The organism is Labrys sp. F242 (assembly GCF_057813875.1).
In genome coordinates, this window is record NZ_JBVASG010000002.1 from 796,788 (window position 1) to 852,754 (window position 55,967).

55 protein-coding genes (2 of these 55 cut by a window edge) are annotated in these 55,967 nt (G+C 62.6%); 22 read left to right on the forward strand and 33 right to left on the reverse strand.

Features of this window, described 5'->3' with window-relative positions; all coding sequences use genetic code 11:
* Positions 1–547: the 3' portion of a class I SAM-dependent methyltransferase gene (locus ACZYTC_RS19180; RefSeq protein WP_481273331.1), read on the forward strand. Its footprint begins 212 nt before the window's first position; the window shows 547 of its 759 coding nt (coding positions 213–759); the start codon falls outside the window, past its left edge; it ends in the stop codon at positions 545–547.
* Between the two features lie 3 nt (positions 548–550).
* Here ACZYTC_RS19180 and mnmE read toward each other — a convergent pair whose 3' ends face one another.
* The gene (gene mnmE, locus ACZYTC_RS19185; RefSeq protein ID WP_488990302.1) at positions 551–1,876 is read right to left on the reverse strand and encodes a tRNA uridine-5-carboxymethylaminomethyl(34) synthesis GTPase MnmE; all 1,326 of its coding nucleotides are present in this window, start codon (positions 1,874–1,876) and stop codon (positions 551–553) included.
* A 109-nt stretch (positions 1,877–1,985) separates the two neighbouring features.
* On the opposite strand from mnmE, the gene ACZYTC_RS19190 reads away from it, so the two are divergent.
* On the forward strand, positions 1,986–4,016 hold the full coding sequence (locus ACZYTC_RS19190) for a thioredoxin domain-containing protein (protein ID WP_441772194.1): 2,031 nt from the start codon (positions 1,986–1,988) through the stop codon (positions 4,014–4,016).
* A gap of 283 nt (positions 4,017–4,299) precedes the next feature.
* Here the strand turns inward: ACZYTC_RS19190 and rho are convergent, their stop codons facing one another.
* From rho to hemE, 3 genes are all read right to left on the reverse strand, one after another.
* A complete protein-coding gene (gene rho, locus ACZYTC_RS19195; RefSeq protein WP_434958912.1) occupies positions 4,300–5,565 on the reverse strand; it encodes a transcription termination factor Rho in 1,266 nt (421 codons plus the stop codon).
* 262 nt (positions 5,566–5,827) lie between these two features.
* Complete coding sequence (hemJ, locus tag ACZYTC_RS19200) at positions 5,828–6,268, reverse strand: protoporphyrinogen oxidase HemJ (protein ID WP_454811575.1); 441 nt, start codon at positions 6,266–6,268, stop codon at positions 5,828–5,830.
* 118 nt (positions 6,269–6,386) lie between these two features.
* Positions 6,387–7,409: a uroporphyrinogen decarboxylase gene (hemE, locus tag ACZYTC_RS19205; protein ID WP_441772196.1), complete on the reverse strand. Its 1,023-nt coding sequence runs from the start codon at positions 7,407–7,409 to the stop codon at positions 6,387–6,389.
* 159 nt (positions 7,410–7,568) lie between these two features.
* Between hemE and ACZYTC_RS19210 the strand changes: the two genes are divergently transcribed.
* The 5 genes from ACZYTC_RS19210 to ACZYTC_RS19230 all read left to right on the forward strand — a co-directional run bounded on the left by ACZYTC_RS19210 (position 7,569) and on the right by ACZYTC_RS19230 (position 12,276).
* Complete coding sequence (locus ACZYTC_RS19210) at positions 7,569–7,844, forward strand: hypothetical protein (RefSeq protein ID WP_441772197.1); 276 nt, start codon at positions 7,569–7,571, stop codon at positions 7,842–7,844.
* A 285-nt stretch (positions 7,845–8,129) separates the two neighbouring features.
* Complete coding sequence (locus ACZYTC_RS19215; RefSeq protein WP_434958908.1) at positions 8,130–8,969, forward strand: pyruvate, water dikinase regulatory protein; 840 nt, start codon at positions 8,130–8,132, stop codon at positions 8,967–8,969.
* 10 nt (positions 8,970–8,979) lie between these two features.
* Positions 8,980–9,600, forward strand: coding sequence for an SRPBCC family protein (locus ACZYTC_RS19220; protein ID WP_434958907.1), 621 nt, complete (start codon positions 8,980–8,982; stop codon positions 9,598–9,600).
* Between the two features lie 22 nt (positions 9,601–9,622).
* A complete protein-coding gene (locus ACZYTC_RS19225; protein WP_441772199.1) occupies positions 9,623–10,093 on the forward strand; it encodes a hypothetical protein in 471 nt (156 codons plus the stop codon).
* 128 nt (positions 10,094–10,221) lie between these two features.
* Positions 10,222–12,276, forward strand: a complete 2,055-nt coding sequence (locus tag ACZYTC_RS19230; RefSeq protein ID WP_488990303.1) for an oxidoreductase — start codon at positions 10,222–10,224, stop codon at positions 12,274–12,276.
* 12 nt (positions 12,277–12,288) lie between these two features.
* Here the strand turns inward: ACZYTC_RS19230 and ACZYTC_RS19235 are convergent, their stop codons facing one another.
* Positions 12,289–12,951 (reverse strand): TetR/AcrR family transcriptional regulator, encoded by a 663-nt coding sequence (locus tag ACZYTC_RS19235; RefSeq protein WP_434958904.1) that lies wholly within the window; start codon positions 12,949–12,951, stop codon positions 12,289–12,291.
* Positions 12,952–12,987: 36 nt separating this feature from the next.
* Positions 12,988–13,767 (reverse strand): transporter substrate-binding domain-containing protein, encoded by a 780-nt coding sequence (locus tag ACZYTC_RS19240; RefSeq protein ID WP_454811564.1) that lies wholly within the window; start codon positions 13,765–13,767, stop codon positions 12,988–12,990.
* A 340-nt stretch (positions 13,768–14,107) separates the two neighbouring features.
* Here ACZYTC_RS19240 and ACZYTC_RS19245 point away from each other — a divergent pair, with 340 nt between their 5' ends.
* Positions 14,108–14,587 (forward strand): hypothetical protein, encoded by a 480-nt coding sequence (locus ACZYTC_RS19245; protein WP_441772203.1) that lies wholly within the window; start codon positions 14,108–14,110, stop codon positions 14,585–14,587.
* Between the two features lie 27 nt (positions 14,588–14,614).
* Here the strand turns inward: ACZYTC_RS19245 and ACZYTC_RS19250 are convergent, their stop codons facing one another.
* From ACZYTC_RS19250 to ACZYTC_RS19270, 5 genes are all read right to left on the reverse strand, one after another.
* The gene (locus ACZYTC_RS19250; RefSeq protein ID WP_434958900.1) at positions 14,615–15,799 is read right to left on the reverse strand and encodes a serine hydrolase domain-containing protein; all 1,185 of its coding nucleotides are present in this window, start codon (positions 15,797–15,799) and stop codon (positions 14,615–14,617) included.
* Positions 15,800–15,899: 100 nt separating this feature from the next.
* Positions 15,900–16,934 carry an ABC transporter substrate-binding protein gene (locus tag ACZYTC_RS19255; RefSeq protein ID WP_441772204.1) on the reverse strand — a complete coding sequence of 345 codons (1,035 nt, stop codon included), beginning with the start codon at positions 16,932–16,934 and terminating at the stop codon, positions 15,900–15,902.
* Positions 16,935–17,043: 109 nt separating this feature from the next.
* Positions 17,044–17,844 carry an ABC transporter permease gene (locus tag ACZYTC_RS19260; RefSeq protein ID WP_454811559.1) on the reverse strand — a complete coding sequence of 267 codons (801 nt, stop codon included), beginning with the start codon at positions 17,842–17,844 and terminating at the stop codon, positions 17,044–17,046.
* Positions 17,837–18,757: an ABC transporter permease gene (locus ACZYTC_RS19265; protein ID WP_434958897.1), complete on the reverse strand. Its 921-nt coding sequence runs from the start codon at positions 18,755–18,757 to the stop codon at positions 17,837–17,839. Before ACZYTC_RS19265 ends, ACZYTC_RS19260 begins: the two co-directional genes overlap by 8 nt.
* Positions 18,757–19,884: an ABC transporter ATP-binding protein gene (locus tag ACZYTC_RS19270; protein ID WP_434958896.1), complete on the reverse strand. Its 1,128-nt coding sequence runs from the start codon at positions 19,882–19,884 to the stop codon at positions 18,757–18,759. Before ACZYTC_RS19270 ends, ACZYTC_RS19265 begins: the two co-directional genes overlap by 1 nt.
* Before the next feature lie 230 nt (positions 19,885–20,114).
* On the opposite strand from ACZYTC_RS19270, the gene ACZYTC_RS19275 reads away from it, so the two are divergent.
* From ACZYTC_RS19275 to dnaQ, 4 genes are all read left to right on the forward strand, one after another.
* Positions 20,115–20,756 (forward strand): Maf family protein, encoded by a 642-nt coding sequence (locus ACZYTC_RS19275; RefSeq protein ID WP_434958895.1) that lies wholly within the window; start codon positions 20,115–20,117, stop codon positions 20,754–20,756.
* A gap of 18 nt (positions 20,757–20,774) precedes the next feature.
* Positions 20,775–21,611 (forward strand): shikimate dehydrogenase, encoded by an 837-nt coding sequence (locus ACZYTC_RS19280; protein WP_488990304.1) that lies wholly within the window; start codon positions 20,775–20,777, stop codon positions 21,609–21,611.
* 321 nt (positions 21,612–21,932) lie between these two features.
* Entirely contained in the window at positions 21,933–22,523 is a 591-nt protein-coding gene (coaE, locus tag ACZYTC_RS19285; RefSeq protein WP_434959738.1) for a dephospho-CoA kinase, read from the forward strand.
* A gap of 14 nt (positions 22,524–22,537) precedes the next feature.
* Positions 22,538–23,227 carry a DNA polymerase III subunit epsilon gene (gene dnaQ, locus ACZYTC_RS19290; RefSeq protein ID WP_441772207.1) on the forward strand — a complete coding sequence of 230 codons (690 nt, stop codon included), beginning with the start codon at positions 22,538–22,540 and terminating at the stop codon, positions 23,225–23,227.
* A gap of 45 nt (positions 23,228–23,272) precedes the next feature.
* Here dnaQ and ACZYTC_RS19295 read toward each other — a convergent pair whose 3' ends face one another.
* From ACZYTC_RS19295 to ACZYTC_RS19330, 8 genes are all read right to left on the reverse strand, one after another.
* Positions 23,273–24,199, reverse strand: a complete 927-nt coding sequence (locus ACZYTC_RS19295) for a DMT family transporter (protein ID WP_441772208.1) — start codon at positions 24,197–24,199, stop codon at positions 23,273–23,275.
* A 149-nt stretch (positions 24,200–24,348) separates the two neighbouring features.
* Positions 24,349–24,807, reverse strand: coding sequence for a hypothetical protein (locus ACZYTC_RS19300; RefSeq protein WP_488990305.1), 459 nt, complete (start codon positions 24,805–24,807; stop codon positions 24,349–24,351).
* A gap of 143 nt (positions 24,808–24,950) precedes the next feature.
* Positions 24,951–25,952, reverse strand: coding sequence for a hypothetical protein (locus ACZYTC_RS19305; protein WP_488990306.1), 1,002 nt, complete (start codon positions 25,950–25,952; stop codon positions 24,951–24,953).
* Between the two features lie 296 nt (positions 25,953–26,248).
* Positions 26,249–26,731 (reverse strand): protein-export chaperone SecB, encoded by a 483-nt coding sequence (secB, locus tag ACZYTC_RS19310; protein ID WP_434958889.1) that lies wholly within the window; start codon positions 26,729–26,731, stop codon positions 26,249–26,251.
* A 289-nt stretch (positions 26,732–27,020) separates the two neighbouring features.
* On the reverse strand, positions 27,021–27,923 hold the full coding sequence (locus tag ACZYTC_RS19315) for a ribokinase (protein WP_488990307.1): 903 nt from the start codon (positions 27,921–27,923) through the stop codon (positions 27,021–27,023).
* A gap of 101 nt (positions 27,924–28,024) precedes the next feature.
* A complete protein-coding gene (locus tag ACZYTC_RS19320) occupies positions 28,025–28,669 on the reverse strand; it encodes a 2-dehydro-3-deoxy-6-phosphogalactonate aldolase (RefSeq protein ID WP_488990308.1) in 645 nt (214 codons plus the stop codon).
* Between the two features lie 33 nt (positions 28,670–28,702).
* Positions 28,703–29,575 (reverse strand): 2-dehydro-3-deoxygalactonokinase, encoded by an 873-nt coding sequence (locus ACZYTC_RS19325; RefSeq protein WP_434958886.1) that lies wholly within the window; start codon positions 29,573–29,575, stop codon positions 28,703–28,705.
* A gap of 152 nt (positions 29,576–29,727) precedes the next feature.
* Positions 29,728–30,489, reverse strand: coding sequence for an SDR family NAD(P)-dependent oxidoreductase (locus ACZYTC_RS19330; protein ID WP_488990309.1), 762 nt, complete (start codon positions 30,487–30,489; stop codon positions 29,728–29,730).
* A gap of 202 nt (positions 30,490–30,691) precedes the next feature.
* Here ACZYTC_RS19330 and accD point away from each other — a divergent pair, with 202 nt between their 5' ends.
* The 5 genes from accD (at position 30,692) to ACZYTC_RS19355 (ending at position 34,682) form a co-directional block, all read left to right on the forward strand.
* Positions 30,692–31,570, forward strand: coding sequence for an acetyl-CoA carboxylase, carboxyltransferase subunit beta (gene accD, locus ACZYTC_RS19335; RefSeq protein ID WP_488990310.1), 879 nt, complete (start codon positions 30,692–30,694; stop codon positions 31,568–31,570).
* Between the two features lie 188 nt (positions 31,571–31,758).
* On the forward strand, positions 31,759–32,301 hold the full coding sequence (locus ACZYTC_RS19340) for a GbsR/MarR family transcriptional regulator (RefSeq protein WP_441772213.1): 543 nt from the start codon (positions 31,759–31,761) through the stop codon (positions 32,299–32,301).
* Between the two features lie 89 nt (positions 32,302–32,390).
* Complete coding sequence (locus ACZYTC_RS19345; RefSeq protein WP_434958882.1) at positions 32,391–32,792, forward strand: hypothetical protein; 402 nt, start codon at positions 32,391–32,393, stop codon at positions 32,790–32,792.
* Positions 32,793–32,802: 10 nt separating this feature from the next.
* Positions 32,803–33,237 (forward strand): hypothetical protein, encoded by a 435-nt coding sequence (locus ACZYTC_RS19350; protein WP_488990311.1) that lies wholly within the window; start codon positions 32,803–32,805, stop codon positions 33,235–33,237.
* A gap of 113 nt (positions 33,238–33,350) precedes the next feature.
* Positions 33,351–34,682 carry a bifunctional folylpolyglutamate synthase/dihydrofolate synthase gene (locus ACZYTC_RS19355; RefSeq protein WP_488990312.1) on the forward strand — a complete coding sequence of 444 codons (1,332 nt, stop codon included), beginning with the start codon at positions 33,351–33,353 and terminating at the stop codon, positions 34,680–34,682.
* A gap of 15 nt (positions 34,683–34,697) precedes the next feature.
* Here ACZYTC_RS19355 and ACZYTC_RS19360 read toward each other — a convergent pair whose 3' ends face one another.
* The 3 genes from ACZYTC_RS19360 to ACZYTC_RS19370 form a co-directional block, all read right to left on the reverse strand.
* Positions 34,698–35,699 carry a serine hydrolase domain-containing protein gene (locus ACZYTC_RS19360; RefSeq protein ID WP_488990313.1) on the reverse strand — a complete coding sequence of 334 codons (1,002 nt, stop codon included), beginning with the start codon at positions 35,697–35,699 and terminating at the stop codon, positions 34,698–34,700.
* 133 nt (positions 35,700–35,832) lie between these two features.
* Positions 35,833–36,684, reverse strand: coding sequence for a C40 family peptidase (locus tag ACZYTC_RS19365; RefSeq protein ID WP_481273319.1), 852 nt, complete (start codon positions 36,682–36,684; stop codon positions 35,833–35,835).
* A 152-nt stretch (positions 36,685–36,836) separates the two neighbouring features.
* A complete protein-coding gene (locus tag ACZYTC_RS19370; protein ID WP_434958877.1) occupies positions 36,837–37,187 on the reverse strand; it encodes a MarR family transcriptional regulator in 351 nt (116 codons plus the stop codon).
* A gap of 417 nt (positions 37,188–37,604) precedes the next feature.
* On the opposite strand from ACZYTC_RS19370, the gene ACZYTC_RS19375 reads away from it, so the two are divergent.
* The 3 genes from ACZYTC_RS19375 to ACZYTC_RS19385 all read left to right on the forward strand — a co-directional run bounded on the left by ACZYTC_RS19375 (position 37,605) and on the right by ACZYTC_RS19385 (position 40,663).
* Positions 37,605–38,351 carry a class I SAM-dependent methyltransferase gene (locus ACZYTC_RS19375; protein ID WP_488990314.1) on the forward strand — a complete coding sequence of 249 codons (747 nt, stop codon included), beginning with the start codon at positions 37,605–37,607 and terminating at the stop codon, positions 38,349–38,351.
* A 205-nt stretch (positions 38,352–38,556) separates the two neighbouring features.
* On the forward strand, positions 38,557–39,366 hold the full coding sequence (locus tag ACZYTC_RS19380) for an ABC transporter permease (protein WP_488990315.1): 810 nt from the start codon (positions 38,557–38,559) through the stop codon (positions 39,364–39,366).
* A gap of 241 nt (positions 39,367–39,607) precedes the next feature.
* Positions 39,608–40,663: a glycosyltransferase family 61 protein gene (locus ACZYTC_RS19385; protein WP_488990316.1), complete on the forward strand. Its 1,056-nt coding sequence runs from the start codon at positions 39,608–39,610 to the stop codon at positions 40,661–40,663.
* A gap of 43 nt (positions 40,664–40,706) precedes the next feature.
* Here the strand turns inward: ACZYTC_RS19385 and ACZYTC_RS19390 are convergent, their stop codons facing one another.
* From ACZYTC_RS19390 to ACZYTC_RS19430, 9 genes are all read right to left on the reverse strand, one after another.
* Positions 40,707–42,134, reverse strand: coding sequence for an amidase (locus tag ACZYTC_RS19390; protein WP_488990317.1), 1,428 nt, complete (start codon positions 42,132–42,134; stop codon positions 40,707–40,709).
* 107 nt (positions 42,135–42,241) lie between these two features.
* A complete protein-coding gene (locus ACZYTC_RS19395; protein WP_488990318.1) occupies positions 42,242–43,621 on the reverse strand; it encodes a leucyl aminopeptidase family protein in 1,380 nt (459 codons plus the stop codon).
* Between the two features lie 10 nt (positions 43,622–43,631).
* The gene (locus ACZYTC_RS19400) at positions 43,632–44,441 is read right to left on the reverse strand and encodes a YdcF family protein (RefSeq protein ID WP_434958871.1); all 810 of its coding nucleotides are present in this window, start codon (positions 44,439–44,441) and stop codon (positions 43,632–43,634) included.
* Between the two features lie 113 nt (positions 44,442–44,554).
* Positions 44,555–45,880 carry an NAD(P)H-dependent oxidoreductase gene (locus tag ACZYTC_RS19405; RefSeq protein WP_488990319.1) on the reverse strand — a complete coding sequence of 442 codons (1,326 nt, stop codon included), beginning with the start codon at positions 45,878–45,880 and terminating at the stop codon, positions 44,555–44,557.
* Between the two features lie 123 nt (positions 45,881–46,003).
* On the reverse strand, positions 46,004–47,248 hold the full coding sequence (locus ACZYTC_RS19410) for an NAD(P)/FAD-dependent oxidoreductase (RefSeq protein WP_488990320.1): 1,245 nt from the start codon (positions 47,246–47,248) through the stop codon (positions 46,004–46,006).
* Positions 47,249–47,306: 58 nt separating this feature from the next.
* Complete coding sequence (locus ACZYTC_RS19415; protein WP_488990321.1) at positions 47,307–48,395, reverse strand: ABC transporter ATP-binding protein; 1,089 nt, start codon at positions 48,393–48,395, stop codon at positions 47,307–47,309.
* A 98-nt stretch (positions 48,396–48,493) separates the two neighbouring features.
* Positions 48,494–49,636, reverse strand: a complete 1,143-nt coding sequence (locus ACZYTC_RS19420; RefSeq protein ID WP_434958867.1) for an extracellular solute-binding protein — start codon at positions 49,634–49,636, stop codon at positions 48,494–48,496.
* Between the two features lie 84 nt (positions 49,637–49,720).
* Positions 49,721–50,533: an ABC transporter permease gene (locus tag ACZYTC_RS19425; protein ID WP_434958866.1), complete on the reverse strand. Its 813-nt coding sequence runs from the start codon at positions 50,531–50,533 to the stop codon at positions 49,721–49,723.
* Positions 50,530–51,411 carry an ABC transporter permease gene (locus tag ACZYTC_RS19430; protein ID WP_434959737.1) on the reverse strand — a complete coding sequence of 294 codons (882 nt, stop codon included), beginning with the start codon at positions 51,409–51,411 and terminating at the stop codon, positions 50,530–50,532. Before ACZYTC_RS19430 ends, ACZYTC_RS19425 begins: the two co-directional genes overlap by 4 nt.
* Positions 51,412–51,539: 128 nt before the next feature.
* On the opposite strand from ACZYTC_RS19430, the gene dapF reads away from it, so the two are divergent.
* Entirely contained in the window at positions 51,540–52,415 is an 876-nt protein-coding gene (gene dapF, locus ACZYTC_RS19435) for a diaminopimelate epimerase (RefSeq protein WP_488990322.1), read from the forward strand.
* A gap of 5 nt (positions 52,416–52,420) precedes the next feature.
* Here dapF and ACZYTC_RS19440 read toward each other — a convergent pair whose 3' ends face one another.
* Both ACZYTC_RS19440 and ACZYTC_RS19445 read right to left on the reverse strand, forming a co-directional pair.
* Entirely contained in the window at positions 52,421–53,677 is a 1,257-nt protein-coding gene (locus ACZYTC_RS19440; RefSeq protein WP_488990323.1) for an MFS transporter, read from the reverse strand.
* A 147-nt stretch (positions 53,678–53,824) separates the two neighbouring features.
* Complete coding sequence (locus tag ACZYTC_RS19445) at positions 53,825–55,309, reverse strand: mechanosensitive ion channel family protein (RefSeq protein WP_434958863.1); 1,485 nt, start codon at positions 55,307–55,309, stop codon at positions 53,825–53,827.
* Between the two features lie 146 nt (positions 55,310–55,455).
* Between ACZYTC_RS19445 and ACZYTC_RS19450 the strand changes: the two genes are divergently transcribed.
* On the forward strand, positions 55,456–55,967 hold the 5' portion of the coding sequence (locus tag ACZYTC_RS19450; protein ID WP_488990362.1) for a LysR substrate-binding domain-containing protein. It continues 376 nt past the right edge of the window; 512 of the gene's 888 nt are visible here — the first part of the coding sequence; the start codon lies at positions 55,456–55,458; its stop codon lies off the right edge, out of view.

Consider the following 55,967-nt stretch of genomic DNA (forward strand, 5'->3'; position numbering starts at 1 on the left):
TCAGCCCGTGCTGCGGGAACGAGCCGAGCAGTCTGGCTTCCCTGTGATCGATGACCTTCGGCTGCTGGAGCCACTATCCGTCGATATCGTAGCAGCCTTCGACGTCTTCGAGCACATACCCTACGATTCCTTGCAGGAGATGTGCCGGCAAGCCGCGCGGGTGCTCAAGCCGGGCGGGTATCTGATCGCCCGCTTTCCCAACGGCGACAGCCCATTTGCGTTGCCCGTCCAGAACGGTGACCCTACCCATGTCAATGCCATCGGCGCCGGCTTCATCGGTGAACTGATGCGCTCCACGGGCTTCGAGCTTCGGGAATTGCGGGCACCCACCGAAACGCCCCTGCATCTTCGCGCCAGGCTGGTACTGCCCATCAAGAAGCTGATGCGTTCGGCCGTACGAGCCTATGTCCGCTTTGCTTTTCTGGGAGCAACGACCCCCTCGACCTTCCACCTCAATTACATGATGATCGCCCGCAAGCCCTCGGAGATCGACGCCAGAAACGGCAAATCCCCGCCGGGAGCCCGGGTCACGGCGTTGCGCGCCTGATCCTCACTTGCCGATGCAGAATTCGCGGAAGATCACGTCATAGATTTCATCGATATCGACCCTGCCCGTCAGGCGGCCGATGGCACGCACCGCCAGGCGCAGGTCCTCGGCGACGAATTCCACCGGCGTCGCCTCATCCGCCGCCTGCACCGTCGCCAGATGCGCCGTCACGGTCTCGAGCTCCCGCCGATGGCGCTCCCGCGTCACCAGGGCGGTCTCGCCGCTCTCCAATGCGGCCCTCGCTGCCTGCTCGAGCCGCTCGAGCAAGGTCGGCATGCCGGCGCCGCTGCGAGCCGAGAGACCGAGCTCGAAACCATCAGGCAAAAGACCTTGCGGCAGGGGATACTGGCTATCGTCCTGCTTGGTAAGGACGCGCATGAGTGGGGCGGGCACAACGGGCGGGGCAGCGCGAGCATCGTCAGCCTCGAGCCAGATCACCAGATCGGCGCGATCGAGGCTCGCTTTTGCCCGCTCCACGCCGATCGCCTCGACCATATCCGCGGTCTCGCGCAGGCCGGCGGTGTCGATCAGTGTCACCGGATAGCCGCCGAGATCGAGATGCACCTCCAGCGTATCGCGGGTGGTACCAGCGATAGGCGAGACGATGGCGACGTCGCGCTGGGCCAAGGCATTCAGCAACGTGGATTTGCCGGCATTGGGTGGGCCCGCAATCACCATCACCGCGCCTTCGCGCAGCCGCTCACCGTTTCGCGCACCGGCAAGCGCTGCCCGGATCTCGGCCAGCAAGGTGCCAGCACCGGCACGTACGGATGCAAACAGGGCAGGGACATCCTCCTCGTCGGGGAAGTCGATCTCCGCCTCCATCAGGGCCAGCAGGGCGGCGAGACGCTGCCGCCAGGTCATTGCCACCCGTTCCAGCGCACCGCCCGCCTGGCGTAGCGCCTGCCGCCTCTGGCTTGATGTTTCCGCTTCGACCAGGCTGGCAATGCCCTCCGCCGAGGTCAGGTCCATCCGGCCGTTGGCGACGGCGCGCCGGGTGAATTCGCCACGCTCGGCCAAGCGAAAGCCCGGCAGAGCGGCGAGCGCGGCGATCACACCGGAAATGATGGCCCGGCCGCCATGCACCTGCAACTCGGCGACGTCCTCGCCTGTGAAGCTGGCCGGTCCCGGAAAGAACAGCACCAGGGCCTCGTCGAGCACTTCTCCGCTTTTCGGATCTTTCAGCCGTCGCAACGCGGCACGGCGAGGCTGCGGCACATCGCCGGCAATCGTTTCCAACCCGAATCGAACCGAAGGCCCCGACAACCGAATCACGGCGATGCCGGCACGGCCGACACCCGAGGCAAGCGCGACAATGGTCTCAGCCATGCATGAAAACTCCAGCAAGCCCGGCAACTTCCCGCCTCCGCGACACAGCCACGCTTTTACTTCCCACCCGGCGACCCCATACTCTCTTATCGAAAGAGAGGCTGCCATCATGTCCACCGCGCTGCAAAACAACCTCGCTCATGAAACCAGCCCCTATCTGATCCAGCACGCCGGCAATCCCGTGCATTGGCAGCCCTGGGGCGAACAGGCCCTGGCGCGTGCTCGGGCCGAGAACAAACCGATCCTGCTCTCCGTCGGCTACGCCGCCTGCCATTGGTGCCACGTCATGGCGCATGAGAGCTTCGAAAATCCCGATATCGCCGCCGTCATGAACGAGCTTTTCATCAACATCAAGGTGGATCGCGAGGAGAGGCCCGATATCGACCAGATCTATATGGCCGCTCTCCACGCTCTCGGGGAGCAGGGCGGCTGGCCGCTCACCATGTTCCTAACGCCCGGCGGCGAACCCTTCTGGGGCGGCACCTACTATCCGCCCGAATCGCGCTATGGCCGTCCCGGTTTCGTCGACGTGCTCCAAGCCATCGCCAAGGCCTATCACACCGATTTCGAAAGGGTCGGCCGCAACCGCCAGGCGCTCCTCGACGTGCTCGATCGTATCCCCCAGCGTGGCGATCGCGCTTTCGACGCCAACGGCCTCGCCCAGGCCATCAGCGCATTGGCCGGCATTACCGATCCCATCAATGGCGGCACCAAAGGCGCGCCGAAATTCCCCAACGCATCCTATCTCGAACTGCTTTGGCGTGGCGGGCCGGGCAGCGAGGCCCGCAAGCTGATGCTGCTGACGCTGGAACGCATCTGTCAGGGTGGCATCCGCGATCATGTCGGCGGCGGTTTTGCCCGCTACAGCGTTGATGAATATTGGCTGGTGCCGCATTTCGAAAAGATGCTCTACGACAATGCCCAGTTGCTCGAACTGCTGGCGTTGGCCTGGCAGGAGACCAAACGCGATCTCTTCCGCCAGGCAGCCACCGAGATGGTCGAATGGCTGCAACGCGAGATGATGGCAGGCGATGGCCAGATCTCGAACGGATTGGCCTTCGCCGCCTCGCTCGATGCCGATTCGGAGGGGCATGAAGGGCGCTTCTATGTCTGGAAACCCCATGAACTCGTCGAGATCCTCGGCGTGGACGATGCCGAATTCGTCGCCCATACATTCGACATCGCCGACGGCGGCAATTGGGAAGGCCAATCCATTCCCAATCGCCTCGACAAGCCGGACCTCGAACCGGCTCTCGAGATCGGCTGGCAGGACCTGCGACCCAGGTTGATTGCCGAGCGGGCCAGGCGCGTCGCACCAGCCCGCGACGACAAGGTCCTGGCCGACTGGAATGGCCTCGCCATCGCGGCGTTCGCTCGAGCCTCCGTCGTGTTCGGCAAGCCGGGCTGGCTCGATCTCGCCCGGACAGCCTTTCGTTTCGTCGCCGAATCCATGGCCGACGGGCCGCGGCTCGGCCATTCCTGGCGTGACGGCCGGTTGCTGAAGCCGGGCCTGGCCACCGATCTTGCAGCCATGATCCGCGCCGCGCTTGCCCTTCATGAAGCCGGAGCGGGACAAGATTATCTCACTCAGGCCCTGGGCTGGGCGGAGGCAATCGAACACGATTATGCGGATGTCGAGGGCGGCGGCTATTTCCTCACAGCCAGGGATGCCGCTGCCCTTATCACCCGACCACGCTCTACCCTCGATGATGCCGTTCCCAACGCCAATGGCATCATGGCGGACAATCTCTTCCGCCTCGCTGTCCTAACAGGTGAGGAGCGCTGGCTGCAGCGGGGAGACGAAGTGCTGACCGCCCTGTCGCCGGCAATGGCCGGGAATGTCTTCGGGCACGCTTCCTTGCTCAACGCCCTGGACCTGAGGCTCCACGGCCTGGAGATCGTCGTGAGCGGCCACGGAGAAACAGCGGAACGGCTATACCATGCCGCTCTCGATCAACCCTTCCCGACCAGAACCGTCGTCCGGGTCGAAAGCCCCGAGGATCTGCCGGAGGGCCATGCGGTGCGCAATGCCGGTGTCAGCGACGAGCCAGCGGTCTTCGTCTGCTCCGGCCAGCGGTGCTCGCTACCCGTCAGGGACGAGGCCGGTCTGGCCACGGCGATCGGTTCCATGCGGGGATAAGGAAGGGGGGGCGCTTCCCGAAGAAGCGGGCCTGTTTCACGTGAATCATTGTGCGCTTGTTTCACGTGAATCAGGCCTGGGGATGATTCACGTGAAACAGGGTTAACTTTGGAGCGCGGACATCCTGTCCGCTTTTCCTCTCTTCCCATTTGTAGCGCTTGTGGACAGGAAAAGCGGACAGGATGTCCGCGCTCCAGAGCTGTTCCGCTTCCGAATCGGTGCTCATAGCAAAACGGCCCGGCATTGCTGCCGGGCCGTTTTGGACAATCCTGATTGATGTATCTCAGGTATTCATCGAATCGAAGAAGTCCGCGTTGAGCTTGGTCTGCCTGAGCTTGTCGAGCAGGAACTCGATGGCATCGACCGTACCCATCGGGTTGAGGATGCGGCGCAGCACATACATCTTCTTCAAGATATCGCTGGGAACCAGCAGCTCTTCCTTGCGGGTACCCGAGCGGGTGATGTCGATCGCCGGGAAGACGCGCTTGTCGGAAACCTTGCGGTCCATAATGATTTCCGAATTGCCGGTGCCCTTGAACTCTTCGAAGATCACCTCGTCCATGCGCGAACCGGTTTCGATCAACGCGGTGGCGATGATGGTCAGCGAGCCACCCTCTTCGATGTTACGGGCGGCACCGAAGAAGCGCTTGGGCCGCTGCAGGGCATTGGCGTCGACACCACCGGTCAGCACCTTGCCGGAGGACGGCACGACGGTGTTGTAGGCGCGGCCCAGACGCGTAATCGAATCGAGCAGGATGACCACATCGCGGCCATGCTCGACCAGGCGCTTGGCCTTTTCGATCACCATTTCCGAGACCTGCACGTGGCGGGCGGCTGGCTCGTCGAAGGTGGAAGACACCACCTCGCCCTTCACCGAACGCTGCATGTCGGTGACTTCTTCCGGACGCTCGTCGATCAGCAGCACGATCAGATAGCATTCGGGATGGTTGGCGGTGATCGATTGGGCGATGTTCTGCAAGAGCACGGTCTTGCCGGTACGCGGCGGAGCAACCACCAGAGCGCGCTGGCCCTTGCCGATCGGGGCCACGATATCGATGACGCGCGAGGAATAATCCTTCTTGGTGGCGTCTCCGATTTCGAGCTTCAGGCGCTGGTTGGGATAGAGCGGGGTGAGGTTATCGAAATTGATCTTGTGCTTGGTCTTGTCCGGATCTTCGAAATTGATCGTGTTGACCTTGAGCAGGGCGAAATAGCGTTCGCCATCCTTGGGAGAGCGGATAATGCCCTCGACCGTATCGCCGGTGCGCAGGCCGAATTTGCGGATCTGCGAAGGCGATACATAGATGTCATCGGGGCCGGGCAGATAATTGGCCTCCGGCGAGCGCAGGAAAGCGAAGCCGTCCTGTAGCACCTCGACGACACCCTCGCCGACGATCTCGACCTCGCGATTGGCGAGCTGCTTGAGCACGGCGAACATGAGTTCCTGCTTGCGCATCGAGGAGGCGTTCTCGACCTCGAGTTCCTCGGCAAAGGCAAGCATTTCGATTGGGGTTTTGGATTTGAGATCCTGAAGTTTGATTTCCCGCATGGGGGTCCTTGTTGGGAGGATCGATTCGTTTCATGACGCGCATTGAAAAGCGCGAATAGAAGGATTCTTTGGGGGGAACAGGTCTTGTTATCGCCAGACTTGGTCTTGCGTCAGCGCCGTGGCCGGGTTCAATACCCATACCCTCGAGACGCCAGCCTGCAATGGGAGGAGAAGCACTTTATACAGCCGGCCGCTGGCCTCGGCAAGCGATCGGCAGAGTCAATTTCTGAAAAAACGGACAATTTTAGAAAACGTGAAATCCTCAGAAAGGCTTCACCACCACCAGGATGACGATCAGGATCATCAGCACGGTGGGAATTTCGTTGATCATCCGGAAGAATTTCGCCGGGCGAATATTGCGGTCCTCGGCAAATTCCCGCGTCAGCTTGCTGAACCAGCCATGCACGCCCGAAAGCAAAAGCACGAGCAGAAATTTGGCTTCGAACCAGTGCGCGCGGTAAAAACCGGACGACCACACCAGGAGAAGGCCGAAAATCCAGGTCGCGCCCATCGCCGGATTGATGATGGCCTTCAACAGGCGACGCTCCATCACCTTGAAGGTCTCGCTCTGGATCGAACCCTTGGCAGCCTCGGCGTGATAGACGAACAGGCGCGGCAGATAGAGCATGCCTGCCATCCAGGCGATCACGGCGATAATGTGCCCCGCCTTTACGAGATCATAGGCCGTACCGCCGTATTCCATCACGTCATTCCTGCTATTTGGTGCTGCCGCCCCTTCTCCTCATCGGGGGAAGGCTGCTTTGCGGCATGGGCTGTCGCCAGTCCATCGTCTATTCAAACAGGACTGGATACTAGCAACCCTAGCCCCTGATTCGCTTCAGCATCTGTTCGACATGGGCAATCGGGGTCTGCGGCACGATGCCGTGTCCCAGGTTGAAGATGAAGGGTCTGCCTGGAAGGGTTTCGAGGATACGGTCGAGTGCCCGGTTAAGCGGATCGCCACCTGCCACGAGCGCAAGCGGATCGAGATTGCCCTGCACCGGTTTCAACGGCTGCACTTCGCGCGCGGCCCAGGCCGGATCAACAGCCCAGTCGAGTCCGACGGCATCCACCGCCACGGCCTCGGCATAATTGCGATAGAAGGATCCGGCGCCGCGCGGAAAACCGATGATACGGGCTTGCGGATGACGCGCCCTGACACCGTCGACGATGCGCCTGTTAGGTTCGATCGTCCAGCGTACAAACTCATCCGGCGGGAGAATACCGGCCCAACTGTCGAATATTTGGACAGCGTCGACGCCATTTTCAAGCTGGGCAGCGAGATAATCGATCGAAGCCGATACCAGCCGGTCGATCAGAGCCGTGAAGAAGGCCGGATCCTGATAAGCGGCAAGGCGGGCCGGCACCTGGTCCTTCACCCCGCGGCCGGCGATCATATAGGTGGCCACCGTCCAGGGTGCCCCGCAAAAGCCGAGGAAGGTCACATCGGCCGGGAGCGCCGTCTTGACCTGGCGGATCGTCTCGAAGACCGGCGCCAGATGTTCGAGATCCACGCGGGACTTGAGCTTGGCCAATCCGGCAAGGTCCGTGACCGGCTCCAGCCGCGGGCCTTCACCTTCCTCGAACCAGACCTTCTGCCCCAAGGCATCAGGCACCACCAGAATGTCCGAGAACAGAATGGCGGCATCGAAACCGAAACGCCTGATCGGCTGCAAGGTCGCCTCCACGGCGAGATCAGGCGTGTAGCAGAAATTCAGAAAGCTCGAAGCCTTGGTCCTGATAGCCCGGTATTCCGGCAGATATCGTCCCGCCTGGCGCATCAGCCAGACTGGCGGTACCGGTTGGGCCTTGCCGGCAAGGACGTCGAGGAGAGGTTTGGTCATATCGGTCAGACTTTCCAAAGCGTCTTGTGGTTTGAATGAATCACCTCAAATCGCAAAGACGCGTCCAACCAGTGATCTAGAGCAAAAGGGCGTTTCCACCAAAACGCGCTTTGCTCCGGGCAACACCAAACAGGGCATTGGATCGAACCGGAACCTCGATTGGCTCGCCCTGCTGAAAGATTGAAACGTCGCTGGCGTATCGGATCCATTCGAGAGGGGCGTTCGGAAATCCAGCCCGGCGAAAGAATTCACCCGATCCAGCCTACCGCCAAAGAAAATAAAAAAGAGAGATATGAATCTTCATTCTCCTTCTTCTTAACGCCTCGTTTACCGTGCTTCCTCGCCGTCCACAATCTATTCACAGGCGACATCGGAAGGCCGCCAAAAATTCGATATGAAAAATGCGGAAAAAACAGCGCGGATTCCGGCCATTGAATCAAGGCGATGGCAGCAAGCCAAGGGGGAGGGCGCAGACTCGCACTTAGCGGCTTATGAGTCTTTTGCAGCCGAGCGTACGGAATCCCATCCCAAGCAATCAGCCTGTTGATGAAAAATCGGACTCTTCCACAGGCCTTCTTAAGATCGGGTTAAGGCGCTTCATCTGTCCCCACTTGTCCACAATGCCGTCCCACGCCAATCCGAAAGTTACCAACCCATTTCGGCGTTTTCCGGCGAAGCCCATCTGTGGACCTTGCCGGGAAACTCTGCTTAGGTCCTGTCATGGTCACAAGAAGCTTCTTCCACCTTCACCTGGTTTCGGACTCCACCGGTGAGACCTTGATCATGGCCGGGCGAGCCGTCGCTGCCCAATATCCGGCGGTCTCGGCGCTTGAACACATCTACCCGCTGGTGCGCAGCGAACGCGATCTCGATCGCACCATTGCGGAGATCGAAGCCAATCCGGGTGTGGTGCTCTACACCCTGGTTGAGCCCCAACTGGCGGAGCGGCTGGAGCGTAGCTGCCGCGAAATGGGCGCTCCGGTGCTGTCGGTACTGCAGCCGATCTTCGACCTGTTCAAATCCTATCTCGGCACCGAAGTGATGGTGAAGCCCGGTGCCCAGCATGTGCTGAATGCCGACTATTTCCGCCGCATCGACGCTCTCAACTACACGATGATGCATGATGACGGGCTGATGCCGACCGATTACGACGAAGCCGACGTGCTGCTGCTCGGCGTCAGCAGAACCTCCAAGACGCCGACTTCGATCTATCTGGCTCATCGTGGAGTGAAAACCGCCAATATTCCCCTGGTGCCGGGCGTGCCCCTGCCGCCGGAGGTCGAACATCTGAAAAATCCGCTGATTGTCGGCCTGTTCGCCTCGCCCGAACGTATCGTGCAGATCCGCGAGAACCGCGTGCTGACGCTCAGCCCCCACCACGAAGTCGACACCTACACCGATCGCATGTCGGTGGCCGAGGAGATCGCCCAGTCCAGGCGCCTATTCTCCCAGCGCGGCTGGCCGATGATCGACGTCACCCGCCGTTCGATCGAGGAGACGGCCGCAGCCATCCAGGGCCTGTTGCGCGCCCATCGCCGCGCCCGCATCGTGGAGACGTGAGGAAGAGCGCATGCGGGTTCTGGCGTGGTTGGCGGGAATCCTGGGATGCATTCTCCTGGCCTATTACGGCGGAGGCTCTCTTCTACCTGACCATGCCAGCATCTATCGCAAGATGGAGATCGGCCGGCCGCCTTCCGCCGTGTTCGCCCTGATCAACGACCTCAAAACCTTCGACCAGTGGTGGCTGTTCACCAGTACGAATCCGGCGCAACGACCAGATCAGGCCGGCCCGGCGACGATCAGCGGGCCTCCATCCGGCGTCGGCCAGAAACAGATCTGGTTGGTTCGCAACGCATCCGATCGGCAGCTGGAGATCCTCGGCCAGCTCGAAATCGTCGAGAGCGAGGCCGATCGGCATGTTGCCATTGCCGTCGATGTCCCCGACTGGCTGTCGGGGCGCTTTCGTTTCGATCTCGGCGGCAGTGGCAATACCGAGCTTGAATGGGCGACCGATGTTGCGCTGGATACAACCTTCAAGCGCTGGGCCGGCTATTTCTTGGCCGACAAGGCCATAGGTGCACTCGAGGAGATCTCGCTGGTGCAGCTCAAGGAGCTGGCGGAAACCGGGAAGATCCGCCGACCCGATCCGGTCAAGCCGGCGAAAACGGTCTCTCCACCCACGGCAAGCTGAACAGGTTTGGGAACGATTGACGATGATCGCCGATGCAACGCCCGTGGCGCCGAGACCCCGGCCCGTTCTGGGTTTTCTCGTCTACCTCGCCTTCAGCCTTATCGGTATCGCCCTCGCTTCGCTCACCGCGGCCCTGACCTATATCGGCGCGATGATGGTCCGGTCCGACGCCGGTCTCAGTGACGCCGGTGATGTCCCGACCCTGATCGGTGCCTTGGCCTATATGACCGCATTGCTCGCCGGCCTGCCGGCACTCCTGACCCGCGCCCTCATGCATCTGCTCGGCTGGCAGGCGCCCTGGCCCTATATGGCGGCGGCCGCGATCGTCGCGGCCGTCGGCTCGGTCTATCTGATGTTCGGTACCGAATGGATTTCCAACGGGAGCGCCGAACTTGCCGGCGTGGCCCTCGGCTTCGGTTTGATGGGCGCGTTGTGCGGCCTGGTGTTCTGGCTGGTGGCCGTACGACTGCCCGACCGCCTTTTGAGGGGCTAGCCACCCCACCCCGATAGATTGGTCGCCACGTTTAGCCTGAATCTCGGCCGGGCGCCGGAGGTAACTTGCGTTCTGCCGTAAAAAGTCTATTCTTGTTGTACAATCGTTCAACAAGAGATTGATCCGAGATGCCCCGCAATCCGCGATACGACATCCTGTTCGAGCCGGTTCGGATCGGTCCAGTCACCGCACCCAACCGCTTCTACCAGACGCCGCACGCCACCGGCATGGGCTATCTCAAGCCTGAAAGCGGCGCCAAGCTGCGCGGCATCAAGGCCGAAGGCGGCTGGGGCGTGGTCTGCACGGAATATTGCTCGATTCACCCCAGTTCGGACGATTCCCCGTTCGGCTTTCTGACGCTGTGGGACGAGGACGATATCAGGGCGCTCATGCCCACCGTCGAGGCCATCCATGCCCATGGTAGCCTGGCCGGCGTGGAGCTGTGGCATGGCGGTTCACATGCCAATAATCGCCTCACGCGCGAGCCGATCCTGGCGTCGTCGGCCCGTCCGGCCCTGATTCCACAGCCGGGCAGCGCACGCGCCATGGACAAGGCCGATATCAAGGCCTTCCGAACCTGGCACCGCGACGCAGCCCTGCGGGCCAAACGGGCCGGCTTCGACATTGTCTATTGCTATGCCGGCCACGATTATCTGCCGTTCCAATTCCTGTCGCCCCGCCTCAATCTGCGCGGGGACGAATATGGCGGCAGCCTCGCCAATCGCGTCAGGCTGCTGCGGGAGTTGATCGAGGACACGCATGAGGCCGTCGGGGATCGCTGCGCGGTTGCCGTGCGCCTGTCGGTCGACGAATTGCACGGGTCCCGCGGCATCACCTCGCAAGGGGAAGGTCGGGAAATCCTGGCCATGCTGGCAGAGCTGCCGGATCTATGGGACGTCAACGTCTCCGGCTCGCTCGGCAATGATTCCCGCTCCGCCCGCTTCAGCGACGAGGGTTTCCAAGAGGAGCATGTCGGCTTCGTCAAGGGCCTCACCACCAAGCCGGTGGTGAGCGTCGGGCGGTTCACCTCGCCCGACAGCATGGTGAGCCAGATCCGGCGCGGCATCCAGGATTTCATCGGCGCCGCCCGTCCCTCCATCGCCGATCCCTTCCTGCCGAGGAAAATCGACGAAGGCCGCGAAGACGAGATCCGTGAATGCATCGGCTGCAACATCTGCCGCTCGGCCAACAACGAGGCCGTGCCGCTGCGCTGCACGCAAAACCCCACCATTGGCGAAGAATGGCGCCGCGGCTGGCATCCCGAGCGCATCGAGGCGGCCGCATCGTCCTCGCGCGTGCTGGTGGTGGGAAGCGGCCCGGCGGGCCTGGAATGCGCCCTCACCCTCGGGCGGCGCGGCCATCGGGTGATGCTGGCCGAGGCCGGGCGCAAGCTCGGCGGGCGCATCAATCGCGAATCCAGCCTGCCCGGGCTCGCCAGTTGGGTCCGCGTGCGCGACTATCGCCTGCATATGATCGGCAAGCTCCCGGCCATCGACCTCTTTCCCGAAAGTCGGTTGAGCGCCGAGGATATTCTGGCGCTCGAGGCCGACCATGTCGTGCTGGCTACCGGCAGCCGCTGGCGGCGCGACGGTATCGGGAGTCTTGGCGAGGAAGCGGTGGAACTCGGTGCCGGCGCGATACTCACGCCCGACGACGTCTTCGCCGGTGCCGAGATCAGTGGGCCGGTGCTGATCTATGATGACGAGCATTACGCCGTCGGCGGTGCGCTGGCCGAGAAATTGAGCAAGGAAGGTCACCAGGTGTATCTGGTGACACCGGCGGCCATGCTGTCGAGTTGGACAGTGATGACCGACGAACAATTCTTCATCCAGAAGCGTTTGTTGGAACTCGGCGTGAGGCCGCTGCTCAGTCAACGTCTCACTAGTGCTGCCAATGGCGTGGCGGAACTGGCTTGTGTCTATACCGGGCGGATCCGCAGGCACGAATTCGGCACGCTCATCCTGGTCACCGGGCGGGTGGCGGAGGATAGCCTTTATCGCGATCTCACGGCCATGACGGGGCAATGGCAAGCGGCCGGCATCCGTTCCGTTACCCGCGTCGGCGATTGCCTGGCACCCTCGTCGATCGCCGATGCGGTGCATGCCGGCCATCGCTGGGCTCGCGAGTTCGACAGGCCGGCGGCCGAGATCGCGCCGCGCCGGGAACGGCCGATACCGGCCTGATCTGTCCTGCACCTATCGCAAGGGACCTAGCGCGCTTTCCAGCAGGCCGAGACTGGCTTCCTCGGCCTCGGCCGGGGTTACCACCTTGTCGTCGAGACACCATTCCAGCCAGAGGCCATCGACCAAGGCGATGAAATTGCGGGCGAGCCCGGCGGCATCGACCTGCCGGCCGCGATGGGCGGCGATGGCGGTGATTTCGAGGGCCAACTCGCTGCGGTAAGCCTCGTAGAGGCGGCGATGGGCCTGGCGCAGCTTGTCATTGACCGCGATCTCGCCCCAGAGCGCCAGCCAGACCAGGAGATTGTCGCGTGTGAAGGAGCGAGGCTGGAAATTGGAGCGCACCAGCCCGAGCAGGACGGTCTCGGGCTGGCGCTGCGCCGGGTTTTCCCGCTGCCGGCGGGCCTGCGCGATATGCTCGCTGACGCTTTCGTAGAGCGAAGACTGGTAGACCTCGACCAGGAGATCGTCGAGGCTGCCGAAGTGGTGGTTGATCAGGCCGCGCGAGACCTGGGCTTCCTTGCAGATGCTGTCGATGGTAAAGGCGGCGATACCGCCCTTGGCCAGGGCGCGTATGGCCGCCTCGATCAGCTGACGCCGGCGGACTTCCGCGGTTTCGCGGTTGAACCGGGGGGGGCGCTTGGCTGGGCGGGGCGGTGCAGGCGAGGTTGAGGTCAAACCGGATCGCTTTCTCCCGGCACCGGCCTGACGCCCTCAATCCTTGGGCGGCGTGCCGATATCGAAGCTGAAATATGTCTTGGCGAGCTTGTCGAACTCACCGCTCTTGTAAACGGCAGTGATGCCCGCATCGAGCTTGGCCTTCAAGTCGATATCGCTCTTGCGCAGGCCGCCGGCGATACCCCCCTCGAAAATCGGGTCCTTGGGTATGTTCTTGACCTCGCAGCATTCGCCATCCCCACCCTTGAGAAAGTCGGCCAGCGCAATGCTGTCGGCCAGACCGAGATCGAGCCGGCCGGCGACGAGATCGGCATTGGCGGCATCCTGGGTCGAGTAGGTCTTCACGATAGCCTCGGGATAGGCGCGAGCGATATAATCGGCATAGATCGTGCTCGTCTGCACGCCAACGGTCTTGCCCTTCAGGCCGCCGGGCGAGAAGTCGAAGCTATCGCCCTTGGCGCCGACGAAATGGGCTGGGGTGGTATAATAGGGAATGGTGAAGGCGACCTGCCGGGAGCGTTCCGGCGTGATGCCCATCGAGGCCCAGATCACGTCGATCTTGTTTGAATTGAGCGCCGGGATGATGCCGTCCCAGGCGGTCTGCACGATCTCGCAATCGAGCTTGGCGGCCTTGCACACGGCCTTGGCGAGATCGACTTCGAAACCGGCCCATCGCCCTTCGGCATCCTTGGCCGCGAAAGGCGGATAGGGCTCGGCGGCAAGGCTGACGCGGATGGAAGCCGCCTCGGCCCCGGTCATGGCAATGAAGAACAGGGTGGCGGCGGCGATACAACGCGTCCCGATATGAAGAGGCATGGTGTCTTTCCGTTCTCTGGCTGCACAGGCACGGCCGCGAAAGATCGGATGATCGGCAAGGGCAGGTATAAACGTTTCCCGGTGCCGAGCATCCTCCGCCGCGGCTATTGCTCTTTCTTATTGAACAAACGTACAACAAGAGAAAGGAGGATGCAATGCTCGTGGCGGCCGGCATGAACGCGGCTGGCCAGGGGCCATCGCGCACCAGGAACGGGCGAGGTGTCGGCTGAGGCGATTTTGCTGTGAATTCACGGGAGGCCGCGCGGGACGGGACGGCTCATCCCTTTGTGGTCTGGCATAGAATGAGGAGGCTTGATCGGCCAGTGCGAGCGGGGTGTGAATGACTGAGGATCTGACCCTATGGCCGCCACGCGATCATCCGGCGCTCGTTCTGCTTTTTTATTTGGCTTTCAGCCTGCTGGGCATTGCCCTGGCCTCGCTCATGGCGGCGCTGGTTCACGTCGGTGTGGCAGCGCTGCAAGGGGGAAAGCTCTTCCCCTTGAATCTGCAAGAAGCCTTCCCGGTCGAGACCCCAGTCGCGACTCTGGCCGCGCTGACGGCGATGTTTGGCGTCATTCCCGCCTTGCTTGTCAGGGGAGCCGTCCAACTGATTGGATGGAGGTCGCCCTGGCTTTACATCGCCGCAGCCGCGGCTTTTGCTGTCGCCGCGTATTTCGAGACTATCCGCACCGCGCAGATTTTGTCAGAGGATCCCGATCTTGCCATGAATGCCACGGGTTTCGGCACGCTGGGTGCATCGTGCGGCCTGGTGTTCTGGCTGGTGGCGGTGCGGCTGCCGACCGGTCTTGCGAGGCGATGAGCCCGTCCAGACCGGCCGGCCATACCCTTAGACCCTCGTAGCCAGGGCCTCGAATAGCTGGAGATTGAGCTTGTCGGTCGCATCGTCCACCGGCTCGGGCTGCGAGGACAGCTTGACAACAACCACTTCGGTGGCCGGGTTCACATAAAGCCACTGGCCATGAATGCCGATGGCCAGGAAGGCGCCATTGGCATAGCCGGTCTGATACCATTTATTGCGGTAGCGGCCCTGGCCAAGCAGATGCACGAAGTCGCCCCGCTGCCAGGCCTCGCTGCTGCCGCCCCGGCAGGTGTCATCGACCCAGGCCTGCGAGACGATACGGGTGCCCTCCAAGCTGCCGCCTTGGCGCATCATTTCGCCGACACGGGCAAGATCCCGCGCGCTCATGCTTATGCCGCCCGCGGCGCGGGCCGTGCCCCCGGCATCGACCGTGACGGTGCCATCCTGGCGGGCGCCGAGTTTTTGCCACAAGCGGGAGGAGGCGTAATCGGCGTAGCGTTCGCCGCTGGCCCGTTCGACCACGATGCCGAGCAGATCGGAATTGGGCGAGCGGTAGCGGAAGGGGCCGCCATGCTCACCAACGCCCTTGGGCATGGAGGCGATGAAGCCGAGCAACGTTCCGGGATCCTGACCCGGCGCCGAGGGATTCCACAAGGTGGCACGCCGATAGCGAGCGAATTCGCCGGCGGGATCGAGATAGGCTTCCTCGAAAGAGAGGCTGACGCGCATGTCGAGCAGGTGGCGCACACTGGCATCGGCAAAGGCCGAGCCGGCGACTTCGGGCACATAGTCGACGATAGGAGCTTCGGGATCGAGCCGGCCTTCGTTCTCTGCGACACCGGCGAGGATCGCGGTCAGCGACTTGGAGATGGAAAAGACGATGTGCCGGCTCGCGCTGGTGAAGTGCGGGGCGTGGAAGTCAGCAACGAAGCGGCCTGCCTTCATCACCACCAGGGCGTCGGTGGACGTCTGCGCCAGGATGTCGGCGAGGGAACGGCTGTCGCCGTCGATCGTCAGGATTTCACGCAGCAGACCGGAGGGATCGGCGTCCGGCGTCTCGTGCCCGGCGGCTTCGGCGGCAATCCGCGCAGTCGGCACCAGTTCGGAGACGTTGCGGAAGGCCCAGACATTCCAGGGCGCCTGGCGCCAATTGCTGAGCTGTACGGCATCACGGCGAAAGCCGTAGGCGGTTTCGAAGGCTGAAAGAGGCATGATGATCGATAAAATGAGGCGGCTGGAGCGAAAGGAGGGAATGTCGAGGGCCCTCCCCCTTTGTAAGAGGGAGAGGGCTTGATGCGTCGAAATGCGGCCCTTACTTCTGCAGCTCGGTCCAGATCTTGCTGTAGAGCTCGGTCACCTCGGGCGGGCAGGCATGCGAGAACTCGGCGGTCTTCATGACCTCTTCCGGCACATTGACCTCCGGTGCGTCCTTCATGTCAGCAGGCATGAACTTCTCCGAACCGGCGATGCCGTTGGCATAGCGATGGAAGGCCGAGTTCAAGGCGGCGTTTTCAGGATCCATCATGAAGTTCATGAACAGCTTGGCGTTCTCGACATTCTTGGCTTCCTTCAGCACGACGATGTTGTCGCTCCAGAGCTGCACGCCCTCTTTGGGATAGCCGTAATGGATCTGCGGGTGGCCCAGGCGCTGGCGCAAGGCCGAGCCGTTCCAATCGCTGGAAGCCTTGAAGTCGCCGGCACCCATCTTCTCGATTGTGTTGTATTCCATGGCGATCCAGTTCGGCTTGGCCTTGACCAGGGTGTCGCGCACCTTCTTGAGCAGCGCCTTGTCGCCGTCGCACATCTTGCCGCCATTGTAGCGAAGGGCGGCGTGGATGACGTCGTTCATCTCGGGCACGACATTGGTCTTGCCCTTCAGCTCGGCCGGCGTGTCGAAAATGATGCCCCAGGTGTTGATGTCACCCTTGTAGACGTCGGTATTGACCACGACACCGACCGTGCCCCAGGCCCATGGCACCGAATATTTGCGGCCGGGATCGAAGGGCGGGTCGGCCCACTGCTTGGCGACGTTCTTGAAGTTCTCCATCTTGGAGGGATCGACCTCCTGCACGAGGCCTTCAGAGATCCAGATCGGGATGAAGTTCTGCGAGGGCATAGCGATGTCGTAGCCCGTGCCGCCCTGGCGCACCTTGGCGAGTGCCGTGTCGTTGGAGTCGTAGTCGGTGATGGTGACCTTGACGTTGTATTTCTGCTCGAACTTCTTGATCATCTCAGGGCTGGTGTAGTTGCCCCAGTTGAAGATGTTGAGCGCGCCCTCCGCGCTGGCGAGGCTCGTGGATGCGAGCAGCGCCAACGCGGCGGCCGTGGCCGTGGATTTCCAGTTCATCTCTGTCTCCCGTTACAAAGCCGGGGCACCGGCTTGAGCTCTATTGCCCCCAACCTGAGTGGCGATGTGGCGGCCGGGCGAAGATGCGAGCTTCGCTCCGCCCGGCGCATCAGTCTTTCTTCCTGCTGATGAAGAAGAAAATCGTGACGATGACGACGGACAGCAGCAGGAAGACCGTCGACAGCGCATTGACTTCGGGTGTGACACCGCGGCGCAGCTGGCCGAGCATGTAGGTCGGCAGCGTATCCTGGCCACCGGATTTGACGAATTCGGTGATCACCACGTCGTCGAGTGAGGTGACGAAGGCCAGCATCAGGCCGGCGAGGATGCCAGGCCAGAGCAGCGGCAGCGTCACGCGCCGGAAGGTTCGCCATGGCGTGGCATAGAGATCGGCGGCCGCGCGCTCCAAAGTCAGGTCCATGCCCTCCAGACGTGCCCGGATCGGCAGATAGGCGAAGGGCACGCAGAAGGCGGTATGGGCGGCGATCAGATAAGCCAGGCCATCATAGCCGGTGACGATCTTGATGCGAGAGAAGAAGATCAGCAGCGCCACCCCGGTGACGATTTCCGGCACCATCAATGGCTGGTTGATGGCCGAATAGGTGAAGGTGAGGCCTCGATAGGCTTCGGTGCGCGTGGTCGCCAGGGCCGCCATGGTGGCGCAGATGGTGGAGAGCACCGCGGCGACGGTGGCGATCTGGAAGGAGCGCAGCGTGGCGTCGACCACCTGGTCGTTGTTCCAGGCCGCCGTGAACCATTTCAGCGAAAAGCCACCCCAGGTGGAGACCGATGTCGCTTCGTTGAAGGCATAAACAACCATCACCACGATCGGCAGATAGAGCAGCACGAAGCAGAGGAGCGCGATGGTGGTGAAGCCGGGCTGGCGGCGGATGGAGAAGGGCTCAGCCATGTTTCACTCCCGAACCGCCGGTGTTGCGCACATAGACCAGCAGCGCCACCATCACGATCGCCATCACCGTGATGGAGAGCGAGGCACCCAGCGGCCAGTTGCGGCCCTGGCCGAATTGCAGCTCGATAAGGTTGGACAGCATCATGTTCTTGCCGCCGCCGAGCAGGTTCGGCGTGACATAGGCGCCGAGCGCCGGGATGAACACCAGGATGGAGCCGGCGACGATGCCGGGCTTGGTCAACGGCACGATGATGCGGCGGAGTACCTGGAAGCGGCTGGCATAGAGGTCATAGCCCGCTTCGACCAGACGGAAGTCGAACTTTTCCATGCTGGCATAGATCGGCAGCACCATCAGCGGCAGATAGACATAGGCCATGCCCGCCAGGATGGCGGTATCGGTATAGAGGATCTGCAACGGCGCCGAGATCACGCCAAGCTTGATCAGCATCGTGTTGAACAGGCCCTCGTTCCGGATGATCTGCAGCACGGCGAAGGTGCGGATCAGAAGATTGGTCCAGAACGGAATGGTGATCAGGAACAGCCAGAGGTCACGCCGGTTGGCCGGTCGCGTCGAGATGAAATAGGCGGTTGGAAAGCCGAACGCCAAGGTGACCACCGTGGTCATCAGCGCCAGCTTCACCGAGCGCCAGAAGATGGTGAGGTGGGCGCTGGCCAGCGACAGCGTGTCGTCGAACATGTCGCGTTCGAAGAACACCGAGGTCCACGCCTCCGTGGAGAAGTTCCATTTCACGTCGCCATAGGGACCGGGCTCCAGGAAGGAATAGATCAGCACGATCAGGAGCGGGCCGGTGGCCGCGAGCAGGATCACCAGCAAGGCGGGGGTGGAGAGCAGCCAGCGATTGCGGATTTCGCTCCGCCGGGCTTTGGATGCGATTTCGGCGGCCTCTGCCATCAGTCCCTCAACACCCGGGCTGTGCCTTCGGCGAAGACCACGCCGGCGCGTTGGCCCGGCTGGAAGCTCTCGCTGGAGCCGGTGAAAGTGTCGCCGCCTGCGGCCTGAGCGCTTGTATTCTGCCGGCGCACGGTGAAGCGGGGCCCGTGATCGAGACGCAGGTGAAAATGCGTATCGGTGCCGAGATAGACGACATTCTCGACCGTACCGGCCAGGAGAGCGTCTTCGCCGGTGGTGAGCTGCGCATGTTCGGGACGCACCACCAGCCAGGTCTTGTCGGCGGGCTGATGCCCGTCGCTGAGGCCGGCCTTGATCTCGCGCCCCGAAGGCAGCTTGACGCGCGCCTGGGCGCCGTCGCGGCCCAGAAAATCGGTTTCGATGAAATTGGTCTCGCCGATGAACTCGGCGACGAAGCGCTCGGCCGGCGTGTCGTAGATGTCGCGCGGGGCGCCCACCTGCAGGATCCGCCCTGCGGACATCACTGCGATACGGTCCGACATGGCCAGGGCTTCCTCCTGGTCATGCGTGACGAAGATGAAGGTGATGCCGGTCTCGTGCTGCAGGCGCTTGAGCTCGAGCTGCATCTCCTTGCGCAGCTTGTAGTCGAGTGCCGACAGGGGCTCGTCGAGCAACAGCACCTTGGGTTGGGGCGCCAAAGCGCGCGCGAGGGCGACACGCTGCTGCTGGCCGCCGGAGATCTGGCTGGTCTTGCGATCGGCCAGGTGCTCCATGCGCACCAGGCGCAGCATCTGCGCAACGCGTGCCCCGATTTCGGCCTTGGGCTTGCCCAGCATCTCCAGGCCGAAGCCGATATTCTCGGCCACCGACATGTGCGGGAAGAGGGCATAGCTCTGGAACACGGTGTTGACCGGCCGCTTGAAGGGCGGCAGGCTGGCAATGTCTTCGCCATAGAGCAGGATCTGCCCGGAGGTGGGGAAATCGAACCCTGCGATCAGGCGCAACAGCGTGGTCTTGCCGCAGCCGGATGGTCCGAGCAGGGTAAAGAACTCATTCTGGCGAATGGATACGCTCACCGTATCCAGAGCGACGAAGGCACTGTCGCCAGCGCCGAAAACCTTCCGCACATCGCGAACTTCGATTGAATTGACAACCGTTCCGTCCGGCACGCACAACCCCTCATCTGCCTTGGCTCGCGGCCAGGCTCGTCTCGGTTCATTTTTCTTGGCTTTCGATAATGTGATCACAATATCAGCTGGTTTGCAACGGGCCGGTGTGCAGGATTTTCAGGCAACCCCTGCGGCTGAAAGCAGCGATCATGCGGCATTTTTGGCCGCTACCCTACGCAAAAGCCGGATGGGCTGCTAAGGCAAGGCAGAAAAACGGGATTTTCAGACCAATGAAAAAAGTTGACGGTCGGGCTCAGGATCAAGCTGCCGGAGTATCAGCGCGCTTTGTACTGGCCTCCAAATCCGCCATTCGCGGCGAGATGCTGAGGGCGGCCGGGCTTGCGATCGAGACGATCCCGGCAGCGATCGACGAGCGTGGCTTCGAACGCCGATGGCAGGCGGACAACCTGGCTCCCGACCGGGTTGCCGAGGCACTCGCCCGTGAAAAGGCTCTGGCCGTTTCGCGCACCGAGCCGGGTGCCGTGGTGATTGGCGCCGATCAGACCATGGCTTTGGGCGAGCAGCGCTTTTCCAAGGTGGCCACGCTGGCGGAGGCCCGCGACAAGCTTCTTGTTTTGCGCGGGCGGTGCCACGAACTCCATTCCGCCTATGCCCTGGCGAGGGATGGAGAGGTTCTGGCGAGCGGCGTTGCCAGCGCCCGCCTCACCATGCGCAATTTCTCAGATGCCTTTCTCGACGATTATCTTGCCCGAGCGGGAGAGTCGATCCTGGGCAGCGTCGGCTGCTATCAGCTCGAAGGGCTGGGCGTGACCCTGTTCGAGGCCATCGAGGGTGATTATTTCACCATTCTCGGTCTCCCCCTGCTGCCCCTGCTTGCCACGTTGCGCGAGCATGGTCTTGCGACTGCCTGAGCCTTTACAGGACACGCCATGAAACGCGCCTTCGTCGTCGGCTATCCCATCTCCCATTCACGTTCGCCGCTGATCCACGGTTTCTGGCTGAAGGAGCTGGGCATTCAGGGCAGTTACGAACGCATCGCGGTCGAGCCGGCCGCCTTCCAAGCCTTTGCCACCACGCTGGCCGATCGGGGCTTTACCGGCGGAAACGTCACCGTGCCGCACAAGGAAGCGGCCTTCCGCCTTGCCAGCGTGGACGATCCTGTCGCGCGCGAGCTCGAGGCCGTCAACACGCTCTGGTTTGAAGACGGCGTGCTCAAGGGCATGAATACCGATGTCGCCGGCTTCCTTGCCAATCTCGACCAGGAGGCCCCAGGCTGGAGCGATAATCTGAGGCGGGCAGTCGTGCTCGGTGCCGGCGGCGCGTCCCGGGCCATTCTCTACGGCCTCATCCAGCGTGGCGCCGCTGAGATCCTGCTGATCAACCGCACGCTGGAACGCGCCGAAGCTCTTGCTCGCCATTTCGGCTCGAAGGTGAAGGCGCTGGCCTGGGACCAGGCCGAAACCGCTCTCGAAGGGGCCGATCTCCTGGTCAATACCACCTCGCTCGGCATGAAGGGCCAGCCGCCGCTCGATCTCGACCTCTCGCACCTGCCGAAATCGGCGTTGGTGACCGACATCGTCTATGTGCCGCTGGAGACGCCGCTGCTCGCTGCGGCCCGGCGGTTCGGCCTTGCCACGGTGGATGGGCTCGGCATGCTCCTGCATCAGGCTGTTCCCGGCTTCGAGCACTGGTTCGGCGCCAGGCCCGAGGTGACGCCGCAATTGCGGGCGCTGGTGCTGGCGGATATCGAGGCGCAAGCAGGTTGAACTCGATCGCATCCATGCATTCGATCGAGTTCAATCCGCAAGATATGAAACGTTTGCAGAATACGCGCGCTTGCCCACGAATGGGGATGCGCGTGTATTCTGCCGGGGGATGGGATTTTTCGGGTGATCCCTGCCTGGCGACAGGCTTCAATGTGATCACGATGCGCGGACATTCGTGTCCGTATCCAAAGCGTTTTACGATGAGAACGTCTATTTCTAATCGCAGAAGAGCTCTAGCCAATCCGTTGGATTGGCCTGGAAACAAAGAGTTGGAGCGAACAAGCGTTCAGTCATGAATGCGTTTTGCTCTAGGAGGCGATGATGACCTTCGTTCTTGGCCTGACCGGCTCGATCGGCATGGGCAAGTCGGCAACGGCGGCGATGTTCCGGGCGCGCGGCATTCCCGTGCACGATGCCGATGCCACCGTCCATCGTCTTTATGCCGGACCGGCGGTGGCCGCCGTGGAGGCCGCCTTTCCCGGCGTGACCGTGAAGGGCGTAATCGATCGCGCCAAGCTCGGGCGGCAGGTATTCGGCAATGCCGAGGCGATGCGGACCCTTGAGGCGATCGTGCATCCTCTCGTGCATGCCGCCGAACAGAATTTCCTGGCGTCGGCTCGTGACAAGGGGGCGAACCTTGCCGTGCTCGATATCCCCCTGCTCTATGAAACCGGCGGCGAGCGGCGCTGCCGGGCGGTCGCGGTGGTCTCGGCTCCTGCCCGCATCCAGCGCGAGCGCGTAATGGCGCGTCCCGGCATGGACGAGGAACGCTTCGCCATCATTCTGGCTCGGCAGGTGCCGGACGTGGAAAAGCGCCGCCGCGCCCATTTCATCATCGATTCAAGCAGGGGTCTCGACTTTGCCCAGAATCAGGTGGATGCCATAATCACAGCCCTGTCCTCCACCGCTTGAGTCGGAAGCCTTTCATGCGCGAGATCATCCTCGATACTGAAACCACCGGCCTTGATCCCAATGAAGGGCATCGGCTGGTCGAGATCGGCTGTGTGGAGATGCTCGACCGCAATCCCACCGGCGCCACCTGGCACAAATATTTCAACCCCGAGCGCGACATGCCGGTGGAGGCCTTCAACGTGCATGGGCTTTCCGCCGAGTTCCTGTCCGACAAGCCGCTCTTCGCCGAGCTCGCCCAGGAATTCGTCGATTTCATTGGTGACGCCCATCTCGTCATCCACAATGCCGGCTTCGACATGCGATTCCTCAATGCGGAGCTGAAGCGCGTCAACAAGGCTGTCTTGCAGTTGGACCGGGTGGTCGACACCCTGGCCATGGCCCGGCGCAAGCACCCCGGCGCGCGCGCTTCGCTCGATGAACTGTGTCAGCGCTACGGCATCGACAATTCCAAGCGCGTCAAGCATGGCGCCTTGCTCGACGCCGAGATCCTGGCCGAGGTCTATATCGAGCTGACCGGTGGACGCCAGACGGCGCTCAGCCTTGCTTCGGCCTCCGCCGCCATCGTCGCCCGCGCCGGCGGCGGCGCGGTCAGGCCCCGCCCCAAAGGATTGCCATCGCGCATCAGACCCGAGGAACTGGCCGCCCACGAGGCCTTCATTGCTGGCCTGGGCGAGAATGCCTTGTGGAAGAAATATGCACCGTGACGGGGCTGGTGGGTTAACGGTCTGAAGATCGGCCCTCTGCTCGCCTCATGCTGCGCGCAGGCGCCTGAAAAGACGTCCGTCGATCGCCACCAAAGCCAGGCCGATCAAGGCCATCCCGGCAAAATGCTTCAGTTCGAGCCTTTCTCCGAGAACGAGTGCGCCGAGCAGGATGGCGCTGATCGGGATGAGAAAGGTCACCAGGGCCAGATTGGTGGCGCCTGCCGTGGTCAGGATGCGGAAATAGAGGACATAGGCGAGCGCCGTGGACAAGGCGGCCAGGGCGAGGATTGCCGCCCAGACCGTCAGACCCGGCATGGCCAGCGTCCAGGGCTGGTCGACGAGGATCGCAACCGGCACCAGTATCAGGGTAGAAGCCGTGACCTGCCCGGTGGCGGTGACCATCGGCGCGACGCCGAGGGCTTTGAAGCGGCGGCCGAAAATAGCGGCGAGCGCGTAGGAGATGGCAGCGCCGAGCACGGCACATTGCGCGGCAAACTGCGCGCCCAGGTCCGCAAGGGCCTGGGGGCCAACCATCAGGGCCACGCCCGACAGTCCGATCATCACGCCGGCGAGGCGATTGCCGGTCATGCGTTCTTCCGCCGTCAGGAAATGGGCGGCGATTACCGTCCATAGGGGCGTCGTGGCATTGAGGATGGCGGCAAGGCCGGAGGCGATCTCGGTCTGGCCCCAGACGATCAGGCAGAAGGGCGTGACGTTGTTGAGCAGGCCCATGCCGAAAAAGGCGGCCCAAAGGCGAGGTTCACGCGGCAGGGATTGGCCGTGGAACGACAGGACGGCCAGCAGGATGAGTGCGGCGAGGCCGACGCGCAGCAGGACAATGGTGAACGGCGGTAGGGCCTTGATCGCGATGCCGGTGAAGAAGAAGGACCCGCCCCATAGCAGGGAGAGAGTGAGCAACAGGCCCCATTCGACGGGCCCCATCGGGTTATTGGGAGTGGCAGGTCTCGTCATGGTGCAGATCCGAGAAGCGGGCTTTCTCAAGATCTGCAGCACCGGCCGGGCCGATGCCACCCGCTTCCTGCGATTTCATGCCGGGTTGCAAAAAGACCAAGCCATCGAAGACACGTTTCCCCGGGAAGAGCCGGTCCTGGTGAGAAGCTTCAGCGGGGTTCGACCTGCAGGGAACGGCCACGCCAAGTGTAGCTCGCCCTGTCCACCAAACAATAGAGACCGTGGAGCGTTACCGGGCGTCTTGGTTCCGTCTTGGGCAAGACGGTTAATTCCGCCCTGGCGCAGTCCGCTTCGGCGGGCACCGCTGTGGCGGTGACGTCTGGCAGCTGCGGATAGGGTTCGCTGTAGCGATATTGCCGGGCCGCTGGCTCGGTGCCCAGCACCGACAGTAGCGTGCTCAACACGGCGGAACTGCCGGTTTCGGAAATACCGGCCTCGCCGAGCGCCTTCATCAGGGCGTTCCGGCTCTCCCGTTCCAATTGAGGGGAGGCCGGCAGCACCGCCCTTCCGTCCGTCGGGGCGAGCAACAGGACGAGTATGACGGCGAAACCTGCGCGAAAGTGCCACCGCTGTCGTTCGGAGGCGCGTCTTGCAAGGGTTCCACGCATGCCAAGCCAACTCCGTGATGGGGTATGAGAGGGAAGAATCGCTTCTATGTCCACCCTTGCGGTGAACCGGTGTCGGCTTTCATTCATCGCAGCGTGCCGGCGCCGATGAGCGTCATGGCGACGTGTCAGTATGTTCGAAGGTATCAGTCGCCAATGGCGAACAGGGCGTAGCCCGAACCCTCGCGACCATCGCGCCGGACTGCAAGGCGGCGGCCATCGGCGGACCAGGCCGCTTCCGTGGCAAGCCTGGGGACGGCAGCGTTGATGAGGCGCTGGCCGGTCCTCATGTCCCAGACCTGTAGAATACCGTCTGCCTCGACCGGACGCAGGATCAGTGACAATCTGCGTCCATCCGGCGACAGCAGCAGCCAGTTGGTCGAAATCTGCTGCTTGGCAATGCCGAGATCGTGGCTCGATCTGCGGCCATCGGCCTGCACGATCTCGATCACGCCCTGGTTGGCGCGGACCACCGCCGTGGTGCCGTCGGGCATATTCACCGGCATGTCGCTGGAGCCGAGCGCCTTGTTCCAGTTCACCTGGCCCCGATCGATCTTTTCTCCCCCGATCGTCCAGGCTCTGGTGAAAAGCCGAAACCGCTGATTGTCCGGGTCGAACTGGCCGAAACCGGAACGGCTCGTCGGGATGTCGTCCATCGGCTTCTCCCACCCGGGATCGCCACTGGTCAGGGGCATGAGCCTGAGGGTCGCCGCCACCTGTTCCGTGGCGGCCGCTTTGCCTGGCTGCGGCACGGCCATCACGGCATGGCGACCATTCCAGGAGAGCAGGATGGCGCCGTTGAGGCGGCCCTCCTCGAAGTCGCCCAGCGGGGTACGGCGCAGAATCATGCCTGATTCGGCCGACACTTCCAGCAATGTATAGCGTTGGGGAATGACGCCGGCAGCGGTAGCCGGCTGGGTTTCGGTCATCGCCAAGGCCAGGCGATCGCTTTCGCCTTCGAACGCCATGGCCGGATTGTTGAGGCTTCTGCCGTCGAACAGATTCGAAAATTCATAGGCGGCGATGCAGCCGCTGCGGCGGAGCCAGACGTCGAGGAGGCCGCAACTGCGCAGTTGCTGGCCGACGAGATAAATGCTGCCACCGGCAAGCATGGCCGCGGCAAGGCATCCGACGATCAGCCGCCGCATTCCCAAGCCAATTCCTCCTGCCTCCGGTCCTTGCGTCTGCGGAGTGCGGCCGGATGATCGACATCCGATCCTGAAGCAAAGCGCGCTCATGACTGAACGCTTGCCTGCTCCAGCTCATTGTTTCCAAGCCAATCCGTCGGATTGGCTAGAGCGTCTTTGCGATTTGAAGGGACTCATTCAAATCACAACGCACTTTAGCGCGGCTTCGGGAATGGCACTTGTTTCACAACATACCGGCGGCGCGTCGAAATCGCGCCGCCGGCCCTGTCCAGGAGAGTTTCGCAGTCCGGCGATCGTCAGGCCTGACCGACGGTCGGCTGGCTCTGGGCGAGGCGGTTGCGGTAGAGCGCTACGAAATCGATCGGGTCGATCATCAAGGGCGGGAAGCCGCCATTGCGCGTGCAATCGGCGATGATCTGGCGGGCGAAGGGGAAGAGCAGGCGCGGGCCTTCGATCATCACCATGGCGTGGACATTGTCTTCGGGAATGCCGGCGAGACGGATCACCGCGCCGTAGAGCAGCTCGAACTTGAACAGAGTGTTGGCGCCCTCGCCGGCGCCGCCCTCGATCGAAAGCTCCACTTCATAGTCCGGGCCGCCGAGCGGCTTGCCGTTGACGTTGACGGTGAGCTGGATCTGCGGCGAGTTCTGCAAATTGCCGAGCGAGCGCGGTGCGTTCGGGTTCTCGAAGGAGAGGTCCTTGATGTATTGCGCCAGCACGTTGAGGGCGGGCTGGACTTCCTGCGCCTCTTCGGGGCCGTTCTGCTGTTCGTTCGCCATTTCGAGTTCCTTGTGGGTGTGCAGCCCTTGGGCCGAAGAAAAAACCGCTCCAGAGCGCCCCATGGTTCGGCAAGGCCGCCCAACCTGGCAGTGACGCATCAGAACAAAGGGCTAAAGCAAGGCTCGCTCCGGCTTGGACGCGCCATACTCTAGGAAAGGTAAACCAGTAACCGGCCGATCATGGCAGGCCACCGAGCCAGCGCGCGGGTACCACGCCGGAGCCGTGGCGACAAGGGGAGGTTGAACTTCCGTACCGGCAAGATCTCGCTGCCCCACTCCCATCTTAAGCCTATGAATTGCGCATGGCGTCGTCGATCTCGGCCTTGGTCGGAATGCTGGATTGGGCACCGGGTCGCGTGCAGGCCAGTGAACCGCTGGCGGCACCGCGAGCCAGGGCAACCTCCAGGCCAAGCCCCTGATCGAGAGCCGCGGCATAGGCGCCGGTGAAGCTGTCTCCGGCGGCGGTGGTGTCAACCGGCGTCACCTTGAGAGCCGGTGCCGCGTAGCGGGCGCCATTGCTCCAGCCGACCACGCCTTCGGCGCCCAGCGTGACGATGCCGGCGCAGCCGAAGCGTTCATTGATCAACCGGGCGGCTTCGATCGGGTCGGCGGTTTCAATGCCGGCGGCCCTGGCGACCACCAGAGCCTCATGCTCATTGACGACGAGATCGTCGACCAGCCGCAGCATTTCTTCGGGGAGCGGGCCGGCTGGCGCCACGTTGAAGACGACACGGGCGCCGCGCGATTTGGCGTGCTTGATCGCGGCAAAATTCTCGGAGTCGCGGATCTCGCGCTGCAGCAGCACGATGTCACCCTTGGCAAGGTCGAAGGTCTCCAGCTGCTGGGCGCGCGTGGCCTGGTTCGCGCCGGAGGCGACGACGATGGCGTTCTCGGCCTTCTCGTCCACCGTGATCAGGGCGACGCAGGTCGGCTTGTCGACCGGCAGCACCGGCGCGACATCGACGCCCGCTTCCCGCATTACCGAAAGGGCGAGATCGGCAAAGCCGTCATTGCCACGCGAACCGATGATGGCGGTCTTGGAGCCGGCGCGCGCCGCCGACACCGCCTGATTGGCACCCTTGCCGCCAGGTACCATGAAATAGCCTTCGCACAGCACGGTTTCGCCAGGGTGGGGGATATGGCTGACATTGGTGACCAGGTCCACGCCAAGCGAACCGAACACGACGATCATAGGGCGGTTTCCTCGATTGTTGGAGTGCAGACTTCCAGTCCGCATCTGTTGGCAACAATATCGTCTCTAAGAGCGGACTGGAAGTCCGCGCTCCGAAAGGTTCAGGCCGTGCGCTCGCCCTGGAGGGCCCGGATGGCGGCGGTGAGGCCAGCCGCACGCTCGCCGACCTCGGCGGCGCTGCGACCGACCGCATAGAGGTCCGAACCCACGCCGAAGCCGTCGACGCCGACGGCAAGATAGGGCGGAATGGTCTGTGGCGAGACGCCGCCGACCACCAGCATCTTGGTGTTGCGGGGCAGCACGGCGCGCATGGCCTTGACGGCGGCCGGCGATGCCATCTCGGCTGGGAACAGCTTCAGCGCATCGGCTCCGGCCTCCAGCGCGGCGAAGGCTTCGGTCGGGGTGAAAAAACCCGGCAGGGACAGGAGACCGCGCGCCTTGCTGGCCCGGATCACCTCGACATTGGTGTTGGGCGAGACGATCACCGTGCCGCCCGCCTCGGCGACGCCGGCAACATCCTTAACGGTGAGCACGGTACCGGCACCCACCAAGGCGCGTCCGGCGAGGCTACGGGCGAGAAGGCCGATGGAGGTGAGGGGGGCGGGCGAGTTGAGCGGTACTTCCAGGATGCGGATGCCGGCCGCGACGATCGCCTCGGCGATGGCTTCCACCTCATCCGGCTTGACCCCACGCAGGATGGCGACCAGCGGCATCTCGGCCAGGGCGGAGGCGAGGGTGAGGCTCATGGTTTTATCCTTGTTGTTGATTGGGGCCTGATGTCACCGGGCCGTGGCAAGGGCGGAAAGACCATCGAGGAAAGCGCGTTCGGGCGCGATGATCTCGATGGCGTTGCCGCGAGCCCTCAGCGCCGCAACATAGCGCTTGGCCAGCACGCCGTCGGCGACCAGCGTGACGAGATGGTCCGCGCCATAGCGCTTGAAGGCGCCCTCGATCTCGGCATTGATCAAAAGGCCCGAGAGATAGGGTCCCACCTTCTCGCCGCTCATCTCCCCGGCAAGCACGCGGGTGCGGGCCTGGAACAGGCGGTTCAGCAGACCGCGTTCGTCGGTGGCGGCCTCCAGGCCGTCGTCGAAGCCGGTGAGGTCCTCGGGTTCTGCGGCGAGGCGGGCGAGCAGGCTGTGCTGGCGATAGAGGGCGTAGGTCTCGCCCGTCATGAAGGTGGCAAAGCCGGTGATGATGCCATCCTCCACCCGTGCCCATTTGGAATGGGTGCCTGGCAGGCAGACGAGGCCGTCGCGGACATCGGTGCCGAAGATCAGGGTTTCTTCGCCGCGCATCACGTCGGGACCCGTTTCATCGTGTGCGATGACACCGGGAATGATCGAAACCCGCTCGTCGATCCGCAGCATTGCTTCTGCCAGGCTCCTGGGGGAGGCGGGACAGGGCGCGTAGGCGGCCTCGGCCCAGCCATTGCGGGCGCCGACCATGCCGGCCATCAGCACCGGAGCGTCGGGGCTCGCCTTCATCCAGGCGCCGCAATGGCGCTCCAGCACGGCAGCGAAGCCGCCGGCCGGAACTGTCGACATGCCATCCTCAGCCGAGACGCGGTCGAGCACCTTGCCGGCGCTATCGAGTCGATAGGCGCGAAAACGGCTGGTGCCCCAATCCACGGCAATGAGTTCGGAAGTCATGCTGGTCCAATCAGGTTGATGTTGGGGTTGTCGCGTTTACATGCCCGCCCGCTCGCCGCCGCGCAAGCGCCATGGCGCGCATCAATCCTTCATCTGAAGCCTTCATCGATGTCGAAGATCGCGACACCTGATCCTCGACGATCCTCGATGGCTCAATACCAGCCACCATCCACGATGATCTGCTGGTTGGTCATGCCCGAGGATTGCTCGGACGCGAGGAAGAGCACCGCCTTGGCGATATCGTCGGGCACCAGCTTGCGCTTGAGCACCTGGTTGCGCGCGATCGCTTCCTCGCCCGCCTTGTCGACCCAGAGCGAGAGCTGGCGTTCCGTCATGATCCAGCCGGGAATGACGCAATTGACGCGGACATTGTCCTTGCCGAATTCACGGGCCAGCACGCGGGTCAGTCCGTAGGCGGCCGATTTGGCGGTGGCATAGGCGCTCAGATCCTCCGAGCCCATCAGCCAGGAGCCGGAACCGAGATTGACGATGGTGCCGCCGCCGGCGGCGATCATGTCGGGGATGGCTGCCTGGGCGGCGAAGAAGGCATGCTTGAGGTTGACGGCGATCCGGTCGTCGAAATAGTCGGGCGTCACCTCAAAGAATTTGTGGCGCTGGTCATGGGCGGCATTGTTGATCAGCACGGTGACCGGGCCGAGCGTGGCGCTGATATCGGCGATCGCGTCCTTCAGGGCTTCGATGTCGGTGATATCGGCCTTCTTGAACAGGACGGTGGCGCCGGCCCCACTGAGCTCGTCGGCCAGGGCTTGGGACGGCTTTTCCGCAATGTCAATGAAGCCGACCTTGGCCCCCTGCTCGGCGAACAGCCTGACGGTGGCGGCGCCGATGCCCTGCCCGCCGCCGGTGATGACGACGGTGCGGCCTTTCAGATCTGGATAAATGGCGTTCGCCATCCCTGGAACTCCCTGATGCTTTTCAATCTGAGCGTGGATTCGTCTTACATATTGCGCGGTTCGGGCGCGCCGTCCAGCGTGTGTCGTCGGTCATGCGCCGGGGACGCTGACAAAGACGTTCGGAACGGCTAAGTAAGGCAATAATGATTGATAGCAGCCTCAGCCCGCCTAGGGCGGGCGCCCCGTGCTTTAAAGGTATCCCATGAACTGGATCGCCAATGTCGTTCCGCCGCGCATCAAGGATTTCTTCTCGCGCCGCGACACGCCTGAGAATCTCTGGATCAAGGATCCCGAGACGGGGCAGATGGTCTTTCACAAGGACCTGGAACAGAACAACTACGTCATTCCCGCCTCGAATTATCACATGCGCATGACGGCGACACAGCGCCTCAAGCTGATGTTCGATGACGGCAAATGGGAAGACATCGCGCTTCCCGAGGTCGTGGCGGATCCGCTCAAGTTCAAGGACGAGAAGCGCTATGTCGACCGGCTGAAGGATGCCCGCACCAAGACAGGCATGACGGATGCGGTGAAGCTGGGCGCCGGTACGATCGACGGCCTGCCGACGGTGGTTGCCGTGCAGGATTTTGACTTCATGGGCGGTTCGCTCGGCATGGCGGCCGGCGAGGCGGTGGTCAAGGGCCTGCTCACGGCGGCCGACCGCGGCGTTCCCTTCGTGGTGTTCGCGTGCGGTGGCGGGATGCGCATGCAGGAAGGCATTCTGTCCCTGATGCAGATGGCGCGTACCACGGTTGCGATCCAGCGTTTCCGGGAAACCAGGAAGCCCTATATCGTGGTGCTGACCAACCCGACCACGGGCGGTATCACCGCTTCCTATGCCATGCTCGGCGACGTGCAATTGGCCGAGCCCGGCGCCCTGATCGGTTTTGCCGGCCCGCGCGTCATCGAGCAGACCATTCGCGAAAAGCTGCCTGAAGGTTTCCAGCGCTCCGAATATCTGCAGGAGCACGGCATGGTCGACATGGTCGTGCATCGCAACGAGATGAAGGCCACGGTCGCGCGCATCTGCCGCCTGCTGACCAAGACACCGCCCAAGGAGATCCCGGCGGAAGCGGCCTGACCTTCACGGGAGGCTAGGCCCTTCTTGAGGGCGCGATTTCGGATGCACGGGCATCTTGCCCGTTCTTGGAAGCACTGCGGTTGCAGGATCGGAAGTACGGGCAAGATGCCGTGCACCCGGGGCAGGTCGCCGGATTGACTCTCTCGCTCATGCCTGTTATTTCTGTTTTTACAGAAATAGGATAAATCATGCGCCTGCTCGACTACCCCGAAGCCAAGACCTTCGTGCTCCATTGGGGCGAGATGGGGACCTATTGGGGAGTCAACCGCTCGGTGGCGCAGGTGCATGCGCTGCTCTATTTGTCCGACAGGCCCGTCGATGCGGAAACCATCGTCGGGGAACTGGGCCTGGCGCGTTCCAACGTCTCGACCGCGCTCAAGGAATTGCAGGGCTACAACATCGTCCGGCGCGTCCATGTCGAGGGTGACAGGCGTGACCATTTCGTCGCCGAGACCGATCTTTGGGAAATGCTCATGCGCATTGCCATCGAACGCAAGCGGCGCGAGATCGACCCCACCATCCAGTTGCTCGGCGAGCTTTCCGAAAAGCTGCAGCGTGACGGCAATGCGCCGGCCCACATCCGCGAGCGCGTGACGCGCCTGCACGACTTCATGTCCACGTTGAGCGGCTGGTACGAGCAGGTCCGGGTGCTGCCCAAGCCCACCCTCGTCACCTTGATGAAGCTCGGTGGCAAGGTCGCGCGTTTCATTCCGGGAAGAAGCAAGGAATAGAGCGGCGAGATGCGAGGCCGTTTTCAACTTTCTCGCGTCATTTTATTTCTGAATATTCAGAAATAACGGATATAACGATAGGAAACGACATGACTGAGATTGCCTATGCCCTCTACCTCGTCATTGCCATCGGCATCACCATCTGGGTGGCGCGGACCCTGTCGCGCAGCGGCCTGGTCTTCCTGACCCAGTGCTTCGGCCAGAACGAGAGCCTGGCGCGTTCGACCAACCATCTGCTCATCGTCGGCTTCTATCTCGTCAATATCGGCTTCATCACCCTCTCTCTCAGTCTGGGCGAAGAGCCGACCACCGTCACCGGGGCCATACGTTTCCTGAGCGGCAAGGTGGGTCTGGCCGTGCTGGTGCTCGGCGCCATGCACTTCTTCAACATGGGTGCGATCGCCCAGTTCGGTCGCAAGGTGAATGGCTGGCTCGGCGACCTGCATCGGCCCGCGGCAACGCCGGTCGAGGAAGCCATGGTGTCGCCTTGACGAGGCCGTGATGCGTCCGCGTTCCGTAAACATGGCCAGTGTCGGCCTGGCGTCGATTGCCGCTGGGCCGGCCTTCTTGCTCGGTCTGGCTCTGACAGCCTCGGCGCAATACGCGGCCAAGCCCATACCCTTCGACGCGCGGACCCTGCCCGATTTCCTGACGGTGGCCGTGGGTCTTGCACCGACCGTGGGGCTCGCCTTCTGCATCGTCGGCACCATTATCGCCTTTCCTCTGGCAATGACCGGCGCCGTGCTGCTGGCTTGGTTGGGCGAGCGGAATGTCGGTGCGCGACTGCCGGCGTTCTGGGCGCTGATCGGCGCATTGTCTGCCGGCATTCCGATGCTGGTCTTCTCCGGCGGATGGATGGGCTGGTTCCTTCCCTTTGCCTTTACCGGGGCGGTGGTTGCTTCGATCTGTCGCCGGCGTATCGACTGGGAGGCATGACGCCGGGCAAGAAAGGGTCTGGCCCCGCGCCGGGGGAAAAGGTAAGGCTGACGGTGTGCCGTTTCCCTTCCGGTTCTGTCCGAGCCGGCTCAATTCGAGGCCCTATCGCCGCCATGACGCAGTCCGACGCCTATCTCTCCCGCTTCATGGCGCTGCATCCCAAGAAGATCGATCTTTCGCTCGACCGGATCGAGGTGCTGCTGGCCAAGCTCGGCCATCCCGAACGGCAGGTGCCCCCGGTGATCCACGTCGCCGGCACCAATGGCAAGGGCTCGACCATCGCCTTCATGCGCGCGGCGCTGGAAGCCGCCGGCTACGGCGTCCACGTCTATACCTCGCCCCATCTGGTGCATTTCCACGAGCGCATCCGGCTGGCTCAGCCCAAGGGGAGCGCTGGCGGTGGTGCTCTGGTGAGCGAGGACAAGCTCATCGAGGCTTTCGAAGCCTGCGAGCAGGCCAATGACGGCGCGCCAATCACCTTCTTCGAGATCACCACGGCGGCCGCCTTCAAACTGTTCGCCGAGAATCCGGCCGATGTCCTGCTGCTGGAAGTGGGGCTTGGCGGGCGCATGGACACCACCAATGTCATCGACAAGCCGCTGCTCAGCGTGATCACCTCGATCTCGCATGACCATGCCGATTTTCTCGGCACCGACATCGAGGGCATCGCCCGCGAGAAGGCCGGCATCCTCAAGCGCGGCGCCCCGGGGGTGATCTATCCGCAGATCGATGCGGTTCGCGCCGTGATCGAGGCCGTGGCGGCCCGGGTCGGTGCGCCGCTCGTCATCGGTGGGCAGGATTTCGACATGCATGAGGAGAATGGCCGCCTGGTCTATCAGGACGAGCGCGGCCTGCTCGACCTGTCCCTGCCCCGCCTTGCCGGGCGGCACCAGCATCGCAACGCCGGCCTTGCCATCGCCGCGCTGCGCAACCAGAGCCTGTTCACCGTCGAGGATGCTCATTTCGAGAAGGCGATGCAGGTGGTGGAATGGCCTGCCCGTCTGCAGCGCATCGCTCAGGGTATCATTCCGGCGCTGCTGCCGGCCGGCTCTGAAATCTGGCTTGACGGCAGCCACAATGTCGATGGCGGCCGCGTGCTCGCCGAGGCCCTCGCCGAGCTGGAGGAACGTCATCCCCGGCCGTTGGTGCTGGTGACCGGCATGCTCACCACCAAGGATTCCGACGGCTTTCTGCACAATTTCGCCGGCCTCGCCCGCGAGGTGCATACCGTGCCGATCGAACACAGCGCGGCTTCCCGATCGCCCGAGGCGGTGGCCGAAGCCGCGCGCCAGGCCGGGCTCGCTGCCCAGGCCCATGGCAGCCTCCAGTCCGCGCTCGAGGCGATCGCCAGCGAAGTCTTTCCGGTGGCGCCGCGCGTGGTGCTTACCGGCTCACTCTATCTCGCCGGCGAGATCCTTGCCTTCAACGGCACGGCGCCGAAATAGGCCGCGGAGACTGCTTCAGGCTTTTCCTGCGTTGGCGAGAATGATCTCGCGCCAGATGCGCGTCGGGGTCACCCAGGCGTCGGGTGCGTTGTACTTGCCCGAATAGATCACGGCAGCGATGCCGGCGTCCGGCATCAGCCATAGGCGCTGGCCGCCATTGCCGAAGCCGGCGAACCAGGGATGTTCGCCACCGGGCAATGCCGTGGTCGCTGCCTCGCCGATGAACCACAGCCGGCCATAGGCCAGCCCGTCACCCGTCGGTATGGCATGCTTCAACGAGGCCTCGATCCAGGCCTGCGATATGATTCGGTCGCCGTTCCAAAGGCCCTTGGCGAGCACCAGCTCGCCGATGCGCAGCAGGTCGGCGCCGCGCAGGCGCAGGCCCGAGGCCGCCGAGGCGACGCCGTCGTCACCGGTGATCCATTCGAAGCTGTCAATGCCGAGTGGGCCGAACAGCGTCTCCCTGGCGAATTCAGGCAGGGTCTTGCCGGTTCCGCGCCGAATCAGCTCACCGACCAGGGCGACGCTCCCGCCCGAATAGATCCAGCGCGTGCCAGGCTCCGCAACGACGGGCCGGTCAAGAATGAAGCGGTAGCGATCCGGCGCCATTTCCATGGCGATCTCGCTGTTCAGCGGATCGGTATAGGGCCGCTCCTCGTCCCATTCGAGGCCGAGCGTCATGGTGAGGGCATGCTCGATCCGCAGTCCTTGCCGATCAGGTGCGGCAAGGAGATCGGGATAGTCCGGAAAATGCGGCAGCAGGGGCGCGTCGGGTGGCGGCACGAGCTTGCGATCGAGGGCAATGCCATAGAGCAGGCCGACGATGCTCTTGGTGACCGAGCGCAGGTCATGCAGCGTCTCCGGCCCGAAACCGACCTCGCCGAGCGGTCGCCCCCAGCTTTCGTCCGTCCCGGTCAGATAATGTTCGAGGATGACGTGTCCGCCTTGGCTGGCGAGGACCACATGCAGGTCGCGCAGCAGGCCGGAGGCGATGCCCGCGGCGAGCTTGTCCTGCATCGACAATCCAAACTCTTTCGTCTTTGCCGGGCCCGCGGAGGCTGGGGCCTTGGCTGATCCTCCTTCAGGCGAGGTCATGGAACGGTGTCTCCTGCGGTCCGAAATGGATGATTTCCGACCCGTCCTTTCCGGGTCAGGCCGGCCTGATGATGCTGCGCAACGGGCTGCCCGCCGCGGCGATGCGCGCAATGCCTTCGGCTAGGTCCTCGACCATCACGGTCATGGTATGGCCGGTGGCGTGGATCATCGTCCTGTCGTCACGGACCATGGCGACATGGCCTTTCCAGAACAGGAGGTCACCCCGCCGCAATTGCGAAAGAGGTCCGGCGGGATCGAGCCTTTCGCCCGGCACCGCGCCTTCCTGCATGTCGCTGTCGCGCGGGCAGGCAAGGCCGCAGGCATGGCGCGCCGTCTGCACCAGGGCCGAACAATCGAGGCCGAGGCTCGATTTGCCGCCCCACAGATAGGGCACGCCGAGGAAACGCTCGGCGACCGCGACCGTATCATCCTCCTTGAATTCGACGGGCCTGGCATGGGCGGCGAAAACGAAGCCCCAATCCTCGAGGCGAAGGAACTGCCCCTCGCTGGCAACCACGGCAAGCGCGGAGCCATGGCTCAGGGCCTGCATCACCGGCGCCTTGATGGACGGCACGGGATAGATGAAGCTGCGCAGCACGCTGATGCGGTGGGTGGCCGGGCGCGGGGCCGCCAGCGCATTGGCGGACAGCCAGCCGACATAGCCGTCCCGGCCGGCCTGGCCCCAGGCCCAGCCTTCCATCTCGTCATAGACGGTGAAGGTTTCGCCGAAGAGCAGTTCGGTATCGATGGAGGCCGAGAAATCCGGGTCGGGCCGCAGCGGCACCGCCGTCTCGATCACACGGCGCTCGCTGCCCACGACATAGCGCGGTGCCGCGACGATGCCGCGCAACGAAGCGGCGGCAAGGTCCGGCCGGGCCGGTGTGATACGACGATCATAGGCAGTCAAAGGGTTTCGTCCTTGAAATTGGCGGTGTCATCAATGAAGCAGGCAGCTAGGGGCTGCAAGCACTTCGCCGCGGCTCGCGCCTCCATTTACCGGTATCGTATCGCCCCTGCTGAAAATGGCTATCTGCTTGACGGAGCGATGCTCCAGGCCGCTCATCGTGGCAGATCCCGGCCGAGAGCAACCAGGATATCGCCGAGCTTCTCGACATAGAGCGCACCGTCCACCGTGCGCTGGATGATGACATTGCGCCGATCGAATTCATCGCGCCGGCGCGCCGTGAGCTTAAGCTTGGCCAGGCTGTCGAGGGCGCGGGTGATCACCGGCTTGGTGACATCGAGTTTGGCGGCAAGGCCGCGCACGGTATGCGGCGGGGCTTCCAGGTAGACGGTAAGCAGGATGGCAAGCTGCCGGCTCGACAAATCCGGCTGGGCGTCGCGCACGAGGTTCAGCATCACATCATGCCAGAGCCGCAACGCCTGCGCAGGCCGCATCTCCACCGCCATGGCTATCCTGCCTCCGAGCTGTCAGCATTCGAAAGACCAGGATAGAGGTGTAATCACGCAGATTGGGTTAATTCAGGGGTTGAATCCAAGAGGACTATCACTCCGGAATCATCGGCTTCTCGAGCCTAGCAAGGAGCACGCTTGGTATGTTCTGCGGCGGGCGTCAAAGCGGATGGCAAGGTCCTCTATCTCTGCACATCCAATTCAGATATATCGAAACTGATGGTTGATGAGAGCTCGTCTTCAAGAACGGTGAACTATTCCTGGCTTGCAATTTGGAATAAAGTCTGTGATTTGAGGATAGAGCGAAACTCAAGGTATACATGGCAAAAATTAAAAGTTATTAGCAATAATGTTGCAATATAACTTTTGTATATCTAAGCTTAGTGCCATTATTATGCAATAAAGGCTTGAAAGATGTCTGAGATATATGAGCAGGGAAGTCTCTCTTCTGAGAATTATGTTCGTTCAAGCGGAGAGATATATTACAGTTTTTTAAAGAAATTTCACGATTTTCTTAAGCCTAGAACCTATCTGGAGATTGGAACTGCAACTGGCGCCTCCCTTTCCAATTCTGCCTGCAATTCTATTGCAATTGATCCGATGTTTACCGTATCTCCTGAATCTGTAAATAATAAAAGACCGGTAACGATGTTATTTTCTATGCCAAGCGATCGTTTTTTTGCGGAATATAACCCGACATCATTGTTATCTGCAAAAATTGATATGGCTTTTCTGGATGGATTACACGAGGCGGAAACACTACTTCGAGATTTTTATAATACGGAACGGCATTGCAAAAAGAATTCGATTATATTTCTTCATGACATGTTGCCTTTCAATAACGAAATGACCGTTCGGGAATATCCAGGCGGCGCTGTCCCGTGGACGGGAGATGTTTGGAAAGTACTTCCAATTTTAAAGAAAAATAGACCAGATCTAGATATATATGTATTTGATGCAGCTCCAACAGGCCTTGTGGCAATTACAAATCTGGATCCAGAGTCGGAGGTTTTGTCGAGTGACTACTCTGATATTTGGAAAGAGTGGTCAAATATCTCTCTGGGCGAATACGGAGTAATTCGGTACTTCGATGAATGTAGTGTTATCTCCACTTCGATTGTCGATACTGCTTCAAAAATGAGAAGATTGTTTTGGTTGTAAAACACGCGATAGAGAGTTTATGCTTTGTTTTGAATTTGCAACCGTTCTATGGTCAGATTGGCTAACACTAAATTGCTTAGTTGCATTACAGGCTTTGTACTCAATCTTGTATAATCTGAACGTTTTCGATCAATTTTCTTAGGACAGCGGATGCATCACTTTCCATCTGCTACGTTTGTCCAGTAGCTGACATATCGGGATGGGTATGATGACAATGCTTGGATATCAGGTACCGAGCTTTTGGGCCGCGGTGCGGCGGCAACGGCAGGTACTCGCTGCAGTCCTATTGCGTACGATAAGAACGCGATTTTTCGCTCATGGTACGGGTTACCTGCTCGCGGTAGGATGGCCTGTTGCACACATCCTGCTGTTGATTGCGATATTTACCATCGGAGGGCGATCGGCTCCCTTCGGCGAAAGCGCCGTGTTGTTTATCGCTACCGGATCTGTGCCCTTTATGGTTTTCTCCTATCTGGCCCGTTTCATGATGGTGGATCTGGCGGCGAACAGGCCGTTGTTGGGATTGCCGGAAGTGAAGTTGCTGGATGTCCTAATTGCCAGCGCCGTGCTGGAGATCTTATCGGCTTTTGCCGTCGCGATAGTCATGATTGTTTTGGGGTGGTTTTTCGGAATTCCTATAGCCCCGCAGGATATGGCCGAGGCATTTGGCGCCATTTTGGCCGCGATCCTACTCGGATTGGGCATGGGCGTCCTAAACAGCGTTATCATGATGGTGTTTCAGATGTGGATGACGGGTTACGCACTATTGAATGTGGCCGTTTGGGCTTCGTCAGGCGTCATGTTCGTCCCGAGTGCGATACCCGATCCATTCCGAACTTGGCTATCCTATAATCCCGCTCTTCAGGTCGTTGAGTGGATGCGTGCTGCATATTACGAGGGGTATGGTGAGCATCTGCTGGATCGGACTTATACGATTGGCTTTGGAGTCGTGACACTAGCGCTTGGTCTCATATTGGAGCGCCTTTTGAGGGGACATGTTTTGTCCATGCGGTAAGCCTCGGTTACCGAAGGAGGCGCGTAGCGCGGTAGCCCGCTAAATATGGGGGTGATAGGAAACCCGATGTCGGGTGGCTAACCGCATAACGGGTATTATGGGAGATAACATTTGAGGTTCGAAATATAAAAAATTACTCTGATCATATATTTGTAGGTCAAGGGCACGCTTTGCCTCCTAATTCCTTGGGTAGTGACGTCATACCCTTCTTTAACATACACTTCCTGAGGGATGATTTAAGATGAGTGAGTTCGGTAAGTTAAATGTATTTCCAGTTGAAAACATCAGGAACTCCTTGGTGTTTAGAGAGGGGTTACCTAGTTATGAATTTTATCAGGAGGCTATTATAACGCCTCTGGTTAAGGGCGGAGCGTGGGGCGTATTCGACGCGCAGGGAAAATCCATAGATATCACAATCGACTATTGGTTTAAAAACTATATGCCGTTTCAGAAAGCTGAGCTTTCTTGCTTGCTTGAAGAGGTAGAAGATAATTCTCAGTCCGGTTTCATTTATGGTGGCAAAATATTCCCTGAACCAGGAAGGAATTACGGTCACGTAATACTTGAGAGCTTATGTCGTCTTTGGCCTGTAGCAAAGCATGGGTTAAATGGAAGAAGAATTGTCTTTCAATCTGATTCTGCAAGTACCGATCAGTGGTATAATATTCCATATATTTCTGAAATAATGGACGCTCTCGGGATATCCCTGAATGATATTTATGAGTGCCGAAAACCAGAGCGCCTTCGTGATATTTGGATTCCTGGACCGTGTGTTCAGCTGAACCATGCTGTGACATTAGAGGCAGCGAGGCCTCTCTATAGAAAGATCGAGGAGTTTCTTGCCGAGCCCCAAACATTGAAGATTGATAAACCTGTTTATCTATCTAGAAGTAAAGTTGCGAAGCCATCCAATGGGATTGTCGGAGAACAGGAACTCGAGGTCGCATTACGTGCCTTGGGTTTTGATATAGTCCATCCGCAGGATCTTTCTTTTAGAGAACAGGTCTCAATTTTTAAGAAATATAAGGCCGTATGCGGATTTATTGGGTCTGCATTCCACACCTCGGCATTTGCACACAATTCCTCAAGGATGATTACAATAAATCATCAAGGAGAGTTTATTCATAACTATTTTCTTACGGATGCAATCGGTGGAAATAAGACAGAAATATATAAGGCTCCTGCCGATATGCTTCGAGTTTCGGAAAAGAAAATTTTAAATAGTGTTTTCTCTGACTATCTAATTTTAAATCCAAACGCACTCAGTGAAGAACTGGCCAAGTTGGTCTTTTCATAGCTCCATAGAGAGCCTGGCTCCAATCAGCTTTGTCCCATTGATATCAAGCTATCACCCTCGGCTCGATCGGCACCAGCCTGCTCAGCCCCAACAGTTCCTCCAGCACGGCGCCCGCGCTCAGCAGCGCCGCTTCGCCCCGCGGTCGGCCGATGAGTTGCACGCCGATGGGGCGGCCATCGGCCGTGAAACCGGCAGGCAAGGCGAGGGAGGGGCAGGAGGTCATGGTGACGACACTGGCGATCTTGAGCCAGTCGACATAGTTCTCGAACTTTGTGCCCTCCACCTCGCGCACCCAGCGCTGCTCGATTCCGAGCGGCGGCGTGCAGGCGGCCGGGGCGATCAGCACGTCATAGCGCAAGAAGAAGGCGGCGATGTCGTCATAGAGCTTGCTGCGGCGGAGCATGGCAGCACCGATCGCATCGGCGTCGAGGGCGCGGCCCTTCTCGATATTCCAGATCACGTCAGGCTTGAGCTCGCTGCGGCGCGTCTCGAGCAGTTCGCGCATGCCGGCGGCGTAGGAAAGCGCGCGCAGCGTCTGGAAGGCTTCGGGCACGCCGGCAAAATCGGGACAGGCTTCCTCGACGATACAGCCGGCTTCCTCCAGCTTCATTGCCGCGGCCTCGGCGATCGCCCGGGTCTCGCGGTTGACCGGGGTGACGCCGAGGTCGGGCGAGAAAGCCGCCCGTTTGGGCGGCTGGCGACGCCGGGCGCTCTCGCGAAAACCGATAGCCGGCGCCTCCAGCGATAGGGGATCCTCGATATGCCAGCCGGCCATGGCGTCGAGCATCAGCGCCGCATCCTCGACAGTGCGCGCCATCGGGCCGTTGACCGGCAGGGTTTCGAATTTGATGCCGTCCGGGCCACTGGCGACCCGGCCGGGCGAGGGGCGCAGGCCCACCACCGAGCAGAAGCTGGCGGGCGTGCGCAGCGAACCGCCGAGATCCGAGCCGGTCGCCAGCCAGACCTGGCCTGTGGCGAGCGCCACTGCCGCCCCGCCTGAGGAGCCACCAGCATTCAGGCTGACGTCCCAGGGATTGAGCGTGTCGCCGAATACGGCGTTGAACGTATTGGCGCCGGCGCCGAATTCAGGCGTGTTGCTCTTGCCGATGGTGATGCCGCCGCGGGTTTCCAGGCGCTCGACCATGATGTCCGAGCGCTCGGGCACATGATCCCTATAGATCTGCGAGCCATAGGTCGTGCGTACGCCGGCAACGTCGTTGAGGTCCTTGACGGCGAGCGGCAAGCCGCCGAGCCAGTGGGGGTCTTCGCTTGGCGCAGTCGCCATCAGGCGACGAGCCTGGTCGCGCGCGCGCTCGGGGCATAGGGTGACCATGGCATTGACCTTGCCATCCACCGCCTCGATGCGGGCGAGCGAGGCCTCGACCAGATCGAGCGGGCTGACCTCGCGCCGCCTGAGGCGCTCGACGACCTCGCAGGCGGTGAGGCGGATCAGTTCGTCATGGCTACTCATGGCGCAAATTCCCGGAAGGCTGGACTGGCTTTGGTTATGAGTGGGACCGGCTTCGCGGCCGGCTCCCGATATTCTGTCGATAGGCAGGCTTTGACCGGCCTGTCGTGTCAGCCGAAACGCGCCTTGAGATAGGCGTAGAGGGCGCGGGCGCCCATCACCTCGGCCCCCTCGGGCCGGCCGGGCTTGGCAGAGGGCGTCCAGGCGAAGATGTCGAGATGCACATAGGCGCCGGCCTTCTCGACGAAACGATTGAGGAAGAGGGCCGCGGTGATCGAGCCGGCAAAGCCGCCGCCGGGGGCGTTGTTGAGATCGGCGACCTTGGACTCCAGCATCGCGTCATAAGGCGGCCAGAGCGGCAGGCGCCAGAGCGGGTCGTTCTCTTGGGCGGCATGGGCCAGGAGATCTGTCGCCACCTTTTCGTTCCGCGTGAACAAAGGCGGCAGATCGGGGCCGAGCGCGACGCGGGCGGCGCCCGTCAGAGTCGCCATGTCGACGATCAGTTCGGGCGCTTCCTCGTCGGCGAGCGCGAGGGCATCGGCCAGCACCAGGCGGCCCTCGGCGTCGGTATTGCCGATCTCGACGCTCAGCCCCTTGCGCGAGGCCAGGATGTCGCTAGGCCGGAAGGCATCGCCGGAAATGGCGTTCTCGACGGCCGGGATCAGTACGCGCAGGCGCAGCTTGAGGCCGGCGGCCATGATCATGCTGGCGCAGGTGAGCACCGAGGCGGCCCCGCCCATGTCCTTCTTCATCAGGAGCATGCCGGCAGACGGCTTGATATCGAGGCCACCGGTATCGAAGATCACGCCCTTGCCGACCAGCGTCACCTTGGGATGGGAGGGATCGCCCCAGGTGAGGTCAACAAGCCGCGGCGCTCGCGCGGAGGCACGACCGACGGCATGGATCATCGGGAAATTCTCGGCGAGCAACTCCTCGCCGACAACGACCCGGAACGCCGCACCGTGCCGTTCGGCCAGGGCGCGTGCCGCCTCGGCCAGTTCCGCCGGACCGAGATCATTGGCCGGCGTGTTGACGAGGTCGCGCCCGAGCGCGACCGCCCGGGCCATCGACAGGATTTCATCGCGATCGATACCATCGGGTGCAACCAGGTGTACGGCCTTGATATCGTTGCGCTTGTAACGGCCGAAACGATAGAGACTCAGAACCCAGCCGAGCGCAGCGAGCCGATCGTCATGGCTGGCATTGGCGAAGCGATAGGTGCCCACGGGCAGCAAAGTGGCGAGTTTGCCGGGCAGGAAGCCATCGCGATGACGGGCCGATTCGCCTTCGAGGCCGAAGATCACCCCGGCGAGGCTGCCGTCAGGTCCCGGCAGAATCAGGTGGCGGCCGGCGCTCGCCTCAAAGTCATTGGCGGCGATCCAGTCCCGCTGCGCTTGCGGCAGGCGCTCCAGCACCGCGCCGGCGGTCTCCTTGGTGGCAAACCAGATGGGAACGGCCTGTTCGGCAGCGGCAAGCAGGGGCTCGGACATGGTGCAACTTTCAAGGTTCGGGGAAGATCTCGTCGATGCGCCCGCTCAAGCGGTAGGACAGCAGGCCGATCCATTCGCGCACGGCGAGATTGCATTGGCGCAGCCCGTCGCTCATCGCATAGAAGGGCCGCACGCCATCCTGCGGGCCCGCTGTGCGATAATTGACGGGATAGGCCATTACATCGAAGCCGGCCTTGCGAAACAAGGCCATCGAGCGCGGCATGTGGTAGCCGGAAGTGACCAGCAGATAGGTCTCGCCGGGCTTGGGCTTGAGGAGGTCGTAGGTGAAGACGGCATTTTCATAGGTGTCGCGCGAACGGTTCTCGAACAACATACGCTCATCGGGAATGCCGAAACTGCGGAAGAGCTGCCTGGAGGCATCCGCCTCGGTGATGTCACCCCAGATCTGGCCGGCAAGCGAGCCGACGCCGCCGGTGAAGATGATTCGGGCCTCGGGAAACTGACGCGAAAGGCCGGCGACCGCCGTCATGCGCTCGGCCGAATCGGTGAGGGCCGTCTCGTTCCTTGTGGTGGAGATATGCGTGTCCACCGCCCCGCCCAGCACGATGATGCCGGCGATCCTGGTTTGCGGCATGATCGAAGCTTGGGGAAAGCGCTCCTCCAGCGGCTGGATCAGCCAATTGCCGAGCGGCGACCAGCCCATCACGGCAAAGGCCAGCAGCGCAAAGCCCATCAGGAAGCGGCCGAAGCGCCGGACACGGCGAATGAAACTCAGGCCGAGGCCGAGGAGGCCGAGCACAAGGGCCGCGTTGGAGGGCAGGATCAGGAAGCCCAGGGTCTTAGCGAGATAATAGAACATGGGATGCGTTGTCAGGGTGGCGGCATTTGGGGGCGGGTCTTCAGACCCGCCTTTCTCGATCCAGCGAGCGTGGCGTTTCCTGGCCGGCCTGAAGACCAGCCCCCCAATCAGGCTTAGGCCGCATCGGCCTTGAGGAACCGCTGATCGGCGAGGTCGAGCTGCCGGCGCAGGCGCACGATGGTGAGGCTCTCGTCGACCGCGCAATTGTCGTGGCTGAGCAGCTCGCCCTTGTGGATCGGCTTGGTGACGCAGGCGCGTTCAGCCAGGCCCAGCGGCAGCAGATTGTCCCGCCTGGCATCGGCCCAACGCATCGACCAGCCGCGATAATCATATTCGCCGATGCGGCCGAGCACGGTACCGGGTGCGAGGTCGCGTTTGGCCACTGCCGCCGTCTCCGCCACGGGATGGTCGAGCGGCTGCAGGTCGGCGGTACCGTAAAGCACGGCACGCGCAGCGGTGAGCGGCGTCTCCAGGCTGGTGAGGTGATAGGGCCGGTGCAGGGTGAAGAAGGGGCCCTTGCCGACATGCAGGTCCGTCATGCGTTCCAGCACGCGCGGATGGTTGGGCTCGACCACGCAGAACACGCCCGGCGCCACGCCCTTGCCGATGGTGTAGTCGACGCAGCCGCGCTTGGAGAGCACGCCGCCATGGCTGACCGGGATCAGCACTTCGGCAAGTTCCTCTTTGCTGGCGCGCGGCCCATGCAGGCCAGGCTTGTCCGGCTCGAGGCCGGTGGCATTGGCGAGCGCCACCATTTCCACCATGGTCTTGGAACCGTCGACGAACTCGACCAGCACGCGCGGGTTCATGTCGCGCGCCGCCGCCTCGGCGACATAGTCGTCGGGCACGGCATCGAAATTCAGGGCGTTGTTCTTGCCCTTGCCGGCGGCGACGACCGTCATGCCGAGAGTGCGGGCGAAACAGACCAGTTCGAGCGCGGCGGCCGGTTCGTCGCCGGCCGCGCCGGTATAGATCACGCCGGCCTTCTCCGCCTCGGCCTTGAAATGGCGGCCGATGGTGATGTCGGCCTCGACATTGAGCATGACGATATGCTTGCCGTGCCGGATGGCGGCCTCAGCCACGATCGCCCCGGATTCGGGATGACCGGTGGCATCGATGATCACTTCGATACGGCCGGCGGCGGCCAGTGCCTCCAGGTCGGTGGTGATGGCGATGCGCCCGGTCTCGATGGCACGGTCGATCGCCGAGGCATTGGCGACCTCGACGAGCTCGTCCAGCCGGTGCCCGGCGCTCAGGGCGGCGGCGATGGCGTTCTGCGGGCGCGAGCGCACGGCGACCGCACCGATACGGATGCCCTGCATCAGCGCGACCTGAACGATGAGGTCGGTACCCATCTGGCCGGCGCCGACCAGACCGATGGTGATCGGGCCCTTGTCACGGGCGCGTTCCATCAGATCAGCGGCAAAGGAGGGGTTCATCGGCGGCTCCGCAATCTCGTTACGCCCCGTCTAAGCACCAAATCGCGGCGCTGCAAAGGAAAATGCCTGTGTCCTTTCGGTGCAGGGGGGCGTCTTTTCGGGTGAAAGGACGGCCCGTTTCGTTCAGGCGCCGAAGCGCTCCGCCCCATAGGCGGACGGGTCGATGAAGGGCTTTTGGCCTGTCATCATCTCGGCCAGCAGCCGGCCCGTGGCGGGCCCCAGGGTGAAGCCGAGATGCTGGTGGCCGAAGGCTAGCCAGAGGCTATCATGGCGTGGCGCTTTCCCGATGATCGGGCGCGAATCGGGGAAGATCGGCCTCGATCCCATCCAAGGTTCGGCCTCGGCGCGCTCGCCGAGCGGGAAGAGCTTGCGGGCGAGCTTTTCCGTGCGCTCGACCTGCACGGGTGTCTTCGGAGCGTCGCGCCGGGCGAATTCGGCGCCAGTTGTCAGGCGGATGCCGCCGACCATCGGCGTGATGACGAAGCCGCCCTGCTCGTCCAGCACCGGGCGGCTGAGGCCGGCATTGCCCTCGGCGCGGTAATGCATGTGATAGCCGCGCTTCACCGCGAGCGGAAAGCGGTAGCCGAGCGGGGAAAGCAGGTCCATCGACCAGGATCCGAGCGCGACGACGGCCTGGGCCGCCTCGATCGGACCGTTCTGCGTAGTGACGCTCCAGCCGGAAGCACCCGGACGCAGGCTGCGGGCGTCCCCGGTCAGGACCTGCCCGCCGATTGTTTCGAAATAGCGGGCATACGCCTTGGTGACGCCGCCGGGATCGGAGACGCTCTGCGGATCCTGCCAGTGCACGGCGGCAGTGAAATCGGGCCGGAGATTGGGTTCGAGCGTCAGGGCTTCATCGCGCGTCAGCGCCTTCACCCGGTAGCCGAACTCCGCGGCGAGGGGAAATTCCCGTTTCTCGGCCTCGAACGCGGCCTCGCTGCGATAGACCTTGAGCCAGCCCGTGTCGCGGAACAGGGCGTCGGCGCCGGCCTTGCTCGCCAGGGCGCGGTGCTCGGCCACGGTAGCGCTGAGCAAGGGTTGCATGAGACGGGCGGTGGCCAAGAGGCGGTCGGGCGCGGAGTTGCGCCAATAGGCGAATAGCCAGGGTGCCAGGGCCGGCAGGGCCGACCAATGATAGTTGGCCCCGGGATAGCGCTTGAGCGCGACGTCTGCGAGGGCGGACAGGCTGCGCGGGAAGGCGACGGGCAGCAAGGCGGAGCGCTCGACCACGCCGCTATTGCCGTAGGAGGTTTCCTCGCCCGGGCCGCGCCGGTCGACCAGGGCGACGGACCGGCCGCGCTCCTGCAGATGCGCGGCGACCGAGGTGCCGACGATGCCGGCGCCGAGAACCACGACGTCGTAGCGCATGGAGACCCTCGTTGGTGCTGAAATAGCCTTGGTATCGAATGAAGTGTTGGTCGGGGCGTCAGGCGAGCCTGCGCCCGTTCTCGTCCAGCAGCAGCACATCCTGAGGGGCGATGGTCACCGCGACGGCCTCGCCGTCATGCCAGACCCTGTCTTCGATGGTGGCATTGGCCTGCAACCGGAGGCCGGCAAGATCGAGGATATAGGCCGCCGTGCCGCCGAGATAGGAAGCGGAGGTGATGGTGGCACGCAGCTCGCCCGGATCGCCGCTCGGCGAGCCGAGCTGGATGCGCTGGGCGCGCACCACGCCCGTCGCCCTGGTGCCGGCGCGGGCGGTGGCCGGCGCGATGGCGACGAGTTGCACGCCATTGTCGAGATGCAGGGCAAGGCGGCCTTCGGACACGCCCAGGATCTTGCCCTCGATCAGGTTCGACTGGCCGAGGAAGCTGGCGACGAAGCGGGTATCCGGACGCTTGTAGACCTCCTCGGGCGTGCCCTGCTGCTCGACCACGCCCTTGTTCATCACCACGATATGGTCGGACATGGCCAGGGCTTCCTCCTGGTCGTGGGTGACGAAGATCGAAGTGATGCCGATCTCGCGCTGGATGCTCTTGAGCTCGATGCGCATTTCCTCGCGCAGATGGGCGTCGAGCGCCGAGAGCGGCTCGTCGAGCAGGAGCACGTCCGGTTCGATCACGATGGCGCGCGCCAGCGCGATGCGCTGCTGCTGGCCGCCGGAGAGCTCGGACGGCAGCTTGCGCTCGACGCCAGGCAGGCGGACCATGTCGAGGGCGCGCTTGACCTTGGTGGTGATGGTGGCCCTGTCTGCGCCGCGATATTTCAAGCCGAATGCGATATTGTCGTGCACGTTCTTGTGCGGGAACAGGGCGTAGTTCTGGAAGACCAGGCCGATATTGCGTTTGTGTATCGGCACATTGTCGATGCGCCGGCCCGCCACGACGATCTGGCCCGCTGTCGGCTGCACCAGGCCCGCGATCGAACGCAGGATCGTGGTCTTGCCGCAGCCGGAAGGGCCGAGCAGGGTGACGAAGTCGCCCTTGCGAATGGTGAGGTTGACGTCCTTGACGGCAACGAAATCGCCATAGGCCAGATTGACATTGGTGAGTTCCACGGCCGTCGGCTTGGTCATCAGTCACGCTCTCGTTCGAAACACCGGCTGCGAACGCAGCCGGCTAGGACGCAGCCGGGCCGGCGAAGCTCGCCAGCCCGGATTTCTCGGGCGGGAGATCACCCGCCCTTGGCGATGCGGTCCCAGGCTTTGGTCCACTCGTCCGTGTGCTTGTCCCAATAGGCGGCATCGGCGAAGGTCAGCGACGCCATCTTGCCGGTAGGGTCGAAGGCGGGCAGCGCCTTGACCTTGTCGGTCAGCTTCACCTTGGTGGGATCGAGCGCGGGCGGATAGCTCTGTCCTTCCGCCACCGCAATCATCACCTCGGGCTGCAGCATGAAATTGAGCAGTTCCTCGCACTCGGCCATCGGGGCGCCCTTGAGCACCAGGAGGTCCTCCATCCAGGCATAGGAACCGGGCGGATCGAGATAGCCGATCGGCGCGCCCTGGGCCTGCAGGGCAGCGACGCGTCCCGACCAGGCATCGGTGACCACCACCTCGCCCTTGGAGAGCAGATCCATCAGCTCGGCGCCCGACGACCAGTATTTCTTGGCGAGGTCGCGCTGCTCGCGTACCTTGTCCCAGACAGCATCGATGTCCTTGATGGCGTTGGGATCCTGGCCCAGGGCAAGCGCCGCATACCAGACGCGGGTGATCATGTTGCCGTAGCCGCCGATCTTGTCCTTGTATTTGGGATCGAACAGCAGATTGACGCCCTTCTCCTTGGCTTCGGCTTCGGAGATCACCTTGGTGTTGTAGGCGATGCCGGTGGTGCCGTAGTCGTAGGGCACGCAGGACAGGTCCGGCGAAATCTTGCGGAATGGCTCGAACATCACCTGCATGATGTTGGCCATGTTTGGAATGTTGGCTTCGTTGAGCTTGGTGGTCAGCCCGGCATCGACATAGCGCTTGTAATATTCGACGCCTGAGGAATGGATCACCTGGAACTCGCCGGGCGAAGCGGTCTTGACCTTGGTGATGATCTCGTTCTCATCGCCGAAGGTGCCCTGCACCACGTTGTTGCCTGTTTTGGCCGAATAGGGCTTGAAGGCATATTTATCCATGGCCTCCTGCACGCTGCCGCCCCAGCCGTCGAAGCGCACGTCCTTGGCGGCGGCAAGGGCCGGGCCGCCCCACTTCAGATTGATGCCGGCCCCGGCCGCCGCTGCCGCGGTGAGGCCGAGGAAGGTGCGGCGGCTCATGCCGCCATTGAGATAACGCTCCTTGAGGCGCTCCAGGCGCCTGGTCTGCGACATTGTCATTGGTTTGGTTCCCCTCCTGGTGGTTCTCGGTGTCTTGACGCATTTTCTTAGTCAAAAAGTCCATCAACCTTTCTGGAAAATGCCTTAGCGGACCCCGCGGGCGAGATAGCGGGCAAGGCCGCCGCCGATGAGCGGCACGCCCACGGTCAGCAGGATCATCAACGCGCCGAGGGCGTTGATCTCCGGGCTGATGGAAACTTTCAGCATCGACAGGATCTGCGTCGGCATGGTCTCGACGCCCGAGGGGCGCCAGAACAGGCTGGCGGTGACGTTGTCGAAGGAAATGGTGAAGACGAGCAGCAGGCTGGCGATGACGGCCGGCATCAGCAGCGGCAAAGTGATCTCGCGGAATGTCTGGAAGCGGTTGGCGCCCAGCGACAGTGCTGCTTCCTCATAGACCCGGCGGATGCCGATGAGCCGCGACTGCACCACCAGAATGACATAGGGCAGGGCCAGCATGATATGGCCGAGCACCAGCAGCACCAGCGTGCGTGGCTGCTGGGCCCAGCGCATCAAAAGCAGCAGGCCAACGCCGAGCACCGTCTCCGGCACCAGGGCCGGGGCGATCAGCAGCGTGTTGATGAACTGCTTGCCGGGGAAGTCGTAGCGCACCAGGGCCATCGCCCCCATGATGCCCAGCACCGTGCAGATCACCGCCGTGATCAGGGCAACCCAAAGGGAGGTCTTGAAGGCGCGGATCACCGCCTCGTTCTCCATCAGCTTGCTGTACCAGCGCAGGCTGAAGCCGGTCATCGGGAAGCCGCCGAACTGCGAATCGTTGAAGGAGAGGATCACCACCACCAGGATCGGTGCGAACATGAAGATGTAGACCAGGATGGTGAACAACTTCACCGCCTGCCAGGACCAATCCTTCTCCACGCCGGGCAGGTCACTCATTGGCTCAGCCCCTTGAAGATGCGCGACAGGCCCATATAGCGGCTGTAGATCATGGCCACGATGCCGAGCAGCACCAGCAGCACGATGGAGAGGGTCGAGCCCAGCGGCCAGTTCAGCTGCGTCATGATGGTGTCGTAGATCAAATTGCCGAAGAGCGCGTCGCGGGTGGAGCCCAGCACCTGCGGGGTGACGTAGCTGCCCGCCGCCAGCACGAAGCACAGCAGCAGGCCGGCCATCAGGCCCGGCAGGGATAGCGGCAGCACCACCTCGCGGAAAGCCTGGCCCTGGGTGCAGCCCAGCGTGCGCGCCGCCGAGATCAGATTGCGGTCGATGCCCTCGAGGCTGACATAGATGTTGAGGATCATATAGGGCAGCAGGAAGTGGATCATGCCCATGATCACCGAGCCTTGGGTGTAGAGCATGCGCAGCGGCTCGGAGATCAGGCCGAGCTTCATCAGCACCACGTTGATGATGCCCTGTTCGCCCAGGATGTGGATCCAGGAAAAGGTGCGGATGGTGAAGCTGATCCAGAAGGGCACGATCAAGAGGAGGAGCAGCAGCCATTTGTGCCGCGTGCGCGTCATCGCGATGAAATAGGCCGGCGGATAGCCGAGCAATGCGCAGAGAATGGCGGTGATCGCCGCCACCTTCACCGTCTTCCACAGGAAGAGGTGGTAGAAGCTGTCGGTGAAGAATTCGTGCCAGTTCGCGGTGGTGAAGACCTGTTTCTCCACCCCGGCCGTGACGAACTGATAGAAACTGAACACCGTCATGATGACGATGGGCACCACCATCAGCACGGTGAGCACGATCAGGGTCGGAGAGAGCAGATACCAGGGGCGCAGCCGGTCGCGCGCAGAAAGCTGCTGGCCTGCCATCATGTCCCCACGCTGTTCCCTGGAAGTAATATTTGTTTCGTTCAGGGTGGATCTTCTCTAGGCATGTGTCAATTGCCGGACAATACAAATCCGGTCGTGGTTACCCTGCGCCATGAGGCCCCGCCCCGATGCTGCTGTCTGATTACCTCGCCCAAGCGCTGCCGCCCGGCCTCGAGGGGCTGAAGCCCTTCGTCAAGATGCACGGCCTGAGGAACCACTTCGTGATCTTCGACCAGCGCGTGCATCCGCGTGCTTTGCCGGTGGCCGACATCGTACGCCTTTGCGACGTCGAGGCGGGCGTGGGGGCCGAGCAGGTCCTCACCATCGAGACGCCGACACCCGTCGGGGCAGCCGGCAGCAGCTATGCCCGCATGCGTATTTTCAACATCGATGGGCGTGAGGCCGGGGCTTGCGGCAATGCTACGCGCTGCGTCGCCCATATCCTGCTGGAAGAGAGCGGGCGGGATGAACTGGTGCTGGAGACGGGCGGAGGCCTGCTGGCCTGCCGTCGGGCGGGGCCGATGGCGGTGGCCGTGATCCTCGGGCCGATCGTGATGGGCTGGGACCAGATTCCGCTCGCCCATGAGGTCGATACCGCCCATCTGCCGCTTGTCAGCGGCCCGCTTCGCGATGGCCTCGCCCTGAATATCGGCAATCCGCACGCGGTGTTCTTCGTCGAAGATCTCGACGCCGTCGATGTCAGGGCCGTGGCGCCGACCATCCAGAACGATCCGTTGTTCCCGGAGGGCGTCAATGTCGGCGTGGCCGAGATAGTCGATCGCATCACGCTGCGCCTCAAGGTCTGGGAGCGGCCGGGCATCCTGACGCAGGCTTGCGGTACCGGCGCCTGCGTCGCCGCCTATGCCGGGCGCCTGCGTGGGCTCGTAGACGGCAACAGCGTCACCGTGCATCTGCCGGGCGGAACCCTCTCCATCGAACTGCTGCCGGACGGCCGCGCGATCATGACCGGGCCGGTGGCTCTGTGCTGCCTCGGCTATGCCTGAGAGGTTCAGGCATAACGCAAGCGTGAGCTGAGGCCTGAAACCTCGATGGCAGCGACTGCCGGGGCACCTTGGGTGCGCGGACGCGGCGGCGGCATGCGCGTGCCGATGGTGAACATCACGGCGCTGGCCGCGGCGAAGGCAGCGAAGGTGAGGAACATGCCGGCGCCACCGAAGGTGCCGGCCATCAGGCCGCCGAGCGCCGGGCCGAAGAAATTGCCGATGGTCGAGAAGGAGTGGGCGCCGAAATAACTGCCCCGGTTTCGGGCGTTGCAGATGCCGTCCACCAGGAGATATTCGGACGGCACCACCAGGATCTCGCCGATGGTGAACAGCACCATGAAGAGGGCGAAGCCGGTGAAACCGCCGGAAGCCAAGAAACCGAGCTCGCTGGCGAGGATGAGGATGCACCCCAACACCATCGCGTGGAGGGCGCCGACCTTTTCGATCAGCCGGCGTGCGAACAGATTGCCGACAAGCACGACCAGTCCGTTGATCGAGAGGAGATAGGCGAAGAGGTCCACGCCGCCTTCCAGGGTCGTGCTCAGATAGGGCGCCAGGGTAGCGGACCATTGGCCGTAGACGGCGATCAGCAGCGTGCCGCCGCCGACGAAGAAGGTCAGGCGCGGATCACGCGCCGCAGCGCGAATGCTGGCCAGGACGGAGACGCGCTCCTCGGCCGCCTCGCTCCCGGAGGCTTTCGGATCCGCAGGCACGCCAACCAGATGGAGCGCGAGAGCGAAAGCGGCGTAGATGCAGCCGGCAAGGGTAAACAGCAGGCCGAAGGCAGCACCGGCAGCGATCCCGATCAGCGGACCGACGGCCCAGCCGGCATTCACCGCCATATAGCGCCAGGAGAAATATTTGAGCCGCAGCTCCGGCGGGCAGATGTCGCTCATCAGCGCACGCGAGATCGGCTCGTAGACTGCGATGGAGACGGCCGCGACGATCTGGGCGGCACAGAAGGCGGTGACCGATGGGGCAAAGCCCATGCCGACGAGGGAGAGGGCCGTCAGCACCAGCATCATCACCAGCATGAATTGCCGGCCGACGCGATCCGACAGCGACCCGGCGACGGGAGCGGCGATGGCGCCGAGAAGAGGGCCGGTGCCGAGCAACACGCCGATGGCGGCGGGACCCAGTCCGAAGGACTGCTGCAGCTTCACCGCCAGGAAGGACAGGCTCATCGCCCGCGCGACATTGACGAGGCCGGATCCGGCCACCAGGAAATAGACGAAGCGAAGGCGGCGCGAATCGGGAGGCATCTGACGAGTCCGAGGGGATTGGGAAGGCATACTATGCCGCGCGCGGCTTCACCACTTCCATCCTGGGACCGCCAGCATCCTGCTGGCTCTTCCATTCTGCAAACGCAACATTTCCAAGAGCCAGCAGGATGCTGGCGGTCCCGGGAATCACGTCTTGAAGAAGGCGCGGATCTGCGCCAGGAACTGCGCGGGCGGGCCCGGCTGGGCATAGGTGGCGGCCGCCTCGTCACGGGCAAGGAACGCCTGGCCCCGGCGGACCGAGGCTTCGAATGCTTCCGACAGCCCAGGTTCGGCGGCAAGGATAGGATCTAGATCCTCCTTGCGCAGTTCGAAGATGATGCAGCGGGTCAGTGCCAGGATCGTGCCTGCATTGGGCGCGCCGGTGATGAGGCCGAGTTCGCCGAAATGGTCGCCCGGCCCCAGGCGTCCCACCACATGGGAATGGTCGCGGATGGTCCGGCTCGCCTCCAGCACGCCGGAGGCCACCACGATCAGGGATGAGAGGGTGCCCCCTTGCGACGCCAGCGTCGCCATTGCCTCGAGATGGCGCTTGATCATTTTGGTGGAGAGATCGGCTCGCTGTTGGGGCGAGAGCTCGCGAAAGAGCGGAATGTCGCCAAGGAGTTGCTCGGGAGGCAGGGTTTCCAGCGGGCCGAGACTGACCTGGACCGGTCCGATCGGCGTCGAGATGGCGCCCGGATTGACCAGGCGGATGCCGTGATAGTGGAACTGCCGCAGCACCTGGCCGAGCAGCGCGCTCTTGGCCGCACCGAGATGGTCCGTATGCGCGACCGAAAAGCTGATGTCATAGCTGTTGGTGCGGGCACCGATGCGCGCCAGCGAGGTTCCGGGGGCGGGGCTGGAGAGAAGCTTGGGTGTCAGCAGCGCCGCATGGCGCAGATATTCCAGGACAAGGTCCGGCCGGGCCGTGGAATCGCAGGCGACCTGGACCGAATCATCGCGCCTGGTGCTCGGCCGGCTGCGATTGATCACACGTGACTTGGAGATCAGGCTGTTGGGGATGGTGACGATGTCGTTGCCATCGGTGCGCACATGGATGGAGCGCCAGTTGATCTGGACGATCACGCCCTCGAAGGAGCCATCTATACCGATGCGGTCGCCGACCACATAGGGATGCTCGATACCGACGGCGATGCCGGCGAAGACGTCGGCCAGCGTGTTCTGCAGGGCCAAGGCGAGCACGACGGCAATGATGCCGGAGGTGGCCAGGAGGGCGCGGACGGGCAGGTCGAACACGAAATTGACGATGGCCAGCACGGCGGTGAGATAGGTCAGGCCGGCCAGGAGGTCCGAAGCGATCTTGGGCTGGCTCGATTCGCGCTTCTGCCAGAGGACCAGCGGCAGGATACCGACCGTCAACCGCGCGCCCAGCAACCACCACAGGGCGATCAGGCCGCGTTGCCAGGTGGCGATGCGGGTGTCGGCGTCGAGCACCGGCGCGGCCGGCATGCCGGCGACCCGCAGGATCAGCAGGGTGAACAGGCAGAAAAGGCCCGCAGCGACGCCGATGCGCAGCCAGGCTGGCTGCCAGGCGATCCGCCAGTTGAAGATGAGCACGGCCGCGAGGGCCGTGGCGAGGATCAGTTCGGAGAGCAGCGACACCGGGGCCACGCAACTGGTCGAGAGGACGGTATGATTGCATCACTCCGCGCTGCATGCCAGAGCGGGAATGCGGCATGGCGGCGGCGAAGCCAATCATGGCAAACAATCCGGCCTCTCACGCGCTTGCCCGTCTCGTCACACCGGAAGGAATGGCCTTGGAACTGAAATGGCTTGAGGATTTCCTGAGCTTGGCCGAGACGCGCAGCTTCTCGCGCTCGGCGGAGGGCCGCAACATCACTCAGTCCGCTTTCAGCCGCCGCATTCGTGCGCTCGAGGTCTGGCTTGGCACCGAATTGCTGGACCGCAGTACCTTTCCGATCACCCTGACCGCTGATGGCCGGCAATTCCGCGAGACGGCCGAGGAAACGGTGCACCTGCTCACCCTCAGCCGTTCGCAGTTCCGCAGCCGCCAGGAGGGCAGCAAGCTGCCAGTGCTCGCCGTCACGGCGCTGCATGCTCTCTGCCTGACCTTCCTGCCGGGTTGGCTCACGGAAATCCGGCGCAAGGTCGGCCCGGTGACGAGCCGCGTGCTGCCGGAGAATTTCCACACCTGCATCCAGGCGCTGGTGGAAGGCGGCTATGATTTCCTGCTCACCTTCCATCATCCCAATATCTCGGTGCCGCTCGATCCCGAACGCTTTGCCTTTCTCACCGTCGGGCGAGACAG

Bases quoted from the DNA above. Each gene is read 5' to 3' on its own strand.
- ACZYTC_RS19390 (WP_488990317.1), bottom strand. From the start codon at position 42,134: ATGAGTAGCCATGACGAACTGATCCGCCTCACCGCCTGCGAGGTCGTC.
- ACZYTC_RS19430 (WP_434959737.1), bottom strand. From the start codon at position 51,411: ATGGCAGGCCAGCAGCTTTCTGCGCGCGACCGGCTGCGCCCCTGGTAT.
- ACZYTC_RS19440 (WP_488990323.1), bottom strand. From the start codon at position 53,677: ATGCCTCCCGATTCGCGCCGCCTTCGCTTCGTCTATTTCCTGGTGGCC.
- dapF (WP_488990322.1), top strand. From the start codon at position 51,540: ATGCTGCTGTCTGATTACCTCGCCCAAGCGCTGCCGCCCGGCCTCGAG.
- ACZYTC_RS19370 (WP_434958877.1), bottom strand. From the start codon at position 37,187: ATGGCGGTGGAGATGCGGCCTGCGCAGGCGTTGCGGCTCTGGCATGAT.
- hemE (WP_441772196.1), bottom strand. From the start codon at position 7,409: ATGACCAAACCTCTCCTCGACGTCCTTGCCGGCAAGGCCCAACCGGTA.
- ACZYTC_RS19350 (WP_488990311.1), top strand. From the start codon at position 32,803: ATGCGTCCGCGTTCCGTAAACATGGCCAGTGTCGGCCTGGCGTCGATT.
- mnmE (WP_488990302.1), bottom strand. From the start codon at position 1,876: ATGGCTGAGACCATTGTCGCGCTTGCCTCGGGTGTCGGCCGTGCCGGC.
- ACZYTC_RS19295 (WP_441772208.1), bottom strand. From the start codon at position 24,199: ATGACGAGACCTGCCACTCCCAATAACCCGATGGGGCCCGTCGAATGG.
- ACZYTC_RS19345 (WP_434958882.1), top strand. From the start codon at position 32,391: ATGACTGAGATTGCCTATGCCCTCTACCTCGTCATTGCCATCGGCATC.
- ACZYTC_RS19320 (WP_488990308.1), bottom strand. From the start codon at position 28,669: ATGAGCCTCACCCTCGCCTCCGCCCTGGCCGAGATGCCGCTGGTCGCC.
- coaE (WP_434959738.1), top strand. From the start codon at position 21,933: ATGACCTTCGTTCTTGGCCTGACCGGCTCGATCGGCATGGGCAAGTCG.
- ACZYTC_RS19230 (WP_488990303.1), top strand. From the start codon at position 10,222: ATGCCCCGCAATCCGCGATACGACATCCTGTTCGAGCCGGTTCGGATC.
- accD (WP_488990310.1), top strand. From the start codon at position 30,692: ATGAACTGGATCGCCAATGTCGTTCCGCCGCGCATCAAGGATTTCTTC.
- ACZYTC_RS19325 (WP_434958886.1), bottom strand. From the start codon at position 29,575: ATGACTTCCGAACTCATTGCCGTGGATTGGGGCACCAGCCGTTTTCGC.
- ACZYTC_RS19380 (WP_488990315.1), top strand. From the start codon at position 38,557: ATGATGACAATGCTTGGATATCAGGTACCGAGCTTTTGGGCCGCGGTG.
- ACZYTC_RS19420 (WP_434958867.1), bottom strand. From the start codon at position 49,636: ATGACAATGTCGCAGACCAGGCGCCTGGAGCGCCTCAAGGAGCGTTAT.
- dnaQ (WP_441772207.1), top strand. From the start codon at position 22,538: ATGCGCGAGATCATCCTCGATACTGAAACCACCGGCCTTGATCCCAAT.
- ACZYTC_RS19260 (WP_454811559.1), bottom strand. From the start codon at position 17,844: ATGGCTGAGCCCTTCTCCATCCGCCGCCAGCCCGGCTTCACCACCATC.
- ACZYTC_RS19340 (WP_441772213.1), top strand. From the start codon at position 31,759: ATGCGCCTGCTCGACTACCCCGAAGCCAAGACCTTCGTGCTCCATTGG.
- ACZYTC_RS19305 (WP_488990306.1), bottom strand. From the start codon at position 25,952: ATGCGGCGGCTGATCGTCGGATGCCTTGCCGCGGCCATGCTTGCCGGT.
- ACZYTC_RS19375 (WP_488990314.1), top strand. From the start codon at position 37,605: ATGTCTGAGATATATGAGCAGGGAAGTCTCTCTTCTGAGAATTATGTT.
- ACZYTC_RS19215 (WP_434958908.1), top strand. From the start codon at position 8,130: ATGGTCACAAGAAGCTTCTTCCACCTTCACCTGGTTTCGGACTCCACC.
- ACZYTC_RS19415 (WP_488990321.1), bottom strand. From the start codon at position 48,395: ATGACCAAGCCGACGGCCGTGGAACTCACCAATGTCAATCTGGCCTAT.
- ACZYTC_RS19395 (WP_488990318.1), bottom strand. From the start codon at position 43,621: ATGTCCGAGCCCCTGCTTGCCGCTGCCGAACAGGCCGTTCCCATCTGG.
- rho (WP_434958912.1), bottom strand. From the start codon at position 5,565: ATGCGGGAAATCAAACTTCAGGATCTCAAATCCAAAACCCCAATCGAA.
- ACZYTC_RS19255 (WP_441772204.1), bottom strand. From the start codon at position 16,934: ATGAACTGGAAATCCACGGCCACGGCCGCCGCGTTGGCGCTGCTCGCA.
- ACZYTC_RS19240 (WP_454811564.1), bottom strand. From the start codon at position 13,767: ATGCCTCTTCATATCGGGACGCGTTGTATCGCCGCCGCCACCCTGTTC.
- secB (WP_434958889.1), bottom strand. From the start codon at position 26,731: ATGGCGAACGAACAGCAGAACGGCCCCGAAGAGGCGCAGGAAGTCCAG.
- ACZYTC_RS19315 (WP_488990307.1), bottom strand. From the start codon at position 27,923: ATGATCGTCGTGTTCGGTTCGCTTGGCGTGGACCTGGTCACCAATGTC.
- ACZYTC_RS19400 (WP_434958871.1), bottom strand. From the start codon at position 44,441: ATGTTCTATTATCTCGCTAAGACCCTGGGCTTCCTGATCCTGCCCTCC.
- ACZYTC_RS19410 (WP_488990320.1), bottom strand. From the start codon at position 47,248: ATGCGCTACGACGTCGTGGTTCTCGGCGCCGGCATCGTCGGCACCTCG.
- ACZYTC_RS19190 (WP_441772194.1), top strand. From the start codon at position 1,986: ATGTCCACCGCGCTGCAAAACAACCTCGCTCATGAAACCAGCCCCTAT.
- ACZYTC_RS19300 (WP_488990305.1), bottom strand. From the start codon at position 24,807: ATGCGTGGAACCCTTGCAAGACGCGCCTCCGAACGACAGCGGTGGCAC.
- ACZYTC_RS19355 (WP_488990312.1), top strand. From the start codon at position 33,351: ATGACGCAGTCCGACGCCTATCTCTCCCGCTTCATGGCGCTGCATCCC.
- ACZYTC_RS19225 (WP_441772199.1), top strand. From the start codon at position 9,623: ATGATCGCCGATGCAACGCCCGTGGCGCCGAGACCCCGGCCCGTTCTG.
- ACZYTC_RS19330 (WP_488990309.1), bottom strand. From the start codon at position 30,489: ATGGCGAACGCCATTTATCCAGATCTGAAAGGCCGCACCGTCGTCATC.
- ACZYTC_RS19245 (WP_441772203.1), top strand. From the start codon at position 14,108: ATGACTGAGGATCTGACCCTATGGCCGCCACGCGATCATCCGGCGCTC.
- ACZYTC_RS19265 (WP_434958897.1), bottom strand. From the start codon at position 18,757: ATGGCAGAGGCCGCCGAAATCGCATCCAAAGCCCGGCGGAGCGAAATC.
- ACZYTC_RS19385 (WP_488990316.1), top strand. From the start codon at position 39,608: ATGAGTGAGTTCGGTAAGTTAAATGTATTTCCAGTTGAAAACATCAGG.
- ACZYTC_RS19250 (WP_434958900.1), bottom strand. From the start codon at position 15,799: ATGCCTCTTTCAGCCTTCGAAACCGCCTACGGCTTTCGCCGTGATGCC.
- ACZYTC_RS19425 (WP_434958866.1), bottom strand. From the start codon at position 50,533: ATGAGTGACCTGCCCGGCGTGGAGAAGGATTGGTCCTGGCAGGCGGTG.
- hemJ (WP_454811575.1), bottom strand. From the start codon at position 6,268: ATGGAATACGGCGGTACGGCCTATGATCTCGTAAAGGCGGGGCACATT.
- ACZYTC_RS19360 (WP_488990313.1), bottom strand. From the start codon at position 35,699: ATGCAGGACAAGCTCGCCGCGGGCATCGCCTCCGGCCTGCTGCGCGAC.
- ACZYTC_RS19405 (WP_488990319.1), bottom strand. From the start codon at position 45,880: ATGAACCCCTCCTTTGCCGCTGATCTGATGGAACGCGCCCGTGACAAG.
- ACZYTC_RS19220 (WP_434958907.1), top strand. From the start codon at position 8,980: ATGCGGGTTCTGGCGTGGTTGGCGGGAATCCTGGGATGCATTCTCCTG.
- ACZYTC_RS19280 (WP_488990304.1), top strand. From the start codon at position 20,775: ATGAAACGCGCCTTCGTCGTCGGCTATCCCATCTCCCATTCACGTTCG.
- ACZYTC_RS19275 (WP_434958895.1), top strand. From the start codon at position 20,115: ATGAAAAAAGTTGACGGTCGGGCTCAGGATCAAGCTGCCGGAGTATCA.